Source organism: Nocardioides sp. JS614 (genome assembly GCF_000015265.1).
Lineage (GTDB): Bacteria > Actinomycetota > Actinomycetes > Propionibacteriales > Nocardioidaceae > Nocardioides.
The window spans coordinates 1,924,748-1,982,418 of sequence record NC_008699.1; the positions used below are offsets into that span (position 1 = coordinate 1,924,748).

Consider the following 57,671-nt stretch of genomic DNA (forward strand, 5'->3'; position numbering starts at 1 on the left):
GTTGTCGACCCGGAAGATGCGCACGCCGTGCGACATCCACAGCCGGACGATCCGCAGCACCTCCTGGCAGATGCCGGTCGGGTCGTTGTCGAAGTTGATCGGGTAGATGTCCTGGTACTTCTTCGGCGGGTTCTCGGCGTACGCGATGGTGCCGTCGGCGCGGGTCGTGAACCACTCCGGGTGGGTGGTCACCCACGGGTGGTCGGGCGCCGCCTGGAGTGCGAGGTCGAGCGCGACCTCGAGGTCGAGGGACCGGGCCTTCGCGACGAACACGTCGAAGTCGTCGAAGGTGCCGAGGTCGGGGTGGATCGCGTCGTGGCCGCCGTCCTTGGAGCCGATCGCCCACGGCGACCCCGCCCAGTCCTTCGGTGCTGCGTCGGGACCGGGGTCGACGGTGTTGTTCGGGCCCTTGCGGTTGACCTCGCCGATCGGGTGGATCGGCGGCAGGTAGATGACGTCGAACCCCATCGCCGCCACGGCGTCCAGGCGCTTGGCGGCGGTCGCGAATGTGCCGCTGGTGACCTTGCCGGTCTTCAGGTCCTTGGTGGCGCCCTCCGAGCGCGGGAAGAACTCGTACCAGCTGCTGGTGAGCGCCTTCGGCCGGTCGGCGTACGCCGGGTAGGGGCCCTCGACCGTGACCAGCTCGCGGATCGGGTGGGTGGCGAGCACGCCGGTGACGTCGGGGGCCTCGAGCACGGCCAGCCGGGCGGCCGGTGGCCGCTTGGTGTCGGTGGCCGTGTCCAGGGCACCCTGGAGGACCTGGGCGGCGTCGGCCGCGGGCGGGTCGCGGGGGTCGAGCGAGGCGATCACCTTCTCGAGCAGGATCCGGGCCTCGGTGAACATCAGGTCGACGTCGACGCCGGCCGGGACCTTGAGCGCGGCGTTGTGCTGCCAGGTCGCGAGCGGGTCGGACCAGGCCATCACCTCGAAGCTCCAGGCGCCGCCCGTGTCGGGGGTCACCCAGGCCTCGTAGTGGTCCGGGACCGTCGCGTGCTTGGTCATCCGGACCGGCGCCCGGCGGCGGCCGTCGGGACCGGTGAGCACCACCTCGGCGCCCAGCTTGTCGTGGCCCTCGCGGAAGATCGTCGCGGTCACCGGGAAGGGCTCTCCGACCGTGGCCTTCGCTGGTTGCCGGCCGAGGTCGACCAGTGGCGTGACGTTCATGACGGGGATGCGTCCGACCATGATCTCCAACCTAGCGAGGGTCCGGGCAGGTCCGGCAGGGGCAACTGCCGTCCTGGACGCCGTACCCCGGCGGGCCAGCCGGAAACGCCGAGTCGTCGGCGCATCCTGCCCGCCAGGAGAGCGCGAGTCGGCGCATCTTGCCCGGGTTGTCCCCAGCTGGCCGTGTCCGGCTGTGGACGGAGCGGGCAAGATGCGCCGAGTCGACCTCAGAACACCTGGAGCTCGGCCGCGTGCACGATCGTGCCGCGATCGGCGGCGGTCTTGCAGTCGGTGTCGTTGATCGGGTCGTTGTCCTGCTCGCCGGCGTACCCGGCGTAGCCGGTGCACTGGTTCTCGAGCACCACGAACCGGATCGCGGCGGCCCGGGTCGCGGGGACCTCGAAGGCGCGCAGCGTCAGGTTCGGGGCGACCGGGCGCGGCCGCACCGCCGGGAAGGCGTTGCCGGGGGAGACGTAGAACCGCTTCCAGGTCGCCTTCGCCTCGCCGCAGTCGCTCACGCAGGCCTCGAGCGCGAACCGGCGCAGCGCGGTGAACCGGGAGCCCGAGTCGGGGTCGGGGTCCTGGGCGAGCGGGATCTCGTTCGGGTCCGGCGGGGCCGGGTTGAGCATCGCGCTGACCTGCACCCGCCGCACGGTGTGCACGCCGCCCGCGAGGTCGACCACGACGAACGGGTGCGACTCGTCGACGTTGGTGGCGGTGACGCCGCCCCACGCGGTCTTCTCGGTGCCGTCGAGCAGGGACACCGCGTTCAGCGAGCCGGCCGTGGCGTCGAGCACCTTGGCGCCGTTCTTCCTCGCCGCGAGGTTCGTCGGCGCGTTCACGTGGACCGTCTGGGCTCCGGGCTCCACGGTGAGGTGGAACCGCTTGAAGCCACCGGCCTGGGAGACGTAGAGCATCTCGTAGCGACCGGGGACCAGCCGGGCGGTGGTCTTGACCTTGCCCTGGTCCGAGGTGTCGGCGATCGGCGTCGCCCGGGCCTCGTAGTGGCCGACGAAGAACCGGCCGGAGCGGTTGCTGCGGAAGCTGACCGTCCCGTTCTGCTCGCGTGGCGAGGCGAAGCTGGGCGTGGTGTCGCCGGAGTCGGCATTGGGGATCGACGCACCCTGGCCCATACCGCGGCGGGCGAAGGCCTTCCACATCACGTCCAGGTCCTCGCCACCGAAGCGCATCCGGTCGGCGGCGAGCATCGCGTCGCGGGCGTCGAGCATCGACGTGGCGCCCTGCTGGAGCAGGAACGAGTCGAAGACCAGCTGGACCCACCGCCGGTTGCCCGGGCACTGACCGGCCGGCAGCGGGCTGGCGGTCGGCGTGGCCTGGGCGCACCGCAGCTGGAGGGCCTTGTCGGAGTAGGGGAACTGCTTGTTCCACTTCTTGACCAGCGCCTGGCGGACCTCCCACTGGGTGCCGTTCCAGATCTCGCCGTCGGCGTGCACCTCGTTGCCGGTGCTGTCGAAGCCGTAGTCGGAGTAGTTGAGCGGGTTCCTGTTGATCGCGTAGTCACGGATCGCGACCGACTTGTTGCCGGTGGCGTAGACGCCGACGGCCCAGGGGTTGCCGCCGTTGGCGTAGCCGTGGCTGAACATGTACTCACCGGCGATCAGGTCGCTCCACGACTCGCCCATCGCGCCGCCCTGCTCGGAGGTGAGGCCCTCGTCGGGGCCGCCGACCATCCGGTTGCTGATCGCGTGGGTGTACTCGTGGCCGACGATCCCCATGTCCAGGCCGCCGTCGACGCACGGGGAGTAGAACGCGCCCGCGATCGGCTGGAAGAGGTACTGGTTGGTGATGCCGGGCACGCCGTCCTGCAGGGTGATCTGGTTGGCGTTGTCGCGGCCGAGGTACGACGGCTGCCCGCCGGTGAGCGCGCCGGCCTGGGCGTTGCCGATCTCCTGGTCGCCGGCGACGCCGCCGCGGCCGAGGTTGTCGGCCTGCATGTTGTAGTTGTCCTCGGTGAAGCCCAGGTAGTACGAGTAGTCGTGCATCCGGTTGTGCGCCACGAACAGGTTCGTCACGGTGGCGTCGATGTCGTTGCCGCCGGGCGTCAGCTGGGCCGGGTCGCAGCCGGAGTTGTTCCACGCGTCGGTGAACGCAGCCGTGTACTCGCGGGTCGGCGAGATCGGCGCCTGCGCCGTGCCGCCCGGTGTCAGCGGGCTGACCCAGGCCTCGTGGGTGTTGGCGTTGTTGCCGACCGTGGTCATCGTGCCGACGCCGTTGGCGGTGGCGTCCCACGGTCCCGGCGCCGCGACGTTGCGGAACGGGCCGGTCGGCGAGGTGCAGCCCTCGCCGGCGATCCAGCAGCCGATCACGGAGTTCGACGGGACGGTCTTCGCGGAGTAGTCCAGGCTGGGGTTGGCCGTGAAGTAGCGCCACTTCGACGGGAACCCGATGTCACCCGTGGCCGGGCCGGCGGTGTCGCTCGTGGTCACGCTCGCGACGTAGTTGCCCGGCGGGAGGAACGGGACGGTCGGGTTGTCGAAGGGGCAGACCTGGAGCTTGTAGATGCCTGCCGGGATCGAGTCGGCGGAGTACGTCGCGGTCTCGGGGCTGGTGCCCAGGTCGCCGGTGACCAGGAGCTGGTCGTTCGGGTCGAAGATCTTGACCTCGATGTCGTTGAGGGTGTTGGCCGCCGCCGCCATCGCCGCGATCTGCTTGGTGTTGCCGTCGGTGAGCTCGAACTCGTGCTTCGGGCCGCAGTCCGTGGCGGTGACCTCGCCCTGGAACTGGAAGGCGTCGCTGCTGTTCTCGGCCTGGTTCTGCCGGTGCAGGATGTCGCCGCTCACGCCGTCGACCATCAGCGTGTACGCGAACGCCGAACCCAACTGGGCGTCGAGCACGTTGGTCTCGAACACGGGCCGGACCGAGCCGTCGGCGAGCGCGAGCGCACGCAGCCGGACCAGCTGCTGCTGCGGGTAGCCCGGGACGGACAGGCGGGTCCAGCCGTCGGCGACCTGCGAGGTGATCTTGTCGAGTGCGCCGGCGTCGAGCGTGCGGCCGACGTTCGCGGCCGCCTTCACCCACGCCTGGACCGGGCTCAGGGTCGCGGCCGGCGGGGTGCCGGTGGTCTTCGTGAGGGACGAGGAGGCGTAGGCGATCTCGCCGTTGGCGACGCCGACGGTGACCATGCTCGCCAGGGCCGGCGTCAGCTCGCCGAACCGCTGGCGGAAGAGCACGGCATGCGCGTCGCTCTGGACGAGCCGCTGGTCGTTGACCAGCTCCATTCCGGCGACCGCGTCGCGGGTCAGTCCGAAGACCGCCGCGTTGTCGGCCAGCCACGAGCGCGCGGCGGCGACCGGGTCGTTCGACGACGCCCGGGCGAGCACGCCGTCGGCCGGCAGGATCGAGGACGGCGTACCGAACTGGTTCCAGCGCAGGTCGACGGCGCCGAGCTGGGCAGCGGCGCTGCGCTGGGCTGCGGAGGGGAGCGCGGTGCCACGGGCGTCGAGGTCGGTGAGGCCGGCGACCGGGTCGCCGAGGCCGCCGAGGGGGTGCACGACCCCGTCGCGACCGTCGGTCTTCGGGCTGGCGAGAGCCGCGGTGGGGCTCGTGGCGAAGGCGGGGAGCTGGGCGAGGCCCGGGACCAGGGTGGCGGTCAGCAAGGCCAGCGCGGCGGTCCGATAGCCGCCACGATGCAGGGGGGAGCGGGTCATGATCCGGTCAACGTCGGACGGCAGGGTTCGTTATGTGGACCGGCGGGTCGGTGGTGGGTGACGCGTGCCGCACCGTGGGTTCGCGCGATTCTTTGATCGTTCCAACATCCACGATGTACCGTCGCCGGGTGCGTGCGATCCGTCGATTCACCGTCCGTCCCGTCCTGCCCCCGGCCCTCGCCGGACTGGGCCGTCTCGCCGGCAACCTGCGGTGGTCCTGGGACCCCGAGTCGCAGGACGTCTTCGAGTCCATCGACCCCGTGCTGTGGGAGTCGACGGGACGTGACCCGGTCAAGCTCCTGGGCGCCGTCGGTCGGCGTCGGCTCGAGGAGCTGGCCGCCGACGAGGGCTTCCTCGCCCGGCTCGGTGTGGCCGTCGGCCACCTCGACCAGTACCTGACCGGCGACCGCTGGTACCAGCGCCGGCTCGCTGCCGGCGAGGAGGGGCCGCGGGCGATCGGCTACTTCTCCCCGGAGTTCGGGATCACCGCCGTGCTGCCGCAGTACTCCGGCGGTCTCGGCATCCTCGCCGGGGACCACCTCAAGGCCGCCAGCGACCTCGGCGTCCCGATCGTCGGCGTCGGCCTGCTCTACCGGCACGGCTACTTCAAGCAGGCCCTCTCCCGCGAGGGCTGGCAGCAGGAGACCTACCCGGTCCTCGACCCCGACGGCCTGCCCATCTCGCTGCTGCGCGAGGAGAACGGCGCCCGGGCGATGATCAGTGTCGCGCTGCCCGATGGCCCGGAGCTGCTGGCCCGGATCTGGGTCGCCAGCGTCGGCCGGGTGCCCCTGCTGATGCTGGACACCGACGTCGAGGGCAACCCCGACCACTACCGCGACGTGACCGACCGCCTGTACGGCGGCAACAGCGAGCACCGGCTGCGCCAGGAGCTGCTGCTCGGCGTCGGCGGCGTGCGCGCGCTGCGCACCTACTCGCGGCTCTCCGGCCACCCCGCCCCCGAGGTGTTCCACACCAACGAGGGCCACGCCGGCTTCCTCGGGCTGGAGCGGATCCGGGAGCTCACCGTGGCCGAGGGCGGCCCCAAGCTCGACTTCGACACCGCGCTCGAGGTCAGCCGGGCCTCGACCGTGTTCACCACCCACACGCCGGTGCCCGCGGGCATCGACCGGTTCCCGCTCACCCTGATCGAGCAGTACTTCAGCGAGGCCGGCCCGACGCCCGGCGTACCGGTCGAGCGGGTGCTCGCGCTGGGCACCGAGGACTACGAGGGCGGCGACCCGGCGGTCTTCAACATGGCGGTGATGGGGTTCCGCCTCGCGCAGCGCGCGAACGGCGTCTCCCAGCTCCACGGCCACGTCAGCCGGGGGATGTTCAACGGCCTGTGGCCCGCCTTCGACGAGGCCGAGGTGCCGATCGGGTCGATCACCAACGGCGTGCACGCCCCGACCTGGGTCGCGCGTGAGGTGATCGAGCTGGCGATCGCCCAGGGCGCTGACCCGGAGTCCGACGACACGAGCGGCTTCTGGGCTGCCGCGGACAAGGTGCCGGGCACCGAGATCTGGGCCGTCAAGCGGGTGCTGCGCGAGCGGCTGGTGGTCGACGCCCGCCGGCGGCTGCGCCGGTCCTGGGAGAAGCGCGGCGCGGCCAAGGCGGAGCTGAGCTGGATCGACAACGCCCTGGACCCCGACGTGCTGACGATCGGCTTCGCGCGGCGCGCAGCGTCGTACAAGCGGCTCACGCTGATGATGCGCGACCCCGAGCGGCTCAAGTCGCTGCTGCTGCACCCCGAGCGCCCGATCCAGCTCGTGATCGCCGGCAAGGCGCACCCGGCCGATGACGGGGGCAAGAAGCTGATCCAGGACATCGTCAAGCTGTCCGACGACCCGGAGATCCGGCACCGCATCGTGTTCCTGCCGAACTACGACATCGCGATGGCCAAGCCGCTGTACCCCGGTTGTGACGTCTGGCTCAACAACCCGCTGCGCCCCTACGAGGCCTGCGGCACCTCCGGCATGAAGGCCGCGCTCAACGGCGGCCTGAACCTCTCGGTGCTCGATGGCTGGTGGGACGAGTGGTACGACGGTGACAACGGCTGGGCGATCCCGACCGCCGACGGCGTCGAGGACCCCGACCACCGCGACGACCTCGAGGCCGCCGCGCTCTACGACCTGATCGAGAACGACGTGGCGCCCCGCTTCTACGACCTCGACGGCGAGGGCGTCCCGAACCGCTGGCTGGAGATGACCCGGCACACGCTGAAGTCGCTGGGCCCGAAGGTGCTCGCCACCCGGATGGTCCGCGACTACGTGCGCCAGCTCTACACCCCGGCGTGCGTGACCGCGCACCGGCTGAACTCCGACTTCCACGGCGCCGCCGAGCTGGCCGCCTGGAAGAAGAAGGTCAAGACCGGCTGGTCGGCGGTGCGGGTGGACCACGTCGAGAGCAGCGGCGTCGGCGACGCCCCCGAGGTCGGCGACCAGATGAGCGTGCGGGCCTTCGTCGCCCTCGGCTCGCTGGCTCCCGACGACGTCGAGGTGCAGCTGCTGCACGGCAAGACCAACGGCGAGGACGAGCTGGTCGAGACGCTCGTGGACCGGCTGCACGTGGCCGAGTCCTACGAGGGCGGCCGGCACCGGTTCGACGGCGACGTCGTCCTGGACCACTCCGGGTCGTTCGGCTACACCGTGCGGATCGTGCCCCGCAACGACGTCCTCACCTCACCCGCGGAGCTCGGCCTGGTGGCCCTGGCGCTGTAGGGCCCTTAGGCGCCGGTGGTCGAGCTTGTCGAGGTCCCGGAAGTGTCGGCAGGTGCGGGATGCCGCGGCCACGCGCCGACCGCAACCACACCGTCGGATGGGCCGCCCAGGACCGAGTCCGCGACCCGGCGTGGCGGGGCGAAGCCCCGACACGCCAGACGCGGTCAGGTCTCGCGGAAGACGACGACCGTGCGCCGCCCGATGTGGACCTGGTCGCCGGCCTTGACCGGGGTGCCGACAGGGAGCCTGAAGTCGGTCGAGAGCACCACCTCGCCGGCACGTACCCAGTCGTTCTCCGGCAGCGTGACCCGCTGCGGCAGCCAGTCGGAGTTGAACCACAGCACGAACGACTTGTCGGCCTGCTGCTCGCCGCGTGGCCCCGGTGCGCGCAGCGGCGCGCCGGAGACGAACATGCCGACCGCGCGCAGGGTCGGGTCGTGCCAGTCGTCGCCGCTCATCTCCCGACCGGAGGGGTGCAGCCAGGCCAGGTCCTTGGGGCCGCCGATCAGCGTCGGTCGGCCCTCGAACCAGTGCCGCTGCCGCAGCGCCGGGTGCTCGCGGCGTAGCCGGAGCGCCGTCTTGGTGACTTCGTAGACGTCGAGCCACGCGTCGTCGGGACGCCAGTCGATCCAGGACGTCTCGTTGTCCTGGGCGTAGGCGTTGTTGTTGCCGCCCTGGGTGCGGCCGCGCTCATCGCCGGCGGTGATCATCGGCACCCCGTTGGACAGGCACAGGGTCGCCATCATGTTCGCGACCTGGCGACGACGGATGGCCACGAGCGCCGGGTCGTGGCTCTCGCCCTCGACGCCGTGGTTCCACGAGCGGTTGTTGTCCGTGCCGTCGCGGTTGTCCTCGCCGTTGGCCTCGTTGCGCTTGCGCTCGTAGGTCACGAGGTCGCGCATCGTGAAGCCGTCGTGGGCGGTGACGAAGTTGACCGAGGCGTACGGCGAGCGCCCGTCGTCGAGGTACAGGTCCGAAGACCCGGCCAGCCGGGTGGCGACCCCGCGGATGCCCGAGGTGTGGTTGCGCCAGAAGTCCCGGATCTCGTCGCGGTACTGGTCGTTCCACTCCACCCACGGCGGCGGGAACTCACCGACCCGGTAGCCGTCCATCGAGGCGTCCCACGGCTCGGCGATCAGCTTCACGTGCCGCAGGACCGGGTCCTGGCCGATCGCGGTGAGCAGGTGGCTGCGCATGTCGATCTGCCGGTGCACCCGGGTCAACGCCGACATCAGGTCGAAGCGGAAGCCGTCCACGTGCATCTCGGTCACCCAGTAGCGCAGCGAGTCGAGGATCAGCCGCAGCGCGAACGGGTTGGACGCGTCGACGGTGTTGCCACAGCCGGTGACGTCCCAGTAGGTGTCCTCGAACGGCTCGGCGTGCCCGTCGCCGCCGGTGCGGTAGTAGAACCCGCGGTCGTCGAGGCCGCGAAAGGACAGCGTCGGACCCGTCGTCCCGGCCTCGGCGGTGTGGTTGTAGACGACGTCGAGGATCACCTCGAGCCCGGCCGCGTGGAACGCCTTGACCATGGCCTTGAACTCGGTGACCTGCTGGCCGCGGTCGCCCGAGGACGAGTAGGCGTTGTGCGGGGCGAAGAACCCGATGGTGTTGTAGCCCCAGTAGTTGACCAGCCCGCGCTCCAGGAGCGAGGTCTCCGAGACGAACTGGTGGATCGGCAGCAGCTCGACGGCGGTGATGCCGAGGTCCTTGAGGTAGTCGACGACCGCGGGCGTCGCCAGGCCGGCGTAGGTGCCGCGCAGCTCCTCGGGCACCCGGTCGTGCAGGGCGGTCATGCCCTTGACGTGCATCTCGTAGATCGCGGAGTCCTGCCACGGGTGCCGCGGCGGCGCGTCGTCGTCCCAGTCGAAGTCGTCGTCGCCGAGGACGACGCTCCTCGGCACGTACGGCGCCGAGTCGGTGTCGCTGCGCCGGTCGGGCGCGCCCTCGACGTACCCGAAGATCGCCGGGTCGAGGGTCAGGTCGCCGGAGACCGCCCGGGCGAACGGGTCGAGCAGCAGCTTGTCCGCGTTGAACCGCAGCCCCTGCGCGGGGTCCCAGGGCCCGTCGACCCGGTAGCCGTAGCGGGTTCCCGGGGCGACGCCGGGGATCGCGCCGTGCCAGATGCCGAGCTCCTGCTCGGTGAGTGGGTGCCGGCGCTCGCGGCCCTCCTCGTCGAAAAGGCAGACCCAGGCGGCGGTGGCTCGGGGGGCGTGCACCGCGAAGTTCGTGGCCTCCGCCGACCAGGTCGATCCCAGCGGCCAGCTGCGTCCCGGCCACACCGGTGCGCGCTCGCCGCGGTCGCGCCAGAGTCCGGGGGTCACCCACCCCATTGTTCCCGATGACGGCACAATGCCGGGGAGCGACCATCGAGATCGGCGACCGATTCGGCAACCAGGACAGAGAGGCGGGTCACGGCATGGGTGAGTTCGTACGACTGGAGGTGGCCGACGGCGTCGGCACGATCCGGCTGGACCGGCCGAAGATGAACGCCCTGAACGTGCAGGTGCAGGAGGAGATCCGCGCGGCGGCCGTCGAGGCCACCGAGCGCGACGACGTGAAGGCCGTGGTGGTGTACGGCGGCGAGCGGGTCTTCGCCGCGGGCGCCGATATCAAGGAGATGGCCGACATGTCGTACACCGACATGGTCAAGCGCTCCGGCCCACTCCAGTCCGCGCTCGGCGCGGTGGCCCGGATCCCGAAGCCCGTGGTCGCCGCGATCACCGGCTACGCGCTCGGCGGCGGCTGCGAGCTGGCGCTGTGCGCGGATGTCCGGTTCGCCGCCGAGGACGCGGTCCTCGGCCAGCCCGAGGTGCTGCTCGGCATCATCCCGGGGGCCGGCGGCACCCAGCGGCTGACCCGACTGGTCGGCCCGAGCAAGGCGAAGGACATCGTCTTCACCGGCCGGTTCGTCAAGGCCGACGAGGCGCTGGCGATCGGCCTGGTCGACCGGGTCTTCCCGGCCGCGTCGGTCTACGACGAGGCGCTCGCGTGGGCGGGCCGGTTCGCCGGGGCGGCGTCGTACGCACTGCGGGCCGCGAAGGAGAGCATCGACCGCGGCATCGAGGTCGACCTGGAGACGGGCCTGGAGATCGAGCGGCAGCAGTTCGCGGCGCTGTTCGCGACCGAGGACCGCTCGATCGGTATGCGATCCTTCGTCGAGAACGGACCGGGCAAGGCGCAGTTCGAGGGCAGGTGAGCGGTACGTGGCGGGTCGCAAGACGCTGACGGCGCGGCGGGGCTCCCGGGCGCGCGCCCGCGCGGCGCAGGTGGTGTGGCTGCTCGCCGTGCTGTGCGCGCTGGTCCTCGCCGTAGGGGCGCTGTGCATCGCGCTCGACGCCAACCGCGACAACGCGCTGGTCAAGCTCGTGCTCGACGTCGCCGACGCCGTGGACCTCGAGGTGTTCTCCCGCGGCAACGGCATCTTCAAGTTCGAGGGCGGCGACGCGGAGACCAAGAACGCGCTGGCCAACTGGGGGCTCGGGGCGATCGCGTACCTCGTCGTCGGGCGGCTGCTGGAGCGCGTCGTCCGGCCCTGACCTCGCGCCGGCCCCGCGCCGACAATGCCCCGACATTGACAGTGCCGCTGTGACAAAGCCAACCCCACCACGAGTTTCGACCGCCGGGACGCGGCGGTAGCCTCACGACCAACCGAGTGCACAGGAGGGGCCGAACCGGCCACACACCATGAACATTGTCGTCTGTGTGAAGTACGTGCCCGACGCCACTGCCGATCGGCAGTTCGAGTCGGACAACACCGTGGACCGCGTCGGCGTCGACGGGCTGCTGTCCGAGCTCGACGAGTACGCCGTCGAGCAGGCCCTGCAGCTCAAGGAGAAGGCCGGAGGCGAGGGCACCACGGTGACCGCGCTGACCGTGGGCCCCGAGAAGGCCGTCGACGCGGTGCGCAAGGCGCTGCAGATGGGTGCCGACCAGGGCATCCACGTCGTCGACGACGCCATCGCCGGCTCGGACGCGCCCGCCACCTCGCTGGTGCTGGCCAAGGCTGTGGAGAAGGCCGGCGCCGACGCGAAGGTCGACCTGGTCGTGTGCGGCATGTCCTCGACCGACGCCGACATGAGCGTGGTGCCGGCGATGCTCGCCGAGCGCCTCAATCTGCCCCAGGTCACGCTGGCCTCGGTCATCGAGACCCAGGGTGACCAGGTGCGCGTCAAGCGGGACGGAGACACCGCGACCGAGGTCATCGGCGCCACGATGCCGCTGGTCCTCTCGGTGACCGACCAGTCGGGTGAGGCCCGCTACCCGTCGTTCAAGGGCATCATGGCCGCGAAGAAGAAGCCGCTGGAGACCTGGTCGCTCGCGGACCTGGGCGTCGACGCGGGCCAGGTCGGCCTGTCGGTGGCGTGGACCGAGGTCGCCGAGACCACGGCCCGACCGCCGCGCACCGCCGGCGAGATCGTCAAGGACGAGGACGGCTCGGGCGCCACGGCGCTCGCCGAGTTCCTCGCCGCCAAGAAATTCATCTGAGCGAAGTTCATCTGAGGAGCTGACCAAGTGTCTGAAGTTCTCGTTCTCATCGACCACGTCGACGGTGCCGTCCGCAAGCCGACGTACGAGCTCCTGACCATCGCCAAGCGGCTCGGCGAGCCCTCGGCGGTCTTCATCGGCAGCGGCGCCCAGGGCGCCGAGGTGGCCGAGAAGGTCAAGGCGTACGGCGCGGCGAAGGTCTACGTCGTCGACGACGCCCAGATCAAGGGCTACTTGGTGGCGCCCAAGGCCGAGGCCCTCCAGCAGCTGGTGGAGAAGACCTCGCCGGCGGCGGTCCTGATCTCCTCCACCTCCGAGGGCAAGGAGATCGCCGGTCGCCTCGCGGTCAAGATCGAGTCAGGTCTGATCACGGACGCGGTCGACGTGGAGGCCGACGGCACCGCGACCCAGTCGGTGTTCGCGGGCAACTACACCCTGAAGGCCAAGGTCACGAAGGGCACCCCGATCATCACGGTCAAGCCGAACTCCGCCGCGCCGGAGGAGGCCGCCGGTGCCGGGACGGTCGAGGAGTTCGCCGCGACCGTGTCCGACGCCGCGAAGGCCGCGCAGATCGTGGCGTCGCAGCCGCGCAAGGCGACCGGGCGCCCCGAGCTGACCGAGGCCGCGATCGTGGTCGCCGGCGGTCGCGGCACGGGCGGCAGCTTCGAGTCCGTCGAGGGCCTCGCCGACGCCCTGGGCGGCGCGGTCGGCGCCTCGCGTGCGGCCGTCGACTCCGGCTGGATCCCGCACACCTTCCAGATCGGGCAGACCGGCAAGACCGTCTCGCCGCAGCTCTACATCGCCACCGGCATCTCCGGCGCCATCCAGCACCGGGCCGGCATGCAGACCTCCAAGACGATCGTCGCGGTCAACAAGGACGAGGAGGCGCCGATCTTCGAGCTGGTCGACTTCGGCGTGGTGGGCGACCTGCACACCGTCCTTCCGGCCCTCACCGAGGAAGTCACCAAGCGCAAGGGCTGAGTGAGCGCAGCCGTCCACGTCGACCCGTCCGGAGCCCTCCGGGCGGGTCGACGTGACTCTCCGTCGATCCGGGACTTCCGACTCGACCGGGAGGGGTCAACCCTGGCCGCCGTACCCCTCCTCGTCGATGATGCCGACCTGGGGGACCCGCACGGTGCGGTGGCCCGGCTTGCCGCCGAGGACGATCCGGCGCAGTGCCACGTTGTTGTCGGTGGCCGCCTCGGCCAGGTTGTTCTCGGGGTTGGCGATCACGGCGATGTAGTAGGTGCCGTTGGGCAGGCCGCGGATGTCGAAGGACTGCCCGGCGCGGTACTGCGCGTACGTGTCGCCCCAGCCGGCGGCGAGGACCTCGCGGATCGAGAGCGAGGAGTAGTCGCCGCAGGACGTCGAGAGGTCGGTGTTCTCGGGCCGCCAGTCGGCGGCGGGCACCGTCAGGTCGACGGCGTCGGTGTTGGCCAGGCAGAACGCCTCCTTCCTCGAGCGCGCGGTCTCCTGCTGGTCGGCGTCGAGCAGGGAGTAGCGCGCGAAGTCCTCGAAGTGCCAGTGCTGGTGGGAGGGCTTGGGGTCCCAGTGCAGGTGGCCGACGGGCTGGTAGCCGGTCTGCTCGCCCGCGGCATCGAAGAAGTACTGGTACGCATCCATCTCGTCCTCGCCGTCCCGGCGGAAGCCGTCGACGACCAACGGGCTGTCGCCGGCGTTCCAGACCGTCGCCGAGAAGCGCAGGTAGTTCGTGTTCTCGGACAGGCCGATGCCCCACGCCGGCAGGGAGCGCAGGTCCGGCTGCGGGCCGGCCTCGGGTGCGCGGCCCTGCGGTCCGCTCGGCTGGCGGGCGGCCGGTACGGCGACCCGACCGGTGGCCGGAGGGGCGCCCGCCCCGCCGCCGACGTCCTCGGCCGTCACGGTCAGCTGCACGGTGCGCGTCGCGTCGGCGTCGCCCAGCCCGAAGACGGCGGCGTACTTCGAGGCGATCCTCGCGGTGACGGTGTACGAACCCGGCGTGAGCCGGAACGGGCGGCCCTGGCTGAGGATCGGCGCCGCCCAGCCGTCCTGGATGCCCTGCACCGAGCCGAGGCTGAACGGGTTGTACCAGCAGCCGGCCGGGTAGCCCGAGCGCGCGGGGGCGTCCGGCCGGACCCGCTCCGACCAGCCGTTCAGGCAGGCCTTGCGGACCACGTGCAGCGGCTCGCCGCCGCGCTGCGGGGTGATGTCGATCCTCAGGAACCCGTCCAGCCCGGAGAACGTGCTCATCGAGCCGGCGGGCAGCGCCACGTCGCCGTCGGCCGTGTGCCAGACGGTGCGGATCGCCTCGTCGTACGACGAGCGGTGCGACCAGAGCTCGAACGGCGCGCCCTGCGCGGTCAGGCGCAGGCCGAGGTCGGTCCAGGTGCGCTTCCTGTAGGCGGAGGCGGTGACCGCGTGCGGCGCCCACAGCGCGATCGGCGCGACCGCCTCGGCCGCGCGACCCGAGCCGGCGGGGCTGCCGGCCGGGTTGGAGCTGGCGGTGGCGGGGGGCGTGGACAGGGCCACGGCGGGCAGGGCGAGCGCGAGCGAGGCGAGCAGCGCGAGGGAACGCGAGGTCGAGCGGATCAAGGGAGGGTCCTTCCGCGACGGCAGCGATCGCTGCGGTGAGCTGACGCAGCGTACGACGCGGCCGGCCCCGGATTGGTTGCCGAGCGGCAAGACGGGGCACGCGTCCAGACCGGCCCGAACTACCCTCGGAGCCATGAGCACGCAGCACGACGAGCACGACGCGGCCGGGGCCACCGGCGTGGCCGACCAGGTGGTGGCGGCCGCCGAGCGCGCCCGGGCCGCCAGCCACGGCCTCGCCCTGGCCACGCGGGCCGAGAAGGACGCGGCCCTCCAGGCGATGGCCGAGGCGCTGCTGACCCGCGAGCCCGAGGTCCTGGCCGCCAACGGCGAGGACGTGGCGCGCGCCGAGGCGAACGGCACGCCGCCGAACATCGTCGACCGGCTCCGGCTCACCCAGGAGCGGGTGGCCGCCATGGCGCAGGGACTGCGCGACGTCGCCGCACTGCCCGACCCCGTGGGCGAGGTGCTGCGCGGCAGCACCCTGGCCAACGGCCTCGAGATGCGCCAGGTCCGGGTGCCCTTCGGCGTGGTCGGGATGATCTACGAGGCCCGGCCCAACGTCACCGCCGACGCCGCCGGCATCTGCCTGAAGTCCGGCAACGCCGTCCTGCTGCGCGGCAGCTCCAGCGCCCGCTCCAGCAACGCCGCGATCGTGGCGGCGCTGCGCGACGCCATCGCCGGAACCGGCCTGGACCCCGACGTCGTGCAGCAGGTCCCCGGAGACTCCCACGACAGCGTGAAGGCGCTGATGCGCGCCCGCGGTCACGTGGACGTGCTGATCCCGCGCGGCGGGGCGGGGCTGATTCGCTCCGTCGTGGAGGAGTCCACGGTGCCCGTCATCGAGACCGGCGTCGGCAACTGCCACGTCTACGTCGACCGGGCGGCCGATCTCGACAAGGCGCTCGCGATCGTGCTCAACGCCAAGACCCACCGGACCAGCGTGTGCAACGCCGCGGAGTCGCTGCTGGTGCACGCGGACCTGGCCGACACGTTCGTCCCGCGCGTGGTCGCGGCGCTGCAGGAGGCCGGCGTGACGGTGCACGGCGACGAGCGCTTCCAGGCCGAGGACGGGGTGCTGCCGGCCACCGACGAGGACTACGGGCAGGAGTACCTCTCCCTGGACATCTCCGCTGCCGTCGTACCCGACCTGGACGGCGCCATCGCGCACATCCGACGCTGGTCGAGCCAGCACACCGAGGCGATCGTCACCGAGGACCTCGCGGCGGCGCGGCGGTTCACCGCTGCGGTCGACTCGGCCGCGGTCCTGGTCAACGCCTCGACCCGGTTCACCGACGGCGGGGAGTTCGGCTTCGGCGCCGAGATCGGCATCAGCACCCAGAAGCTGCACGCCCGGGGGCCGATGGGGCTGACGGAGATGACGTCGACCAAGTACGTCGTCACCGGCGACGGGCACGTCCGGTGACACGGCCTCCGGCGTGGGCCCGGTAGGGTGTCGGCCATGCTGAACGCGTTCGCCATCGCCCTGGCCGCCGAGGAGCACGTCAACGAGAGCGTGCCCAACCACTGGCTGGTGGGCGGCATCGTGCTGGTCTTGCTGCTGGCGCTGCTGGGTGGCCTGCTGGCCTTCGGCGCGGGACGCGAGCACAGCTGACCACCGACGGCATGACCGCCGCCAGGCGGGTCGGGGTCATGGGTGGCACCTTCGACCCGATCCACCACGGGCACCTCGTGGCCGCATCCGAGGTGCAGGCCTGGTTCGACCTCGACGAGGTCCTGTTCGTGCCGACCGGAGACCCCTGGCAGAAGTCCGACCGCGACGTGTCGCCGGCCGAGCATCGCTACCTGATGACCGTGATCGCGACCGCCGCCAACCCCCGGTTCACCGTCTCCCGCGTCGACATCGACCGGTCGGGCCCGACGTACACGATCGACACGCTGCGCGACCTGCGTGCGCAGCTGCCCGACGCGGAGCTCTACTTCATCACCGGGGTCGACGCCCTGGCCGAGATCTTCACCTGGCGCGACGCCGAGGAGCTGTTCACGCTCGCGCGGTTCGTGGGATGCACCCGACCTGGGTACCTCATGGACGACGCGGCGCTCGCCACGATCCCGACCGACCGGGTGACGATCGTGGAGATCCCCGCCCTGGCGATCTCCTCGACCGACTGCCGCCGGCGCTCACAGCGCGGTGAGCCGGTGTGGTACCTCGTGCCCGACGGGGTCGTGCAGTACCTGGCCAAGTACGACCTCTACCCACGCGTCATCCCCCCGGACACCACGAAGGACACCAGCGAGGACATGCAGTGACCGCCACCGACCGGGCCGTCGAGCTCGTCCACACCGCCGCCCGGGCCGCCTCCGAGAAGCTCGCCCAGCAGCTCATCGCCTTCGACGTCAGCGAGCAGCTGGCGATCACCGACGCCTTCCTGCTCGCCTCGGCCAGCAACGACCGGCAGGTCAAGGCCATCGTGGACGAGATCGAGGACAAGCTGCGCGAGATCGGCGCCAAGCCGCTCCGCCGCGAGGGCGAGCGTGACGGGCGTTGGGTGCTCATCGACTACGGCGAGGTCGTCGTGCACGTCCAGCACGAGGAGGAGCGCCAGTTCTACGCCCTCGAGCGGCTGTGGCGCGACTGCCCCGCCATCCCGCTGCCCGCGGACGTCACGGCGGCCGAGCAGGGCCGGTGAGCGCTCCGCGCCGCCTGCTCCTGATCCGGCACGGGCAGACCGCCTGGAACGCCGTACGCCGCGTCCAGGGCCAGCTCGACTCCGAGCTCGACGACACCGGCCACCGGCAGGCCGCCGCGCTCGCCCCGGTGGTCGCGGCGATGGGCCCTGCCGCGCTCTGGTGCTCCGACAGCGCGCGGGCCCGCCAGACCGCGGCGTACCTCGCCAAGGAGGCCGGCCTGGACCCGACCTTCGACCCCCGGCTGCGCGAGTACTTCCTCGGTGAGCGCCAGGGCCTGACCCACGAGGAGTACGCCGCCGCCGCGCCCGAGGAGTTCGCCGTGTTCCGCACCGGCGACTTCGACGTCGTCCCCGGCGGCGAGACGGCCGCCCAGGTGACGGCGCGGATGACCGCCGCGCTGCACGAGCTGCTCGCGTCGATCGGTCCGGGCGAGCTCGCCGTGGCGGTCTCCCACGGGGCCGCGATCCGCGACTCCGTGCCGGTGCTCCTCGGCTGGCCGGTCACCGAGCGCGCCGCGCTGCACGGCATGGCGAACTGCGGGTGGGCGGTGCTCGACGGGCCGGTGGTGGACGGCCCGATGCGCCTGGTCGCCTACAACCGGGTGCTGTCGTTCGCAGAGCCGGTGTGACCGACCCCCGATTTCGCATCGACCGGACCGTTGGCTAGTATTCCGCGAGTTGTCACCCCCGCTGGTCGGGGGAAGCAATGGGGCTGTGGCGCAGCTGGTAGCGCATCTGCATGGCATGCAGAGGGTCAGGGGTTCGAGTCCCCTCAGCTCCACCGAGGACGCGCAGGTCAGGGGCGGTTTCCCGGAGACGGGGGATCGCCTCTCAGCGTCTCTTGGGGGGCAAATGGGGGGCAGGACCCCCTCGTCCGGTCAGCAATCTCTTGACCGTGACAGGAGCGTGCTCCCGTGTTCGAAACAGCAGATCAACGTCCAGGCGGCGGTTCCTGATGGCCTGGGCGGATGCCCATGGCACCGGCTTCCGCGGTGTCTACCGCGGACCGAACGGCGCCAAGCTCAAGACCAAGACGTTCAAGAGCAGATCCATGCCCGGTTCAAGGTTCTCCAGGCCTGCCTCGCCGCCCGCAAGGGCGTGTCAGCCCGTCGTGATCGGCTCATCCAGTACAACCCGTGCGAGAGCACTCAGCTGCCGGTGATCCCCGAGCGCGAGGTCACCATCCTGGAGCCGGACCAGGTCGACAAGATCCTCCTGGCCCTCGACCCCTGGTGGCGGCTCCTGCCGCTGTTGCTCTCGGAGACCGGACTCCGCTGGGGTGAGGCCATGGGCCTGACTGTGGACTCGTTCACGCTGGACTTCCGGTGCCTGTTCGTGCGCAGAACGACCATCGAGACCAAGGTCGAGCAGACCGGCAACGGCACTCGCTTCAGGTGGAAGCCCTATCCGGGCGAGGCAGCCCTGTGGCTTGTGCGTGACCATGCTGCTGCCGCAAGGCTGAGTCCGGCTGGGTAGCGCCGCTCGATCCAATGCGCCGGCCGGGGCGGTCCGGTGCTGGCTGGCGGCCCGGACGGCTCAGTTCATGCGGTGCTGCTCGTGAAGGAAGGTCAGCAGGGTCTCTCGGTAGTGGTCTTCGAGCGGCTCGAAGCGGAGGCCGATCCGCCACTGGTTGCCCTCGGAGGCGGACGAGGTCACCCGCGCTGCCGTGGGTAGTAGAACGCCGTCGAGCATCAAGGTGATCCGGGCTGGTGTCCCGGGCGCGGGAGCCGCTTCGCCTTGTGCCGGAAGTGTGCAGCGCACGCCGTTGATGTCGAGGTTGATGGTTTCGCAGGCCAGGTCGTGTCCGGCCCACTGCAGCCTGGCTCGCCCCTGGTAGGGGACGCGCAGGCGCTCTCGGCGGTCATAGACGACCGATGCTGCGGATAGCGTGTCGAGGTCGCCGGGCTCGTAGGTGCTGGAGCCGGAGGTGCCGGGTCTGGTATCAGCCGCGGCTGCAGTATCGCGGCGAGCGGCGACTCTGACGGCACCCGCGGTCACGGGCGCGTTGTCGATCCGGTCGGCCGGATCAGCAAGGGGGACCGTTGTGGGCGCAACTGGAGTCCGTCGGGTCCGCGCCGTCGGCACAGCATCGTCGTGGTCGATCGGAGCCGTGCTCTCGTCGTCGCCCCGTTCATCCGGGTCGTGGTCTAGATCCTGGCCCATCTCATGGTCCGGCTCGGCGTCGTGATCGGACGCTACCTCCTGGGAGTCAGCGCCTTGGTCCTCGACTTCGGCGGGGCTGATCAGCTCGCGCTGTCCTTCGCGGCGGGCGTGGTTGCCTCGGCGGAGGCGGCGCAGCATGGCTTGTTGAATCAGGGCGCCGAGACCGATCGCCGCGAGGTTCACGATCAGGGCCACCGTCGTACCGTCCAGGCTCCTCGGCTGGCCACCGGTGGCACGAACCGGTGCTGGGGTGTCTGTGACGCGAGCTTCCGCAGGGCCGCGAGGAGGGTTCGGTTGCCGGATAGCCGAGTCTGCTGTGTGGTCGGCCCGCAGGTCTCGGATCCCGAGGTTGGGCCAGGTCGCGGAAGCGGCGCGGTCGATCAGCATGAGATGTCGCCCGGCGAGTTGGGTCCAGGCCGTGTAGCAGGTCAGTGCAACCAGGGCGGCGACCAGCGCCGCAGCCACCGTGTAACGCACCATGGACCGGTAGCGGCGTGACCGGGTTCCCGCCCGCGGTCGCCTCCGTGCCGAGCCGAACAGGCGGCCCATCAGGCGCCTCAACGGTCGTCGTGGGTGTCGCTTCGCCCGTCGCCTCGACGAGGCTTGCAGTGCCAGGAGGAGCGCGACCCTGAGGTGTTCGGCGGCGCTGAGGGTCGGTGGCGTCTCAGTCGGTTGCCCGAGCCCCGACTGGACCTCCGTGGGTCGACCGGTGGGTTCAGTGGTGCGCACGGACCTGAACCTCGCGGAGAAGGTCGCAGACGCGACCGACGGCGTCGTTGAGGTGTTGCACGGCTTGATCGAGGGCGTGCACCGTGGCGCGCTGTCCGGTCGGCAGGGTCTCGGCGTGGGTGGTCAGCAGTTCACTGTGGGCCACCAAGATGGTCAACGGGGTGCGGAGGTGATGGTTGAGCCCTGCCGCCAGGTCAAGGATCTTCGTCTGCGTCGTGTCGGAGCTTCCTGCCGCCGCCGGGACCACGGACGCGGCAGGAAAGGGCCGGGCAGCAGCGATCGCCCGCACGGGCGAGTTGAATGGTGTGTCCACGAGCAAGCTCTCCGGGAGCCCTGTGCTCCGCAACGTCGGGGCACGCCCCGAGCGCGTCTGTCCGTGTGATGCTGCGGCAGCCGACGGCGGAACCTGAGATCGCCCCACGCCCGGCCCTCGCGACACATCGCTCGATGGCTAGGCGCCCGCGCAATCGGGATAGCGAGCGATACCCGTCGTGTGGGCTGGATCACGGATCCGCGCCCGGGTCCGTCCTCGTCGTCGACATTCGTTCCGGCTCAGGAGGGTGACCGACTCAAGGTGGCCGACGGGGGCTCGCCGAACCGCTCGCGATAGAGGGTCGAGAACCGGCCGTGATGCTTGAATCCGAGACCGGCCGCAACGTCCTGCACCTGGAGGCCGTCGGGATCGGCGCCCAAGAGCAGGCGGTGAGCCCGCAACAGCCGGACCTCGCGGAGGTAGGCCATCGGGGGCAGGTCGTGGTGGCGGCGAAATCCTTCCTGCAGCGCGCGGACGCTGAGATGCACCTCCTGGGCGAGGCCGACCGTGGTCCAGGGATGTTCGGGCCTGGAATGGATCAGCTCGACCGCGTGCTGGATGGGTGTTCTTGCGGCCGAGGACGGACGGTCCAGGAGGTCGGTGTAGTTGTGCCGCTGGCCGAGGAGCAACGCGTCGAGCACGAGACCTTCGAGGTGCCGGCCGACACTCGGGAAGCGCTGTACCGCCGAGGGACCGTGGAGCTCCGAGACCAGCACCTGAACCAACGGGGCCAACAAGCGGCCCGCGAGCGAGTCGAGCCTGAGGTGTGGGGTGAAGGCCAGTGGCTTCGAGACGGTCCGGCCGAGCAGCGCCGCGATCTCCGATTCCAGCGTCTCTCGGGGGATCATCAGGCACAGTTGGCTACAGTCGTCGGACCACAAGATGTCAGCGTCCTGCCCGGGGTCGAACAGGACGCCGCCACCCGCATCGGTCACGATGCGGCCGGCGCCGCGGCGTCTGGACACGGCATGTCCGCGCAGCGTCACGTTGAGGTGGAACTGCTCGGTCTCCTCGGCGGTGATCCGAGAACTCGCGGCGACGGTGAGCACGCCGGCCGTCATGGTGCCTACCAGGAGGACTGCCATCTGCATCTGGAAGTCTGTGCCCGCATGCTGGGGTCGAACCCGGACTGGAAGATAGGCCTCCGAGATCAGCTCCGCCGCCAGATCGGGGTCAAGGACGAGTTGGCTCGCAGTCCGGGCCGCGGCCGGTAGCGCCGAACCAGGGCCCCCTGGGCTGAGGGCGCGCGCATAGGGCAACGCCGACCAATCCATCCCGAGCCCCTTCTTTGATGCCCGCTAGTCTTCCGACGGCCGCCGCACGGCTCATTCTTCAAGGGGCCCAGGCGGCACGCAACCTCCTGGGGGAGTCGCCAAGTTCAGTCGCGTGAAGTCGTGCCTTCCCCTGGGCATACAACTCACCACGTCGAGAACCCCGTGGGCGGATCTGAGCTTCGCGATGAGACGACGAACTCCGACCAACACTCGATTCGTGGTGGAGGGGGCCTCCGTCATCTCCTGACGAAGGCCCCCAATGCGCATGGGGACGAACTGCGCATGCATACGCGGCCAGGAGGGAGGATGGCCGCGTACGTCGGGAAGATCCTCCCGGCAGTCACAGTGCAAGCGGGCCGCGTCTCACGATACTGACGGGTATGCAGGTTCCTCGTTGCGGAGCCGACGTCGATGTGGAGCGGATCGAGCAGGTTGCTCTACAACCTCGTCAACAATGCGCTCCGGCACAGCCGGCCACCGGTCGTCATCTCGGCAGGCCCGGAGCCCGGCGGCATCCAGGTCACGGCCACCGACCAGGGGGTTCAGACCCCAACTCCTACACCCTCAGCGGTGAAGCGCCCTCAACCCGCAGCCAGAGCGGCCAGAGCGTCGTTGGTCTCGTCCACTGAGAACCGGTCTGGATGCCAGTCCTGGGGCAACCAGTCCCGCATCTCCTCGGCACCGAGCCCCATGGGCGTCGCCCGCGGGTCGTAGCCGCCACGAACCCAATCGGCGAGCTCCTCGTAGCCGCCCGGGCCGCCGCAGTCCTCCGGCGGGCAGGCCATCTTGCCCTTCAGGCAGACCGGAGCCGGTGGCAGGTCGTCGAGAACCTCTTCGACCACCAGCACGTGCTCCCATCCGTCGCCGAAGTCGTAGTCATAAAAGAGCCGGTCGCCCTTGGCAGACACCACCTGGTCGAGCCGTACCTCGTCTTCGGCGACGCCTTCGTCGCCTTCGCTGAGGTCGAACCCGGCGACGAAGTAGGCGCGGGTACGCCGGTCCACCCCGACTCCGAACTTGTGCAGGTGGCCGTCCTCCCAGCCCATCGCGACCTGCAGCACGACATGCAGCTCGTCGAGCATCAGATCGCCGGGCAGGTCGAGACGACGCCAGATCGGCGGCTTGGCGTACATCAGATCGACCCGCACCCGGAAGCCCCGCGAACGCTCCGGCGCCACCCGCACCTCCGGCATCGGCTCGTCGAACATCCCCGCGAACATGTCCCGGCCTGCGTTCGCCATCAGCTTCTGCAGCAACGCCAGATCCGCACCGGCCCTGGACACGCCGCTCTTTCTCTTCCGCTTCTTCTTCGGCACGCCCCCAGCCAACCAGACCGTTCGATCGCTGCCCCAGACCAGCGGGTTCAGACCCCAGTCCCTACACCTCATCTGCGAAGCGCCGGAATGGCCCATGTCCCAAGATGCGAAGCATCGCCCGCGGAAGACCTGTAGGCCGACACGCCGATGGTGGGCACCGGCGTGTTACCGCGGCCTCTGACCCCAACCGCTCGAACTGGAGGGAGCGCAGTAGCCTGCCGCGGTGGGCTCGGCCTGGTCGGCCGAATGATCAGACTCCGTGTCGCTGTTTGGCACCTCACGCTCCGACGATTCGTAACGCGATGTCCACGTAGCCGTCGGCGATCTCCTCCTCCGACCAGCCACCTTCGCGGTACCAGCGTGCGATGTCGATCCCGAGCGACTGGAGCGCCACCGTGGCCATCCGCGGATACCGCGTGTGGAACGCGCCGGTGGAGATGCCGCGATTCACCAGATCGGAGAACAATGCGTCGATCTCGCTGCGTATTCCGGCCATCTCGGCAAGGTGCTGCGGGGAAAGCGCGGCGAGTTCGTAGTTCACGATCCGAGCCGACGTGTGCGTGCGAACGTGGTGTTCGACGAAGCCACGCATCACTGCGCGCAACTGCTCGACCGGGTCCTCGGAGGCGTCGACGGCCTGCCGGAGCACGGTCAGCGCCTGCTCATGGCCTGCCTTGGAGATGAGGTAGAGGAGCTCCTCCTTCGAGTTGTGGTGCACGTAGAGCGCGGCGGGGGACATCCCCGCTGCGCTGGCGATGTCCCGGGTGGTGGTGCCGTGATAGCCGCGTTCGGCGAACGCGTCCACCGCGGCCTCGGCCAGGCGGGCTCGGGTCGCCTCGGCGCGGGAGGTGTCCTTCGTGTCGCTCATCTGCGCCTTCCCTCTTCGTAGGACCAGTCGCAGCAGAGTAAGGCGCCTGTGGGGTCTCCGGCGCTTGACGACTGGGCAGCGGTTCGAGCAATATCGCCTAAGCAAGCGCTTATTCAATTGTGGAGGTTCCTCGTGCCCGAAGCCGTTATCGTCGCCACCGCCCGGTCCCCCATCGGGCGCGCCGGCAAGGGCTCGCTGAAGGACCTCCGTCCCGACGAGCTCGCCGCCCAGATGGTGCAGGCCGCGCTCGTCAAGGTCCCGGAGCTGGACCCCACCGAGATCGATGACCTGGTCCTGGGGTGCGGCCAGCCGGCCGGCGAGTCCGGGTTCAACATGGGCCGCGTCGTCGCCGTCCGCGTCGGCCTCGACTCCGTGCCCGGTACGACAGTGAACCGGTACTGCTCCTCAAGCCTGCAGAGCACCCGGATGGCGTTGCACGCGATCCGGGCGGGTGAGGGCGACGTCTTCATCAGCGCCGGCGTCGAGACTGTGAGCCGGTTCTACAGGGGCAGTGCCGACGGACTGCCGGACACCATGAACCCGTTCTTCGACGTGGCGATGCGGAGTACCGAGAAGCGGGCGGCTGGTGGGGCGGAGACCTGGGTCGATCCACGCACGTCGGGCCACCTGCCTGACGTCTACATCACGATGGGGCAGACCGCCGAGAACGTCGCCCAGCACGCCGGCGTCACGCGCGCCGACCAAGACGCCTTCGCTGTCCGGAGCCAGAACCTCGCCGAGCAGGCGATCGCCGATGGGTTCTGGGCGCGGGAGATCACCCCCGTCACGCTCCCGGACGGGACCGTCGTCTCCGCCGACGACGGCCCCCGTTCCGGGGTGACGCTAGAGAGCGTGGCCGCCCTACAGCCGGTGTTTCGCCCCGACGGCACCGTCACCGCCGGCAACTGCTGCCCCCTCAATGACGGGGCTGCCGCACTGGTGATCATGTCGGACGTCAAGGCCAGGCAACTTGGCCTCACTCCGCTGGCCCGGATCGTCTCTACCGGCGTCACCGGCCTCTCACCGGAGATCATGGGCCTCGGGCCGGTGGGGGCCAGCCGTCAGGCGCTGCGCCGTGCGGGCATGACGATCGACGACGTCGACCTCGTCGAGATCAACGAAGCGTTCGCCGCGCAGGTCATCCCCTCCGCCCGCGAGCTCGGGATCGCGGAGGACAAGCTCAACGTCAACGGCGGCGCGATCGCGGTCGGTCACCCGTTCGGCATGACCGGCGCGCGGATCACCACCACCCTGATCAACTCGCTGCAGCACCACGACAGGCAGATCGGTCTCGAGACCATGTGCGTGGGCGGGGGCCAGGGCATGGCGATGGTGCTGGAGCGGCTCTCGTGACGAGGGCGTCCGGCCAGCGCGCCGGACAGGGCGTCGTCGTCACCGGGGCCGCGCGCGGGATCGGCCGCGCGCTCGCCCGGCGACTCGCCGCCGGCGGTGCCCGCCTGGTGGTCAGCGACGTCGACGCGGACGCGCTGGCCGAGGTCGCTGCCGAGGTGGGCGGTCTCGCCGTCCCGGGCGACGCCGCCTCGGTCGACGGCGTGGCGGCGCTGGTCGCCCGGGCCGAGGAGCACCTCGGTGGCATCGACGCCTACTTCGCGAACGCCGGCAGCGACCGCGGCCGAGGGCTGCTCGCCGGCGAGGACGACTGGGCGGCCAGCCTTGAGGTCAACGTGCTGGCGCACGTCCGCGCCGCACGGCTGCTGGTGCCCCGGTGGCTGGAGCGCGGCGGGGGCCGGTTCGTGGTCACCGCCTCTGCCGCGGGTCTGCTCACGATGCTCGGCAGCCCGGCGTACTCGGTCAGCAAGCACGGCGCGGTCGCGTTCGCGGAGTGGCTCGCCGCGACGTACCGGCACCGCGGCATCGTGGTGCAGGCGATCTGCCCGCAGGGCGTGGCGACCCGGATGCTCGAGGAGTCCGGTGGGCTCGAGGAGATCCTCAGCCACGACTGGGCGCTGAGCCCCGACGAGGTCGCCGAGGCGGCCTGGACGGCGCTCGCCGACGACCGGTTCCTGGTGCTGCCGCACCCGGAGGTCGAGGGCTACTTCCTCGCCCGCGCCCAGGACCACTCGCGCTGGCTGGCCGGGATGAACCGGTTGCAGCAGCGCCTCGACCTCCGAGGAGCAGACGCGTGAAGGCGTGGCAGGTGGACCGGCTCGGTGAGCCGCGTGAAGTGATGGTGCTCGCCGACGTGGCGGACCCCGAGCCGGGGCCCGGCCAGCTGGTCGTGCGCGTGCTCGCCGCGGCGGCGAACTTCCCCGACGTGCTGATGTGCCGGGGCGAGTACCAGGTGAGACCGGACCTGCGTTCACACCTGGCATCGAGCTGAGCGGGGAGGTCGTGGCGGTGGGCGCCGGCGTCACCCGGCACACGGTGGGGGACCGGGTGCTCGGCGCCTCAGTGCTCCCGTACGGCGGCTTCGGGGAGCTCGCGCTGATGGAGGAGCACACTACCTTCGCCGCACCGCTCGAGCTCGACGACGCGGAGGCCGCGTCCCTCTACGTCGGCTACCAGACCGGTTGGTTCGGGCTGCACCGGCGCACCTCCCTCCGTCCCGGCCAGACGCTGCTCGTGCACGCGGCGGCCGGCGGCATCGGCTCGGCCGCGGTCCAGCTCGGCGAGGCCGCCGGTGCCAGGGTCATAGGCGTCGTCAGCGGCCCCGACAAGGCCGACGTCGCCCGCCGGCTCGGTGCGGACGTGGTCGTCGACCGCCGGGAGCAGGACTTCGTCGAGGTGGTGAAGGCCGAGACCGACGGCCGTGGCGCGGACCTGGTCTACGACCCGGTCGGCGGCGAGACCTACGCCCGGTCGACCAAGTGCATCGCCGTCGAGGGCAGCATCCTGGTGGTCGGCTTCGCCGGAGGGACCATCCAGTCCGCGGCGCTCAAACACGCGCTGGTGAAGAACTACTCGATCGTCGGCCTGCACTGGGGGCCCTACACCCAGCGCGACCCGGCGCTGGTCCAGGAGTGTCACGACGCGCTGTCGGCACTCGTGAGCAAGGGCCTGGTCAGGCCGTTGGTCAGCGAGCGGCTGGCCTCGAGCGACCTCGCCGCAGACGTCCAGCGGCTCGCCGACGGGGTCACGGTCGACCGGGTCGCCCTGCAGGCATGAGCACCGGCAGCGAGCGCTGCCCGGGAAGGAGAACAGGTGAGCGTCCGCGTCTTCACCAGCACCGACGAGCTGTCCGAGGCACTCGGCACCCACGTCGGCTACTCGGGCTGGCACACCGTCAGCCAGGAGCAGATCGACGGCTTCGCCGACGCCACCGGTGACCACCAGTGGATCCACGTCGACCCGGAGCGTGCCGGCCAGGGCCCGTTCGGCGGCACCATCGCGCACGGCTACCTGACGTTGTCGATGGTCCCGATGATGACCTGGGAGACGATGCGCATCGAGGGCCTGTCGATGGAGGTCAACTATGGCGCCGAGAAGGTGCGGTTCCCCGCGCCGGTGCTCGTGGGCTCGCGGGTCCGCGCCGGGATCGAGTTGCTCACCCTCGCCCCCGCCGGGGACGGGTACCGGCTGACCTCGCGCATCACGGTCGAGCGCGACGGCGGGGACAAGCCGGTCTGCGTGGTGGACGCGGTCTCCTACCTGGTCGCGTGATGGACGCGGCGGTGCCCGGGCTCGACGTGGCCAGGTTCACAACCTGGTTCGCCGGCGCACGCCGCGACCTGGCCGGTGACCTGGGCGGCGCGGTCTCGGCGTCCGGCGTCGCCGGTGGCAAGTCGAACCTCACCTACGAGCTGGTTGCCGGAGCGCGTCGCTGGGTGGTGCGGCGGGCGCCGCTGGGACACGTGCTGGCCACCGCGCATGACATGGCGCGCGAGTACCGGGTGATGACCGCGCTCGCGGAGACCGCCGTTCCGGTGCCGAGGACGGTCGCGCTCTGCGAGGACCCCGACGTGACCGGGGCGGTCACCTACGTCATGGAGCACGTCGCCGGTACGCCGTACCGGAACGCCGCGCAGCTGGCGCCGCTCGGCCCGGGCCGGGTCCACGGGATCGCCGAGGGCCTGGTGGACACCCTGGTCGACCTGCACCGGGTGGATCCCGGTGCGGTCGGGCTGGCCGACTTCGGTCGCCCGGACGGGTTCCTGGAGCGGCAGGTCCGCCGCTGGCGCACACAGATGGACGGTTCGCTGCGCCGCGAGATGCCGGCTGCGGGGACGCTGCACCAGATGCTGCTCGACCGGCTGCCGTCCTCGACGGGGCCGGGGCGGATCGTGCACGACGACTACCGGCTGGACAACGTGCTCGTCGACGCCGAGGACCGGCCGGCCGCGGTGATCGACTGGGAGATGGCCACCCTCGGCGATCCGCTCACCGATCTGGCCATGCTGGTGATCTACTGCCGGATCGCCGGTGGCGACGCGGTCGCGGACGCCGCCAACGCGCCCGGTTTCCTCGCCGAGGACGAGATCCTCGACCGCTACGCGACCCGGGCCGGGACCGCCCTGGCCGGGTTCGGCTTCTACCTCGGCCTCGCCGCCTTCAAGCTGGCGGCGATCCTGGAAGGCATCCACGTGCGGTTCCAGCAGGGCCAGACGGTGGGCGCCGGCTTCGAGGGCGTCGGTGCCGTCACCGCACCTCTGCTCGACCTCGGCATCTCTTCGACGAAGGAGCTCGACTGATGGATTTCGGCTACGACGCCCGCACGGAGGACCTGCGGGAGAACCTGCTCGACTTCATGGACTCGCACGTCTACCCGGCGGAGGCGGTCTTCCACGAGCAGCTGGCGGCTCAGGAGAACCGGTGGGCCTGGGACGCCGCCCCCGTGATGGGCGAGCTGCGTGCCGCCGCGCGGGCGCGCGGGCTCTGGAACCTCTTCCTGCCCGGTGACGAGGGCGCCGGTCTGACCAACCTCCAGTACGCCCCGTTGGCCGAGATCGCCGGTCGCAGCCTGCTGCTCGCGCCACCCGCGATGAACTGTGCCGCGCCGGACACCGGCAACGTGGAGGTGCTGCACCTGTTCGGCACTGCGGAGCAGAAGGAGCAGTGGCTGAAGCCGCTGCTCGACGGCGAGATCCGGTCCTCGTTCGCGATGACCGAGCCGGACGTCGCCTCCTCCGACGCCACGAACATCGGGACGTCCATCGTCCGCGACGGCGACGAGTACGTGATCAACGGGCGCAAGTGGTGGATCACGGGGGCGATGAACCCGAACGCCGCGATCTTCATCGTGATGGGGAAGACCGACCCGACCGCGTCCCGGCACCGGCAGCAGTCGATGATCCTGGTCCCGCGCGACGCTGAGGGGCTGGAGATCAAGCGCGGCATGCACGTGCTCGGCTACGACGACCACGACCACGGTGGCCACGCCGAGCTGGAGTTCCACGACGTCAGGGTCCCGGCCGCGAACCTGATCGCCGGCGAGGGCGAGGGCTTCGCGATCGCGCAGGCCCGGTTGGGCCCCGGGCGGATCCACCACTGCATGCGGTCCATCGGAGCCGCGGAGCGGGCCCTGGAGCTGATGTGCGCCCGGGTCGACGACCGGGTCGCCTTCGGCAAGCCGCTCTCGGAGCAGGGCGTCGTGCGGGACTGGATCGCCGAGTCCCGCATCCGGATCGAGCAGCTGCGGCTGCTCACCCTCAAGGCCGCCTGGCTGATGGACACCGTCGGCAACAAGGGTGCCCACACGGAGATCCAGGCGATCAAGATCGCCGCGCCCGCGACCGTGCAATGGATCCTGGACAAGGCGATCCAGGCGCACGGCGCGGGTGGGCTGTCGCAGGACTTCCCGCTCGCGGCGTCGTACGCCGGCATCCGCACGCTGCGCCTAGCCGACGGGCCGGATGAGGTGCACAAGGACGCCCTCGCCCGCGCGGAGCTCCGCCGCCAGCAGGCGGCGCGGGCGACCACGCGCTAGTCCGCGCACTCCGGGTAACGTAAAGGTCGCCGGTGCTGCCTTTCGTCGCCTACGCTGTGCGAGCAAGCGCTTAGTAGATGGAGGAGTGCCTCATGGCAAGGAAGCCCGACGCGCTCGGCGAAGCCGGTGCACGCCGGATGGCGTTCCAGCGCGAGCACGAGTACGTGTCCCCCCGGGGACTGTTCGACGACGTCGAGCCCAAGGGGTCGCGTCGGTTCCTGACCGCCGCCGTCGCGGCGTTCAACGGCCGCGGCTACCACGCGACGACCACGCGCGACATCGCCACCCTGGCGGGTTCGAGCCCGGCCGGGATCTACACGTACTACGCGACCAAGGCCGATCTGCTCTACGAGATCGCGGTGATCGCGCACCAGTACATCCTCGACGAGACGCTGGCCGCGGTCGCGTCGGCGTCCGACCCGATCGGCCGGATCAGCGAGATCGTCCGGCGGTCGGTGACCTACCACGCCGAGGAGCACGTCCTCGCCCGCGTGGTGAACACCGACTTCCGCTCGCTCGAGGTGCAGCGGCTGGCCACGATCATGAAGATGCGGCGGCAGATCAGCCGGGTGGTGCACGACGAGGTGCAGCGCGGCGTCGACCTGGGCGTGTTCCACGTCGCCCACGTCGATGGCGCCGCGATCGCGATCCTGCGCCTGATGGACGTGGCGCCCTGGTACAACGAGCGCGGACCGATGTCCCCGAGCGAGCTCGCCGAGGTCTACCTCGGGCTCATCTTGAACATGCTCCGCGCCGATCGCTCAGATGACGGACGCGACCGAGATGCCGCCGTCAACGGGTAGCACCACGCCGGTCACGTACGCCGAGGCCCGCGCAGCCAGGTAGACGATTGCGCCGGCGATGTCGTCGTCGGCGCCGATGCGCCCCATGGGTGCCACCTCCTCAAACGTCTCCTTCTCCTTCTCGAGCGTGGCCGCCATCATCTTGGAGGCGAAGGGACCCGGCGCGATCGCGTTCACGGTGAGGTCCGGGCCGAGCTCGACGGCCAGCACCCGGGTGAGGTGGTGCAGGCCCGCCTTGGCCGCGGAGTAGGAGAAGTTCGGCAGCGCCGGGACCCGGAGCCCGTCGATCGAGCCGATGTTCACGACGCGCGCCGGGTCGCCGTCCGTGGCTGCCGCGCGCAGCAGGCCGATCAGCTCCTGGGTCAGGTAGAAGGGGCCCTTCAGGTTCAGGTCGAGGACCTTGTCCCAGCCGCTGGCCGGGAACTCCGCGAACGGAGCGCCCCAGACCGCGCCGGCGTTGTTGACCAGCACGTGCAGAGCGTCGGTGTGCTCGGCGACCGCGGCGGCCAGTTCGCGGCAGCCCTCCTGGGTGGACAGGTCCGCCGCCAGGGGGACGACCCGGCCGAGGTCGGCCAGTTCGGCCGCGGTCTGCTCGCAGTCGGCGAGCTTGCGGCTGGCGATGATCACGGTCGCGCCTGCCTGGAGGAGGCCGCGCGCGGCCATCCGGCCGATGCCGCGGCCGCCGCCGGTGACGAGCGCGGTCTTGCCGGTGAGGTCGAAGAGCGGGTTCATGGTTCTCCTTGTGGTGGGTCAGGACGCGGCCGGCACCGGCGGGCGACCGTACGCCGCCCGCAGCTCGCCAAGCCGTTGGTGGTAGGCCTCGACGTTGCGCTCCTTGATCTCCTCGTAGCCGCGGACCATGTCGGGGAGCGAGGCGATCTGGACCGCGAGCTCGTGGTTGTCGGCGCGCAGCCCGGCGGCCAGCTCGTCGACCAGGACGCGGTACTCCATGATCAGGGCCCTCTCGGTGCGCCGTACCCGGGCGTAGCCGAAGACGTCGAGCGGAGTGCCGCGCAACCTGCGGAGCATCCGGAGCAGCACGAAGACGACCCGGAACCAACGGCCCAGGGTGAGCTTCTTCTTCATGCCCAGGGCGCGGAGGGCCGGCGGGTGCAGCCGGTAGGACGCCTTGTAGCCGGGCCCGAACTGAGCCTCGAGCGCGGCGTCCAGGGCCGGGTCGAGGGAGAGCCGGGCGACCTCGTACTCGTCCTTGTACGCCATCAGCTTGTGGAGGTGCTGGGCGGTCGCGAGCGCGAGCTCCTCCGCGCCGGGCACGGCTGCGGCCTCGGCGGCGCGGACCCGTTCGACGAGCTCGGCGTAGGCGGTGGCGTAGCGGCCGTCCTGGTACGCGATCAGGTCGGTCACGCGCCGCAGGACCAGGGCGGCCAGCTCGCCGCCCGGCGCGGCGTGCACGGTCGCGGCGATCCGGAGCGCCTCGGCCGTGGGCTTCTCTGCGCGGGCCGAGGGAGTGAGCGCGGCCAGATCGCCCTGGAGGGCACCCGGGTCGCTCACGAGCTGGCGACCGCGACGGAAGGCCTGGATGTTCCGCTCGACCTGCACCCCGTTGAGCCCGATCGCCTCCTCGAGGTGCTCTGCGTCGAGCGGCAGCGCGCCCAACTGGAAGGCGACGCCGACGAGGAAGACGTTCGCGAACTGGTCGTCGTCGAACAGGTCCTTGGTCAGCCGGCGAGCGTCCACGAACCGGCTCTGCTCGGGCCGGGAGACCGCCTCGATCCGGCCGGCGGTCTCGGAGGCGTCGGGGAACGCGACGGAGGTGTCGGTGACCATCGCGCCGGTCGGCACCTCGGCGGTGGACACGACCGCGACCGTGCGGTCCGGGCTCGCGACGCCGAGGTAGCCGTCGCCGGCGGCGACGAGGACGTCGCAGCCCAGGTAGAGGTCGGCCTCGCCCCGGGCGATCTTGTTCGCCCGCTCCAGGGGCCGGGTCGAGATCTTCACGTCGGAGACGACGGCGCCGCCCTTCTGCGCCAGGCCGGTCTGGTCCAGGGTGCGCACGAACCGTCCCGACCGCGAGGCGGCTGTCGCGATGATCTGCGCCGCCGTGACCACGCCGGTGCCGCCGATGCCCGTGATCCGCATCCCGAACTCGTCGGAGGGCACGACCGCGCCGGGGGCCGGCAGCGCGTCGGGCGCGAGGTCGCCGACCACCCGCCGTGTAGTGGTCCGCGCACCGGTGGCGGCCGGGACGACGGTCAGGAACGACGGGCAGTCGCCATCGAGGCAGGAGTAGTCCTTGTTGCACGAGGCCTGGTGGATCTGGGTCTTGCGGCCGTACTCGGTGCCGACGGGCTGCACCGAGAGGCAGTTCGACTTCGCGCCGCAGTCGCCGCAGCCCTCGCAGACGCGCTCGTTGATGAACGCGCGTTGCGCGGGTTCCGCGACCAGCTTGCGCTTGCGCTTGCGGCGCAGCTCGGTGGCGCACTCCTGGTCGTGGATCAGCGCCGTGACGCCGGCGATCCTCGCGAGCTCCTCCTGGGTCTCGACCAGGGCGTCGCGGTGCCGGACCTGCACGCCTCGCGGCAGCCGAACGCGGCGGTACCGCTTCGGGTCCTCGGTGGTGATGACGATGCTGCCGACTCCTTCGGACCGGAGCTCGGCGACGATCTCGGGCACCGTCATCTGGCCGACCGCGTCCTGGCCGCCGGTCATCGCGACCGCCGAGTTGTAGAGGATCTTGTAGGTGATGTTCGCGCCGCTCGCGACCGCGGCCCGGATCGCCAGGCTGCCGGAGTGGTGGAAGGTGCCGTCGCCCATGTTCTGCAGCATGTGCGGCGTCTCGACGAACCGGTGCATGCCGATCCAGGGGCCGCCCTCGCCCCCCATCTGCGTCAGGCCGACCACGTCGCCGACACGGGTGCTGGGCATCATCGCGACCATGCCGGAGCAGCCGATCCCGGCGCCGACCATCGACCCGTCCGGAGTGCGGGTGGAGCGGTTGTGTGGGCATCCCGAGCAGAAGTACGGCGTCCGGGCCAGCAGCGGGAGCGCGATCCGGGTTGGCTTCGGCTTCTGCTTGGCCGCGCTCGGCGCGGCCGGCAACGTGAGGTGCTCGGCCAGCCGCCTGCGGAGCGCCGCCGCGATCAGCTCGGGGTCGAGGTCGGCGTCCGGTCGCAGCAGCGGCATCCGGTTCAGCGTGGTCTTGCCGGAGACGGCAGGCGCGTCGGGACGGCCGTAGAGGATGTCCTTCACGCCGCTCTCGACGAAGGCTCGCTTCTCCTCGACCACGATGATCTCGTCCAGGCCGTCGGCGAACGCGATGATCTCGTCGGCGTCGAGAGGGGAGACCAGACCCAGCTTGAGCAACCGGATCCGGTGGATCTGCAGGTCCTCCTCGGACAGGCCGAGCTTGGCGAGCGCCTGGCGGACGTCGAGGTAGCTGGCGCCGGGGACGATGATGCCGACGACGGCATCATCGGTCGCGCCGTAGGTCTTGTTGAGGCTGTTGGCCACGGCGTACCTGGCGGCGAGGACGTGGCGCTTGGTGGCGAGGCTGTTCTCCAGCCGCGCGAGCGTCGGCTGCAGGAAGTTCGCGGAGACCTCGTGCACGTAGGCGAACCCATCGACCCGGTTGTCCGGGATCACGGGCTGCACCCTGTCCGGGGCCACCTCGGTGGTCGCCGACCCGTCGGCGACGTTGGTGGCGATCTTCATGCCGACCCACAGGCCGCTGAACCGCGACATCGCCACGCCGTGCACGCCGAGGTCGAGGATGTCCTGCGGGTCGCTGGGGCTGAGCACGGGGAGGCCGAGCTCGGCCATGGCGATCTCCGAACTGCTCGGGACGGTCGAGGACTTGGCGATCGAGTCGTCGCCGACCAGAACGAGCGCGCCCCCCTCAGGATGGGCGCCACCGAGGTTGGCGTGGCGAAGCGCGTCGGACGCGCGGTCGAGACCGGGTGCCTTGCCGTACCAGATGCCGATCACGCCCGCGTACTTCTTGCTCGCCTGTGCTCCGGCGAGCTGGCTGCCCTGGACCGCGTTCGCGGCGAGCTCCTCGTTGAGCCCGGGGGTGAACACCACCCCGTGCGCGTCGAGCAGTCGCTGCTGCCGGGCGAGCTCGAGGTCGTAGCCGGCCAGCGGCGAGCCCTCGTAGCCGCTGATTAACGCGGCCGTGTCGCGGCCGGCGGCGAGGTCGTGCCGGCGCAGGTCGAGGGGCAGACGGACGAGGGCTTGCAGGCCAGACAGGTACACGGTCCCGCGCTCGACGGTGTAGCGCTCGGCGAGCGGGCCTGCGGCGCCGAGGGCGGTCGTGGTCGAGGCCGAAGCCATGCTTCCTCCGGGTGAAATCGGGCCATTTCGAGGGCGCGCACCATCAAATCCCGGGGGTACCCCGACTGTCTGCTGGCAGAACCACGATTTCTGGCCTCATGAGGCAGAATCTCTCGTGGAATCCACAAATCAGCCTCCGGAGGGCAGGTTCAGGCGATGGCGAAGTCACCGAAGAAGGCCGGGCGCGAGGCGATCCAGGAGGTCCTCTCCGACCTGCTCGCCGACATGCCGACGTTGTCGCGCGGCATCGTCCGGGAGATCCGGGCCCGCGTCCCGGAGTACGACCGCGTGCCGCTCGGGGACCATGCCGACCACGTGCAGGAGCAGCAGGAGCGGATCGTCCGAGCCCTGATCGCGGAACGCGGACTGGACCAGGAGGACCTCCGCCGAGCCGCCGCGCTCGGCCGCTTGCGCGCCACCCAGGGCGTGAGCGTGGAGGGCGTCATCAGCGCCTACCACGTCGGCAACCGAGAGCTCTGGCGGCTCATCGACGAGCGCGCCGACAAGGGCCGGGAGTTCCTGCCCGAGCTGGCCGGGACGATGTGGGAGAGCATCCACGAGACCGCGACCGAGATCGCCGCGGCGCACTCCTCCGTGGCTCGTGCCCGGCACACCCAGGACCTCACCATGCGGCACCGGTTCGTCGAGCTGCTCGGCCGCGAGGAGGGCGAGGCGGAGACGCTGGAGATCGCCGCGCGGCTCGGCTTCGACGTGCACGGCCCCTTCCTCGCGGCCTGCATTTCCGCAGGTGAGCGGCCCGATGGGATCGCCCAGACGGTCCACGAGGAGCTCGAGTACCTGGACGGCACGTCCTTCGCCATCCGGCAGGGCGCCGTCCTGCTCGTGCTTGCGCAAGGGCCCGACGAGGCGGCGCTGACCGAGCTCGTCGGCCTCCTCGAACCGGTCCCGCGGGCCGGTGTCGGCCTGCGGCGCACCGGCCTCGCGGGCGCACGGGACAGCATCCGCGACGCCGCCGAGGCGCTGGCGGCCACCACCACCGCCGATCCCGTCGCGAGCTACGCCGTCGACTGGTGGCGCGCCTGCGTCGCGGCCCAGCTGGACCGCCTGGCGCCGGTGCTCGACGAGGCCCGCGAGGTCGCTGCCGGCAACCCGCACCTGGTGGAGGCGGTGCGCGCGTTCGCGGACGGAGGCTTCTCGGTGGCGGCAGCCGCCAAGCGCCTCCACGTGCACCCCAACAGCGTCGCCTACCGGCTCGACCGGTGGGACCAGCTCACCGGCTGGAGCCCGCGGGAGTTCGCGGGTCTGGTGCACTCACTGGGCGCCTGCATGGGCGTTCAGGACCTGGAATGAATTGACCTGCTCGAAACAGAATCGCAACTAAGCGCTTGCTTGCCAGACCGTACTATCCGTGCCATAGTCACGCCCACTGTGACCGCAGTCACGTGATACGAGAGGTGGTCGAGCAAGAGATGTCGCACTACGACGTGATCGTGATCGGCGGCGGGATCGCCGGCGTCTCGATCGGGTTCGAGCTGTCGAGGACCGCCACGGTCTGCCTTCTGGAGATGGAGTCGACGCTCGCGTTCCACACCACGGGGCGCTCGGCCGCCACGTTCCTGGAGACCTACGGCGGCCCGGAGATCCGGGCGCTGACGACTGGGAGCCGCGAGTTCCTCGAGAACCCGCCGGAGTTCTTCGAGTCGGAGCTGATGACGCCGCGCCCGCTCCTGCAGTTCGCCAAGCAGGGACGCGGTGCCGTCATCGAGCAGCTGCACGCCGACGTGCTGCCGCTGGTCCCGGACGCGGAGCTGCTCGGCCCCGACGAGGTCGCCGCGCTGTTCCCCGTGGTCCGACCCGGGTACGTGGAGCGGGGCATGTACGAGCCGGGTGCCATGGAGATGGACGTCGCCGGCCTGCACCAGGGCTACGTCCGGGGCCTGAAGGCCAACAAGGGCGAGATCGTCAAGAGTGCCCCGGTCGTCGGGCTGACCCGCGGTCCGGAGAGTTGGACGGTCGACACCGCCGACGGCGAGCGGCGTTCGGCCGCGGCGATCGTCGATGCCGCGGGCGCCTGGGGCGACGTCGTCGCCGAGATGGCGGGCGCGAAGCCGGTGGGCCTGACGCCGTTGCGGCGGACCATCTTCATGGTCAACTCACCGCAGGGCGCGCAGACCAAGGACCTGCCGATCTTCGGTGACATCGACCAGTCGTTCTACGTCAAGCCCGAGGGGGCGCAGTTCCTCTGCTCGCCCGCCGACGAGACGCCGTGCCCCCCGATGGACGCGAAGGCCGACGAGCTCGAGATCGCCCGGGCGATCGACGAGATCAACGCCGCCACGACCCTGAACGCGCGCAGCGTGACCACCTCGTGGGCCGGCCTGCGCAGCTTCGTGCCCGACCGCAACTTCGTGGTCGGACCCGACTCCGACGTGCCCGGCTTCCACTGGTTCCTCGGCCAGGGCGGCTACGGCATCCAGACGGCTCCGGCCGCGGCGCGGGTCGGCGCGGCCCTCGTGCGGGGCGAGGAGCTGCCCGCCGACCTGGTCGAGCGGGGGCTCGACGCCGCCAAGCTCGCCCCGCACCGCCCCGGCATGTCGGTCTCGGCAGGACACTGAGGAACGCCCGTGGACTTCCTGCAACAGGTCATCAACGGCCTGACCATCGGCAGCGTCTACGCCCTGGTCGCAATCGGCTTCTCCGTCGTGTACGGCGCCCTCGGGCTGGTCAACTTCGCCCACGGCGACATCCTGATGGCCGGTTCGTTCGTGGCGTTCGGGGTGCACACCTCCTTCGACGTGCCGATCGTGCTGGCCTGCCTGGTCGGCATCGGTGCCGGGATCCTGCTCGCGGGGATCGTCGAGGAGGTGGCCGTCCGCCCGGTGCTCAAGGCCCACCTGCTGATCCCGATGATGACCACGCTGGGCATGGGCCTGGTCATCCGCAACGTCGTCGAGCTGAAGTGGGGATCGGGCACCCTCCCGTTCCCGTCGTTCGCCGGCTCGGGCTTCATCGAGATCGGCGGACTCCAGATCGCGCGGGCCGCCGTCGTCACGCTGGTCGTCGCGGTGGTGACGCTCGTCGGGTTCGCGGCCTTCCTGCGCTACACGAGGCCCGGCTTCGCGATCCGGGTCGTGGCCCAGGACATGACCGCCGCCCGGCTGATGGGCGTCGGTGTGAACCGCACGATCTTCGCGGTCTACGGCGTCGGTGGCGCGCTCGGGGTGATCGGCGGGCTGCTCTACGCGAACACCCTCGAGGTCGTCTACCTCGGGATGGGCTTCCCGATCCTGCTCAAGGGGTTCGCCGCGGCCATCGTCGGCGGCATCGGGAACCTCCAGGGCGCCCTCATCGGGGGACTGGTGCTGGGGATCCTCGAGGCGACGGTCGGTCCGTCCGCCGGGTCCTACCGCGACGCGATCGCCTTCTTCCTGCTGATCGTCATTCTGCTCGTCCGCCCCGCCGGCCTGCTCGGCGCCCGTGTCCAGGAGCGTGTGTGATGTTGGGCTTCCTTCCTCGCCCGGTGATCCGGGCAGCGTTCGTCGGGCTCGTGGTGCTGGCCTTCCTGCTCCCGAACCTGACCCAGCCGTACACCATCCGCGTTGCCGCGACGATCCTGGTGTTCACCGTCTTCGCGACCGGGCTCAACCTGATCCTCGGGTTCGCCGGGCTGCTCAGCTTCGGACACGCCGCGATGTTCGGTGCCGGCGCCTACATCTCGGCGCGACTGCTCCTGGACACCGGAATGCCGCTGCTGGCGGTCATGGTGATCTCGGTCCTCGGCAGCGCCGTGTTCGGTCTGCTGGTCGGACTGACCTCGTGGCGGGTCGGCGGCGACTACCTCGCCCTGATCACCCTCGGGGTGGGGCAGATCTTCTACCTCTACCTCAACAACGCCAAGGAGGTGACCGGCGGCGCGACCGGCCTCCCCGGCATCCCGGCCGGCAACTTCTTCGGCTGGGACCTGGCGTTGATCGAGAACATCTACCTCTTCATCCTGGTGGTCACGATCGTGACCACCGCGTTCGCGTGGCTCATCGGCCGCTCCTTCCTCGGCCGTGCGTTCCTCGCGATCCGCGAGGACGAGGTGATTGCCCGGGCCCACGGCATCAACGTCCCGCTCACCAAGGTGATCGGGTTCGGCATCGGGAGCGGGATCGCCGGCCTGGCCGGCGTGCTGCAGGTGCTGCTGCTCGGCTTCGTCGGTCCGGCGACCTTCAACGTCGACCAGTCCATCCTCATCGTCGAGGTCGTCCTGATCGGCGGGATGGCGACGACGGCCGGCCCGCTGCTCGGTTCGCTCCTGGTGATCGGGTCGACCGAGTACCTGCGGGCGCTCGCCGACTACCGCTCGATGATCTTCGGTGCCCTGATCCTGATCGTGCTGCTCTGGAAGCCCGGCGGCCTGGTGCAGATCCTCGGGATCGGTGACACCAGATCGTCGAGCTACAAGTTCCCGTTCTCCCTGTTCGGCCGGCGTCGCACGGCCGGTGAGACGACGCCCAACACCCACGCTCGGGTCGAACCGATCGCCGAGGAGGTGCGGCCATGACCGCCGCCACGCTGGACGCTCCGATCTTCAAGGCCACCGATGTCGGCTGCCGCTTCGGCGGCGTCGTGGCCCTGGACAAGGTCGACTTCGAGGTCGGGCAGAGCGAGATCGTCGGGCTGATCGGACCGAACGGCTCCGGGAAGACCACGCTGCTCAACGTGCTGTCGGGCATCTACCGGCCGAGCGGTGGCTCGCTGGAGATCGACGGGGAGCCGTCGCGGTTCAAGTCCTCGCGGGTCCTCAGCCGCAAGCACGGTCTGGCCCGGACGTTCCAGAACATCCGGTTGTGCCCCTCGCTGACGGTGCGCGACAACGTGCTGATCGGCATGCACGCGACCTTCCGCTGGTACGACGCCCTGTGGGTGTTCGGCAAGGCGAGCCGGGAGCGGAAGGCCGACGAGTTCGTCACCGAGGTCCTCGAGTTCGTCGGCATCGCCGACAAGCGTGACGAGATCGCCACCGACCTGGCCTACGGCGACCAGCGCCGGGTCGAGATCGCGCGAGCCCTGGCGACCTCACCGCGCCTGCTCCTCCTCGACGAGCCGGCCGCGGGCATGAACCCGCGGGAGGCGCGGGTCCTGGTCGACCTAATCAACCGGATCCACCAGGAGCGGAAGATCTCGGTCGTCGTGATCGAGCACAACATGAACGTGGTGATGAACACGGCGTCCCGGGTGATGGTCCTCGACGCCGGGCTCTGCATCGCGCACGGGGACCCGAAGACGGTCAGTGCCGACTCCCATGTCCTAGAGGCCTACCTGGGAAAGAGGTTCCGCGATGCCTGAGACCTTGTTGCGTGTCGAGAACCTGACCGTCCGGTACGGACCGGTGACCGCCCTGCACGGTGTCGACCTGCACGTCGACCGGGGTGAGATCGTCGCCCTGGTGGGCGCCAACGGCGCCGGCAAGTCGACGCTGCTGAAGACGATCTCCGGCCTGATCAAGCCCGTCGGCGGCGAGGTCACCTTCGACGGCCGCGAGCTGACCCGCATGTCGGCGCACCGGATCGTCGAGGCCGGGCTGGTGCACGTCCCGGAGGGACGGCACGTCTTCCCGCGGTTCAGCATGCGGGACAACCTGATCGCCGGGGCGTTCAGCAAGGACTTCAAGAAGGCCGGCAAGCGGGCCGACGAGGTCATCGCGAGCACACCGATCCTCGCCCGTCGGTCGGGCAGCGTGGCGGGACAGCTCTCCGGCGGAGAGCAGCAGATGCTGGTCATCCAGCGCGCGCTGATGGCCGACCCGGTGATGGTGATGCTCGACGAGCCCTCGATGGGTCTGTCCCCGGTGCTCGCCGACCAGGTCCTCGAGCTGGTCTCCAACCTGCGCGACCGTGGCGTCACCGTGCTGCTGGTCGAGCAGAACGCACTGGGTGCGCTCGACATCGCCGACAGGGTCTACGCGCTCGCCACCGGCGAGGCCCTGTACAGCGGACGGTCCGAGGAGCTGCGGGACGACCCGCACTTCGCGGACCAGTTCCTCGGCGTCGTGTCGGCCGACGCCGAGAGGCGGGCCGCCGAAGCCGGTGAGGGCGCCCTCGCCCCGGGGGTCGGGACGACCTCCCTTTGAGCACCCGTCGCCCGGACGCGACGAAGCTTCCGGGCGGCGGGGGTGCCGCAGGTACGCGGTGACGGGACACCGGGTGCACGCGCGCCGCATTGCAGCACCACATCCAGCACTAGGAGCATGTATGAAGTTCAAGAAGGCGTACCTCGCGGCTGGCGCCACGCTGGCGTTGGCGCTCTTCGTCAGCGCGTGCGGCAGCGACTCGGGCGGGTCCGGCGGCGGTGGCGATGACACGATCACCGTGGCGGTCGCGGGTCCCATGACCGGAGACAACGGCATCTACGGCCAGGATCAGCTGTCGGGCGTGCAGTTCGCAGCGAAGGAGATCAACGACTCGGGCGGGATCCCTGACGGTCCGTTGAAGGGCAAGAAGATCAAGGTCGTCAAGTTCGACGACGTGGCCGACCCCAACCAGGGTGCGTCCGTGGCGCAGAAGATCTGTGACGACACCAGCATCATGGCGGTCTTCGGCCACAGCAACTCCTCGGTCACGCTCGCCGCGGAGCCGATCTACGAGCGCTGCGGGGTGCCGCTCTTCGTCAGCTACTCGTCGAACCCGGAGATCACCGCGGAGCTACACGAGAACCTGTTCCGCACGCTCATCGACGACGCCAAGATGGGCAGCGAGATGGCGAGTTTTTCCCACGACCAGCTCGGCTTCAAGAAGGTCGGCGTCATCGCCTCCGACGACGACTACGGCGACGGCCTGAAGACCAACTTCAACAAGACGGCCGAGGAGATCGGCCTCGACGTCGCGAAGACCGTCACGACGTCGGCGAAGCAGAAGGACTTCACGCCGCAGCTGACCGAGCTCCGCAACGCCGGTGCCGACTCGCTGGTGCTCCTGAACACCTACACGGACGCCGCGCTGCAGATCAAGCAGGCCGACGCGATGGGCTGGGACGTCCCGATCTTCGTCACCCCGGGCTCGAACAGCCCGGAGCTGGTCAAGATCGCCGGTGAGAAGGCGGCGGAGGGCACAATCGTCGCCGCGGTCTTCGACCCCAACTCGAGCGAGCCGGGCCCGGCGAAGTTCGTCAACGACTTCACCGCCGCCAACGGCAAGGGTCCGGGCGAGTCCGCCGCGATGTCCTACGACTCCTTCTACGTGTTCCTGACCTCCCTGGAGAAGGGTGCGAAGGACCGCAAGAGCGTCATCGAGAAGTCCGCCGAGATCGGGACGTTCACACTCCCGATCCGCGGCGAGCTGATGTTCAACGAGACCCACGAGCCGACGGTCGTGCCGGGCAAGCCCGCGCAGATCCTGCTCCAGGTCAAGGACGGCCAGATCGGCAGCTACGCCGGCTGACCGCTCTCCGCAAGACCAGGGTGCCGTGCAGGGGAGTCCCCTGCCCTGCACGGCACCCGTCCCACCCCTTCGCCCCTGACCTCGAACCAGCAAGGAGCCGGCCCATGACAGACATCCTCGACACCATGACCGAGTGGGCCGCGGAGCTCACCTGGGACGACCTGCCCGAGGAGGTCCGGGAACGGGCCGGCTTCGCGCTGACCGACACAGTGTCCACGATGGTCGGCGGCGCTCCGACCGCGGCGGCGGTCATCGCGCTCGACTACGCCGCCACGGCCGGCGGCTCCGCGCCGCTGGTCGGGCGGGGGGCCGCGACCACCCCGGCCAACGCGGCCTTCGGCAACGGCGTCGCGGCGAGCGCGCTCGACTTTGACGACGGGCACTACCTCGCGGGCGCCATCCACCCTGGTTCCGTGATCGTCCCGGCGGTGCTCGCGGTCGCCGACTCCGTGACCACGGTCGCCGACGCACTCGTCGCGCAGGTCGTCGGCTACGAGATCGGCCTGCGGGCCGCGGCGATGCTCTGGCCCAAGCACGACCTGGACCACTACCACGCCACCGGCTGCGCCGGAGCGATCGGCGCCGCGGCCGCGGCCGCCAAGCTGCTCGGGCTGGACGCCGACGGCCTCGCTTGCGCGATCAAGATCTCCTGGCTGCACGCACCGATGTCGACCTTCGGCACGCCGATGGTCAAGGAGTCGATCGGCTGGGGTGCGTCCACGGGCGTCGCGGCGGCACAGCTCGCCGAGGCCGGCTTCATGAAGGTCCCGGAGGGCTACGACATCCCGGCCAACGAGGTGCTCCCGCCGTCGCCGTTCCACCAGCCAGGCGCGGCCGAGGACCCCTTCGTGACCAGCATCGGCACCCGCTACGAGGTGCTGCACACCTACTTCAAGTCCTTCGGCGCGTGCCGCTACACGCACGCCGCCGGAGCGGGCCTGCTCTCCCTGCTCGCCGAGCACGGCATCGCCGCGGCCGACATCGCCCGCATCCGGGTGGGCACGCACAAGGCGGCGACCTTCCTCGACGAGGTGGCGCCCAGGACCATCGACACGGCGCAGTACAGCTTCCCGATCGTGCTCGCCTCGCTCGCTCTGTGGGGCGCTGCTGGAGCCGAGGAGATGGACGCGTCCCGGCTCGACGACCCGGAGCGGCTCGCGCTCGCCGGCAAGTTCAGCCTCGAGCACGACGCCGACCTCGACCAGCACTACCCGGCGCGCTACCCGAGCCGGGTCGAGGTCGAGACGACCGACGGCCGTACCGTTCGCGGCGTCTACCTGGACGGTCCCGGCGACCCGGGCACCTCGTTCGGACCGGCCGAGCTCAGGCAGAAGTGGCAGCGGCTTCTCGGCGCGATGCTCGGCGAGACGGGCGCCCAGGGTGTGCTGACCGGACTCGGCGACCCCACGTCGACGCTGCACGCCGTCCTGGTGCCCGTGTGGGGGAGCAAGTGAGCGCAGACCCACTCGCTCCGGGCGCCGCGGGCAACCTGTCCCGGCTTCTCGAGCCACTGCGGCTCGGCGGGCGGACCCTGCGCAACCGGATCATCGTGACCGCGCACGCGACGTACAACATCGACGCCGAGCACCTCCCCAACGAGGACGACGTCGCGTACTTCGTGGAGCGGGCGCGCGGCGGCGCGGCGCTCGTCGCGATGGGCACCACCGCGGTGCACCCCAGCTCGCCGACGCCATACGGCATCTACCACAACTTCGACGACCGGATCGTGCCGCGCTACGAGGCGCTCAGCGCCGCCGTGCACGAGCACGGCGGGCTGATCGTCCCGCAGCTGGGCCACATGGGGGCGCGCACGGACGGTGAGGCGGGCCCGGTGTGGGCACCATCCCAGGTGTCGCACCACCTGTGGGGGAGCGTCCCGTACGCGATGAGCCGCGCCGACGTCCGCACCGTGATGGAGGCCTACGCGTCCGCCGCGAAGCGTGCGGTGCGCGGGGGGATGGACGGTGTCGAGCTCTCGGTCGGTCACGGGCAGATGATCAACCTGTTCCTCTCCCCGCTGACCAACCAGCGCGAGGACGAGTACGGCGGATCGGACGAGGCGCGCTTCCGGTTCTGCCGCGAGGTGCTCGAGGGCGTCCGGGAGGCCGTCGGCGACGCGCTCCTGCTGGTCCGGGTGAACGGATCCGACGAGGCGCCCGGATCCCTCGACCAGGACGCCTGGCTCGACATCGACCAGCGCATTGCCGAGTCCGGGCTCGTCGACGCCATCAACGTCTCGGCGAACTTCTACGGGTCCGTGATCCCCACGATGGCCGTCGCACGGGGCTGTTACCTGCACTACGCCCGCGCGGTGAAGCAACGGGTCGACCTGCCGGTCGGCGCCGTCGGCCGGATCACCGACCCGACGATGGCGGCGCAGGCGCTGGAGGACGGCGACGCCGACTTCGTCGGGATGACCCGCGCCCACATCGCCGACCCGCACCTGGTCCGCAAGATAGCCGAGGGCCGCACCGACGAGATCCGGCCGTGCATCGGCTGCATCCAGATGTGCCAGGGCGAGCTCGGCCGCCACCGCAATGTGAAGTGCGTCTACAACGCGGTGACCGGTCGGGAGCGCTTCCTGCGTGAGGTGGAGACCACGCCGGCCGCCGCGCGACGGCGCGTCGTCGTCGTCGGAGGGGGCCCGGCGGGATTGGAGACAGCACGCGTCAGCGCGCTCCGCGGTCACGACGTGACCCTGTTCGACGAGCGAGCCGAGCTCGGCGGGGTGGTCCGGGTCGCGGCGCGGACGGACGGCCGGGACGGCCTCATCGACGCGGTCGACTGGCTCGGCAACGAGGTCCGCCGGCTCGGGGTGGACGTGCGGTTGCGGCGTACTGCGGAGGCCGCGGACGTCCTCGCGCTCAAGCCCGACGTCGTGGTGCTCGCCACCGGCGCCTCGGAGGCGCTGCCGCTGTGGGCCGAACGCGAGGACCGCCGGCTGCTCGGTGCCGCCGACGTCGTCTCCGGACGGCCCGCCCTCTCCGGCACGGTGGCCGTGGTCGACGAGACGGACCGCACCAGCGGCATGTCGGCGGCGCTGGCGGCCGCCGAGCAGGGTTGCTCGGTGGTCCTCCTCACCGCACGCCCCGGCCCGGCCGAGCTCGTCGAGCGGGAGGTGCGCGACGACTTCCTGCAGCGCCTGGTCGCCGCCGGCGTCGAGATCCGCACGTCGACGCAGGTTCGCTCCTGGGACCGGGGCGCGGGCGTCCTGCACTGCGGGGTCGGCGGACTCGCCGCACTGACCTATCGCGACGTCGACGATCACGGGCACGTGCTCGTCCGCGACGTCCCCGATCTCGCCGTCGCCGCCGACTTCGTCGTCCACACCTGGACCGAGCCGCGGGCCGAGCTCTTCGAGGACCTGCCCGACTCGGTCGACGTGCGCGCCGTCGGCGACGTGCTCAACCCCCATCGCATCGAGGGCGCGGTCCACGCTGCCTTCGAGCTCGCAGCCAGCTTCTGATCCACCACCTGAGGAGAGAACCGATGTCCCTTCCACTCCGTCCCGCCGTTGCCGCCGGCGACTTCGTCGCCATCTCGGGCCAGGTCGGCGTCGCCGATGGTGCCCTCGTCGAGGGCGGGATCAGCGCCGAGGCCAGGCAAGGCCTGGCCAACCTGGTCGCCGTGCTCGAGGCGAACGGGCTGACCACCGCAGACGTGGTGAAGACCAATGTGTTCCTGACCTCGATGGACGACTTCGCCGCGATGAACGAGGAGTACGCCAAGGTCTTCACCGAGGACTTCCCGGCGCGGTCCGCGGTCGCGGTGCACCAGCTCCCGATCGGCGCGGTCTTCGAGATCGAGGCGTGGGCCTACCGCGGGAACCAGCGGTGACCAAGCCGGGCTCGGTCGTCGTCACCGGCGGCTCGCGTGGGATCGGCAGGGCCTTCGTCGTCGAGGCCGCGCGACGCGGGTACGACGTGTTCTTCACCCATCGGGGACGTGCCTCGGACGCCGCGGACACCGTAGCCGCCGCGGGGGACACGACGGCCGTGCGCGCCGTGGAGGCGGACCTGCTCGACCGGACCGCGCTCGAGGGCGCGGTCGCGACGGTCCTCGAGCACGGGCCGGTGCACATCCTGGTCAACAACGCCGGCACGATGGCCCACGGCCTCCTCGGCGAGCTGACCGAGGAGGGCTGGCGCCGGTCCTTCGACGTGCATGTGACCGCCCCGATGGTCCTGGCCCGCGGGTTCGCCGAGTCGTTGGCGGCAACCGGTGGTGCGATCCTCAACGTGTCCTCCACCGGCGGCGTCGTCGGATCGGTGCACGGCGCCGCCTACGGTGCCAGCAAGGCGGCGATCCTCGGCCTGACCAAGTCGCTGGCCCGCGAGCTCGCCCCGTCCGTGCGGGTGAACACGCTGGCACCCGGGCCGGCGGGCACCGACATGTATGCCGACCTGCCCGAGGACGAGCGCCGTGCCGTCGAGGACGAGACGCCGCTCGGTCGCGTCGCCGAGCCGCGCGAGATCGCCAAGGCGGGCCTGGACCTGTGCCACTGGACCTACGCGACCGGCCAGACGCTCGTGGTCGACGGCGGACGGGTGATGACGTGAGCGCGGCCAAGGTCGCGGTGGTCACCGGGGGCTCCCGCGGCATCGGACGGGCCGTCGTGGTGGAGGCCGCGAGGCGCGGGTACGACGTGGTGTTCAGCCACCGCGGCCGCGCCGACGACGCAGCGGAAACGATGGCCGCGACGGCGGACTCGGGACGCACGGTGCGCGGTGTGCTCGGCTCGATGGAGGACCCGGCCGACCTGACCCGTCTGGTCGACGCGGCCCGCGAGGTCGGGGAGGTGCACCTCCTGGTCACCTGCGCGGGCTTCCTCGCCGACACCCGGCTGGCCGAGGTGACCGACGAGCACTGGTGGGCCTCGCTCGACGTGCACGTCACCGCGCCGATGCTGCTGGCCAAGGAGCTGGCCGCCGACCTGGCCCGGGTCCGCGGCGCGATCGTCAACGTCGCCTCCGACGGGGGCGTCGCCGGCTCGGTCCACGGTGCGCCGTACGGGACCTCGAAGGCCGGCACCATCGGGCTCGGCCACTCCCTTGCCCGCGAGCTCGCCCCGCACGTGCGGGTCAACACCCTTGCGCCGGGGCCGATCGCCACCGACATGTGGGACGCGGTGCCCGAGGCGAGTCGTCGGGCCGTCGAGGATGCGACCCCGCTCGGTCGGGTAGGGACAGCCGAGGAGATCGCGCGGTGCGCGCTCGACCTCGCGTCGTGGACCTACGTGACCGGTCAGACCCTCGTCGTCAACGGCGGACGGGTCATGAAGTGAACGTCTTTCTTCCACCAACCACCCACGAGGAGTCGTGAGACCCATGTCAGAGAACAGTGTCGGGACCGTCATCATCGGCGGAGGAATCGGCGGCGTCGCGCTCGCCTACTACCTCGCCGAGCTCGGTGAGGCCGACATCACCGTCGTCGAGGGCCGCGAGCTCGCGAGCGGCTGCACCGGTGGTTCGCTCGGCGGGGTCCGGCAGCAGTTCAGCACGCCCAACGAGGTCGAGTTGGCGCTGCGGGGTCGCACGTTCTGGCAGACCTTCGAGGAGACCTTCGACTACCCGTGCGCCTACCACCAGGACGGCTACCTGATGCTGACCGGGCGTCAGGAGATCTTCGAAAAGCTCGGTGAGGCCGCCGAGGTGCAGCGCGCGGCGGGGGCTACGAACGTCGAGATGGTCGCGGCCGCGGACCTCACTGGCATCGTCCCCTGGCTCTCGCCCGAGGGGCTGGTCGGTGGCTGCTGGACGCCGGACGACGGTCGCGTGAATCCGACCGACGGCGTCTACGGCCTGGCCGCCGCTGCACGCAAGCTGGGGGTGAAGTTCCTCCAGCACACCCGGGTCGCCAAGATCGAGAAGGCCAAGGGCGGCTGGACACTGCACACGCCGACGCCGATCACCGCGCGTCGCGTGATCGTCGTCGCCGGGCTTGGCTCGCCGGACCTGATGCGGCCGTTCGGCCTGGATCTCCCGATCACGCCAATGATGGTGCACTACGCCTTCACGACCCCGGTGATCTCCGACCAGGCGCTGCCGATGACCATCGACCTCGACACCGGCTTCTGCGTCGAGCGCGAGCAGGACGCCGCGGTGCTCACGATCCTGGAGTCGTCGTACGCCGAGGGCTACGGCGTGGACGACATGCTCGCCGAGTTCGCCGAGGCCGCCGCCATCCGGGCCCCGATCTTCACCGAGGTGTCCATCCGCTCGACGATCAGTGCTTCCGCGGACGCGACCGGGGGCGACGGCCACCCGTTCATCGGCGAGGTCGAGCCGGGCCTGTGGACCATGACCGGGTTCGACGGCCACGGCACCATGCAGGGCCCGGCGATCGCCAAGTTCACCGCGAACCTGATCGCCGGCATCCCGGACCCGGTGCTGGACCCGGCGATCTTCGACCCGCACCGCGGGCTGACCGAGACCCAGGAGTGGCTGCGGGCGGCCCGGAAGTGAGCACCCGGGACAAGGTCGCGATCGTGACCGCGGGCAGCTCGGGCATCGGGGCGGGTATCGTCCGCGCGCTCGCCGACGACCACCGGGTGGTGGTGCTGGCTCGGTCCGAGGGGGTGGACCGGATCGCCGCCGAGGTCGACGGGATCGCCGTGCGCGGCTCGGTCACCGACCGCGCCGACCTGGCGCGAGCGGTCGACGCGGCCAAGGAGCTGGGCCGGATCGACACCGTCGTGATCAACACCGGACACCCGCCGAAGGGCGACTTGTTGGACCTCACCGACGACGACTGGGAGCTGGGGCTGGATTTGATCTTCCGCTCGGCGATCCACCTGGTCTCGTTGGTCACCCCGGTGTTCCTCGAGCAGCGCCGCGGCTCGGTCGTGGCGGTCACGTCGTACGCCAGCCAGGTGCCGGAGCTGGTGATGCCGGTGTCCAGCGTGCTGCGTGCAGCCCTGCAGAACTGGATCAAGCTCTACGCCACGAGGTACGGCGCCGACGGCATCCGCGCGAACAGCGTGCTGCCCGGCTTCATCGCGACCCATCCGGTCGACCCGGACCGGCTCGCCTCGATCCCGGCCGGTCGGTACGCCGACCCGCTCGAGCTCGGCCGCGTCGTGGCCTTCCTGGCCTCCGATGCCGCGTCGTTCGTGAGCGGCCAGAACATCACCGTCGACGGCGGCATGGTCGCCGTCCCCTGAGCAGCAAGACCCACCGGAAGGACCCGACATGAGCACGCTCCCTGTCCGCAACATGCCCTTCAACGAGGAGTACACCGGCAGCAACGGCCCGGTCGCGATCGACCGCCGCTCCAAGCCGACCAACCTCTCCGAGCTCTCCGCCGGCTTCGTCACGTTCACCGAGACCGGGGCCACCGAGCCGTGGACGCTGCCCTACGAGGAGGCGTTCTACGTCATCGAGGGCGAGCTGACCCTGGTGCTCGACGGTGAGCGGATCAGCGGTCGTGCCGGCGACGTGCTCACCCTGGAGGAGGGCGTCACCGTCGTGTACGAGGGCACCGCCGGAACGCGCGCCTTCTTCTCGCTCGTCCCCGCCGACTGGATGGAGCGGACCGCGCAGTGACCGCGAGGACCGAGTTCGACGTCGTCGTCGTCGGCTCCGGCGCGGCCGGGCTCGTCGCCGCGCTGACGGCGGCGCACGCTGGCGCGTCGGTGCTGGTGCTCGAGGCGACCGACCGCTGGGGCGGCTCGACGGCCGTGTCCGGGGGACTGGTCTGGGCGCCGGACCACCACCACGCCGACGAGAAGGGTATGAGCGACTCGCGGGAGGAGGTGCTGACGCACCTGCGCGGCTGCGCCTACGCCCGCGACGACGCCCGTCTCGTCGCCTTCGTCGACGCCAGCCCGCAGGCGGTGCGCTTCGTCGAGGAGCACACCCCGCTCACCTTCCGGGCGATCGACTACCCCGACACGTTCTCGGAGCGTGCGGGCGGCAAGCTGCACCGGCACCTCGAGTCGCTGCCCCAGGACTCGAGTCCGCTCGGCCGCTGGCAGGACCTCTTCTGGACCCAGGACGAGCCGCATACGCTGATGAGCGAGATCCTGCCGATCGGCGCCCACGTCTACGGCCTGCCGCTCGACCTGCCCAGCGTCACCGAGCGGCGTGAGCGCGGCCTCGTCACCGGCGGTACGGCGCTGGTCACCGGCCTCCTGCACGGGGTCGACGCCGCAGGTGTCATCCGGCGGAAGAACGCCCGTGTTGATGCCTTGGTGGTCGAGAACGGTCGGGTCCGGGGAGTCCGCACCGGGGTCGAGGTGATCGGCGCCCGCCGCGGCGTCGTGCTCGCCTCGGGTGGGTTCGAGTGGAACGACGACCTCAAGGGGCGCCACCTGGCGGTGCCGATCACCCACCCGGTCACCCCGCCGGTGCAGCACGGTGACGCCTTCCGGCTCGCCGGGACGGTCGGTGCGGCGTTCGCACACACCAGCGAGAACTGGGCGTGGCCCGCGGTCGAGGTGCCCACCGACACCTGGCCGGACGGGACGCCCCGGCACCACCTCTCCTTCAGCGAGCGTTACATGCCGCATTGCCTGTGGGTGAACGGCGCTGGCCGGCGCTTCGTCAACGAGTCCAGCCACAACGCAGCGCTGTCGCTGGGAGAGGTGGACACCACCTCGCACACCCCGCGCAATCTGCCCGCGTGGTCGGTGATGGATGCACAGTTCCGCGCCCGCTACCAGGTGGCCGGAGTGCTGCCGGGCGAGGCGGCCACGGGCTGGATCGTCGAGGCCCCTACGGTGGCCGACCTCGCGGAGCGGATCGGCGTCGACCCGACCGCGCTGGCCGAGACCATCGACCGGTTCAACACCCACGCGAAGGCGGGCTCCGACCCCGACTTCGGCCGGGGACGGAGCGCCTACGAACGGGCCATGGGCGACCCGACCGCGGAGTTCCCGAACATCGGCACGGTCGAGGTCGGCCCGTTCACCGCGGTCGCGATCCGGCCGAGCACCGTCGGTACCAAGGGCGGGGTCCTCACCAACGCGAACGCCGAGGCCCTCGACCACGACGGTGACCCGGTCCCGGGTCTGTACGCCGCCGGCAACGCGATGGCCGCGGTCTTCGGACCGGGCATCTCCGGCGGCGGCATGACGATCGGCAACGCGGTCGCCTGGGGCTGGCTGGCCGGGACGAACGCGGCTCGGTCGCGCTCATGAGCGCGCCGATCCTGGTGCTCGGGGCCACCGGCAAGACCGGAGCGCCGGTGGTCGCCGAGCTCGCCCGCCGCGGGGCTGCCCACCGAGCCGCGAAGCGGCGACCGTTGGGTGAGCACGACGTCCTCTTCGACTGGGACGACCCGGAGACCTGGGCCGCGGCGGCCGCCGAGGTCGAGACCGTCTACCTGGTCAAGCCGCCGCTCGGCCCTGTCGTCCCGGTGACCGAGTTCTTCCAGCGCGCCCCCTGGGTGAGCCGGGTGGTGCTCCTCTCCGAGCTGGGTCGGGAGACCAAACCGGCGACCGACCCGGAGCGCGCGGTCGAGCTCGTCGTGTCGGCCGAGGGGCGGCGGGCCACGATCCTGCGGCCGAACTGGTTCTTCGACAACTTCGGTCCCCACGGTGGGTGGGGCCCGGCGATCAGGGACAGCGACACCATCCGGATCCCGTCGGGCGACGCACCGCTCGCCTGGATCGACGTGCGCGACGTGGCCGAGGTCGCCGTACGTGCCCTCCTTGGAGAGGACCTCGGGGAGGTCGACCTCAGCGGGCCGGAACCGCTGACCGTGGCCGAGCTCGCCGCCGCGATCGGTGAGGCCGCCGGTCGCGAGGTCACCCACGACGACCCAACGCTCTCGGCGTACCGGGAGGAGCTCGAGGTGGCCGGCACCGATCCGCGGCGGGTCGAGTACCTCATGGACCTGGTGACCGACGCCGCCCGGCGCCAGTTCGCGCGCACCACCCCGGACCTGGACGCCCTCCTCGGTCACCCACCGCGACAGCTCGGCGAGTACGTCACCGAGCACGCCGCCTACTGGAGAGAGAACGCTGCATGAGCGTCCTGCAGGACAAGCTGCTGCCCACTCTGGACTACCTGCTGCACGAGTGGCTGGACCTGGGCGAGTTGCTCGAGCGACCCCGCTTCGCCGACCACGACCGGGGCGGCATCGACGACCTCCTCCGGGCGGCGGCCGACATCGCCGCCGAGAAGTACGAGCCGGCCAACCGGATCATCGACGACCACGAGCCCGTCTTCGACGACGGCCGGGTCGTGCTGCCGAAGGAGACCGCCGAGGCGTGGAACGCCTTCGTCGAGTTCGGCTTCCTGCAGGCCACGCACGACGTCGAGCACGGCGGCATGCAGCTGCCGCGGACCGCGGACTTCGCCGCCAAGGTGATCTTCGGTGCCGCCTCGATCGGGATCAGCCCGGCCGTCCTCACCGAGGCGAACGCGGCGCTGCTGCTCACGTACGGCAACCGGCTCCAGCGCGAGCTGTTCGCCGCCCGGGAGCTCACCGGGCGGTGGACGGGGACCATGTGCCTGTCCGAGTCCCAGGCCGGTTCCTCGCTCTCGGACATCACCACGCGCGCGGTCCCGGAGCCGGACGGCGCCGACGACCCGCTCGGACCGCGCTACCGGCTGACCGGAAACAAGATGTGGATCAGCGCCGGTGAGCACGACCTGGCCGAGAACATCGTGCACCTGGTGCTTGCGAAGACCCCTGGGCCGGACGGTGCCATCGACCCGAGCACTAAGGGCATCTCGCTGTTCGTGGTCCCGAAGTTCCTGGTGGACACGGCCGGTGCCCTGCTCGAGCGCAACGACGTCGTGCTCGTCGGGCTCAACCACAAGCTGGGCTACCGCGGCACGCCCAACACCGCCCTCGCCTTCGGTGATGGCACCTGGGAACCGCAGGGCGGGAAGGGCGCGGTCGGCTACCTGGTAGGCGAACCCGGGCAGGGCCTGAGGCAGATGTTCCACATGATGAACGCCGCCCGGATCGAGATCGGCCTCGGTGCGGCAGCGCTCGGGTTCGCCGGCTACGCGGCCTCACTGGACTACGCGAAGAGCCGTCGGCAGGGTCGGCCGCTCACCCGGTCCGGCAAGGATGCGACGCAGCCGCAGGTGCCGCTGGTCGAGCACGCGGACGTGAAGCGGATGCTGCTAGCGCAGAAGGCGTACGCCGAGGGCGGCATCGCCCTGGGCCTGTACGCCGCCCGCCTCCTCGACGAGCAGGCCACCGGCACGCCGGAGCAGGTCGCGGAGGCCGGCCGGCTCCTGGAGATCCTCACGCCGGTGGTGAAGAGCTGGCCCAGCGAGTGGTGCCTGGAGGCGAACAGCCTGGCGATCCAGGTGCTCGGCGGCTCCGGCTACACCCGGGACTTCCCGGTCGAGCAGTACTGGCGCGACAACCGGCTCAACATGATCCACGAGGGCACCCACGGCATCCAGGCCCTCGACCTGCTCGGGCGGAAGATCCGGCTCGAGGGAGGCGCCTACCTGGCGGCCCAGGGGGAGCGGGTGGCCGCGACCGTGACGAAGGCGCACACCGCCGGGTTCGAGGCGGAGTCGGTCGCGCTCGCGCACGCTTGGCGCCGCGTCGTCGACGTCGCCGCGGAGGCCTGGTCGACCGGGGACCCCGAGGACGCGCTGGCCAACGCGACGCCGTACCTCCAGGGGTTCGGGCACGTCGTGCTGGCCTGGGTGTGGCTCGACGTCGCGGCGGCGGCGGCGAGCTGCAGCCACCCGGAGGCAGCCGGGAAGGTCGCCGCGATGCGGTACTTCTACGGCTACGAGCTGCCCAAGGTGGGGGCCTGGTTCGACGTCGCCGCGCGGCGCGATCCTCTCTGCCGGGACCTTGATCCTGCCCTGCTCTGATGGCCGGACTCACCCAGGGGCGCGCGCTGGTGATGGCGGTCGGGTCCGCGGTGGGGTCCAGCAGCAGCGGGCCGCTCGCCAAGGCGCTGCTGGACGGCGGCTGGAGCCCGGTCGGGGTCGCGGTGGCGAGGTCGGCGCTCTCCGCCCTGCTCCTCGTCGTTCCGGCGGTGCTGGTCCTGCGCGGCCGTGCAGACCTGCTGCGACAAGCCCGCGTCGGGATCGTCGTCCTCGGTGTGTTCGGGATCGCCGGCACCGTCGTCTGCTACTTCAACGCGGTGGCCCGGATGCCGGTGGGAGTCGCCCTGATGGTGCAGTACGCCTCGCCGCTGCTGGTTCTCGCGTTCACGTCCTGGCGGCACCGGCGGGTCCCGGCTCGGGCCACCCTGGTGGGTGCCGCGGTCGCGATGGCCGGGCTCGTGCTGGTCGTGGGTCTGGTTGGTGACGCGCGACCGAGTATCGCCGGCGTGCTGTGGGCCTGCGGCGGCGCCGCGTGCCTGGCGACGTACTTCACCGCGTCCGACCAGCTCTCGGACCTGCCCCCGGCCGGCCTGGCCTGCGTCAGTCTCGGCATCGCGGCGCTGAGTGCCGGCGCGCTCGCGGTCGTCGGGCTGATGCCGATGACGTGGGTGGCCCGCGACGTCGACGTCGCCGGCCACGCCACCAGCTGGCTGCTGCCGCTCGTGTTGCTGGTGCTCGTCGCGACCGTGTTCGCCTACACCATGAGCATGGCCTCGGTCGGCGTCCTCGGTGCCCGGCTGGCCTCGTTCGTGTCCCTGTCCGAGCTGCTGGCCGCGGTGCTGATCGCGTGGGCGGTGCTCGGGGAGGTGCCGCGGCCGGTCCAGCTCGTGGGCGGGCTGCTGATCGGGATCGGCGTGCTGCTGGTCCGCAACGAGTCGGTGGCCGCCATACCGGTGCAGTGAGGCCTCCGGGCGTCGAGGCCGGGACGGCGTCTCTTGACCCGCGGCCCCGGCTGCTCCATAGTTCTGACTAAGCGCTTGCTTAGGAGGATGCGTGCTACAGACCCGGTTCACCGAGGAGTTCGGCATCGAGCACCCGATCGTCTGCGGTGGCATGACCGGGGTGGGCACGGCCGAGCTGGTCGCCGCGGTGGCGAACGCCGGGGCCTTGGGCTTCCTGGCCGCGCTGACCCAGCCGACGCCTGCGGACCTCGACGTGGAGATCCGCCGGACCCGGGCTCTCACCGACCGGCCCTTCGGTGTGAACCTGACCCTGCTGCCGACCATCGAGCCGGTCCCATACGACGCGTACCGCCAGGTGATCATCGACAACCGGATCACCGTCGTGGAGACCGCGGGGTCGAGCCCGGCGCCGCACATGGAGGCCTTCAAGGCCGCCGGCATCAAGGTCGTGCACAAGGCGGTGGCGGTCCGGCACGCGCTCTCGGCCGAGCGGCTGGGTGTGGACGCCCTGTCGGTCGACGGGTTCGAGTGCGCGGGCCACCCCGGCGAGGACGACGTGCCCGGCCTCGTGCTCATCCCGGCGGTCGCGGCGAAGACCGGCCTTCCCCTCATCGCTTCCGGCGGGTTCGCCACCGGAGGTGGCCTCGTCGCGGCGCTGGCGCTCGGCGCGAGCGCCATCAACATGGGCACCCGCTTCGTGGCGACGGTCGAGGCCCAGGTCCACGACAACGTGAAGCAGCAGATCGTGCGCAACACCGAGCGCGACACGAACCTCGTGTTCCGGAAGTTCCGCAACACCGCCCGGGTGGCCAAGAACGCCTACTCCGACGAGATCCGAGAGATCGAGGCGCGACCGGGGTCCACGTTCGAGGACATCGCGCACCTCGCGTCCGGCGCCCGGGGTCGCGAGTCGGTCCTCGGCAAGGGCCTCATGGACGACGGCCTGTGGTGGACCGGCCAGGCGCAGGGGCTGATCACCGAGGTGCTCACGTGCCAGCAGGTCGTCGACGACGTCGTCGGCGAGGCGCGCGAGCTGATCGGCAGCAGGTTGCCGCACACCCTCGCCGCCCGGTGACCGACCCGGGTCGCGCCCGGAGCGCCCGCACCGCATCCCCTTCCCCTCCTCAGAGAGTGAGCACCTCATGCAGTTCGAGACCCTGGCCTGGGACGTCGACGAGCACGGCGTCCTGACGCTGACCCTCTCCCGACCCGAGCAGCTCAACGCGTTCTCCCTCACCATGGCGGACGAGCTCGAGGCGGCGTTCCGTCTGGTCCGGACCGCCGCCCAGGTCCGGGCGGTCGTCGTGACCGGCCACGGGCGCGCGTTCTGCGCCGGCATGGACCTCTCCGCAGAGGGCAACGTGTTCGGGCTCGACGAGGCAGCGGCCCCGACCGTCGCGGACCTGCGCGACCGACTGACCGCGCCGCCGTTCCAGGACGGGGTCCGGGACACCGGCGGCAAGGTCGCGCTCGCGATCCACGAGTGCGACAAGCCGGTGATCGCTGCCATCAACGGGGCGGCCGTCGGCGTCGGTGCGACCATGACGCTGGCGATGGACATCCGGATGGCCTCGACCGCGGCGCGGATCGGCTTCGTCTTCGGGCGCCTGGGCATCGTGCCCGAGGCCACCTCGTCGTACTTCCTGCCCCGCATCGTCGGTCTCCAGAAGGCGCTCGAGCTGGTCTACGCCGCCGACATCCTCAGTGCGTCCGACGCGCTGGACCTCGGGCTGCTGCGGTCGGTCCACGAGCCGGAGGACCTGCTCCCGGCGGCCCGCGAGCTGGCCCGCTCGTTCGTGGAGGACCGGTCCGTGCCGGCTCTGGCGATGACCCGCCGGCTCATGTGCAGCGGCGCCGCTGCCGCGCACCCGATCGAGGCGCACCGCCGCGACAGCCTCGCGATGTGGCACGCCTCCGTCGGCGACGGTCGCGAGGGGGTCCGGGCCTTCCTCGAGAAGCGGCCGCCCGTGTTCACCGGCACGATCGACGACGTCCCGGACCTGGGATGACGCGTCCGACGGCGCGGTCTGGGAACGTCCGAGGTCCCGGACGTACCGCCGCTCGGTCGCCTGCTTGACCCAGTCGGCCCGCTCCCCGATACTTCTTTCACGAATGACTAAGCGCTTGCTTAGAAGTGTCCATGTTCTACGCCCGCTCCGTCCGCGACCTGCTCGTGGACGCCGCACGCGAGCTCGCGGCAGTGGTGCCGTTCGCGCGCGCCTGATCCGAACGAGGAAGCCATGTCCGACATCACCTTCGACTTCTCCGGCAGGACCGTCTTGGTCACCGGCGCGGCCCGCGGCATCGGCCTCGAGCTGGCGCGCCGCTTCCAGGTGTCCGGGGCGAGCACGTACCTGCTCGACGCCGACAGCGACGCGGTCCGCGAGGCGGCCTCCGACCTTGGGGCGCGCGGGCTCGCCGTCGACGTGAGCGACACCGATCAGGTGGAGAGCGCCGTGCGGAACGCCCACGACGAGACCGGCCGGGTCGACGTGGTCGTTAACAACGCCGGGATCCTGCGGGACAAGATGCTCTGGAAGCTGACCGACGACGACTGGGACCGCGTGCTCGCGATCCATGCCGGTGGCACCTTCCGGATGACTCGCGCCGCAGTGCCGTACTTCCGGGAGCAGCGCTACGGCCGGGTCGTGAATGTCACCTCGTTCACCGGCCTGCAC

52 protein-coding genes and 1 tRNA gene (2 of these 53 running past the window's edge) are annotated in these 57,671 nt (G+C 70.9%); 42 read left to right on the top strand and 11 right to left on the bottom strand.

Annotated features, from left to right (window positions below; translation table 11 throughout):
• Both NOCA_RS10570 and NOCA_RS25735 read right to left on the bottom strand, forming a co-directional pair.
• Positions 1-1,185: the 5' portion of an alpha-1,4-glucan--maltose-1-phosphate maltosyltransferase gene (locus tag NOCA_RS10570; RefSeq protein WP_011755268.1), read on the bottom strand. It extends 828 nt beyond the left edge of the window; only the first 1,185 of its 2,013 coding nucleotides appear in the window; its start codon is at positions 1,183-1,185; the stop codon falls past the left edge of the window.
• 206 nt (positions 1,186-1,391) lie between these two features.
• Positions 1,392-4,832 (bottom strand): M36 family metallopeptidase, encoded by a 3,441-nt coding sequence (locus NOCA_RS25735; protein ID WP_011755269.1) that lies wholly within the window; start codon positions 4,830-4,832, stop codon positions 1,392-1,394.
• 128 nt (positions 4,833-4,960) lie between these two features.
• Here NOCA_RS25735 and glgP point away from each other — a divergent pair, with 128 nt between their 5' ends.
• Positions 4,961-7,549, top strand: coding sequence for an alpha-glucan family phosphorylase (gene glgP / locus NOCA_RS10580; protein WP_011755270.1), 2,589 nt, complete (start codon positions 4,961-4,963; stop codon positions 7,547-7,549).
• Between the two features lie 164 nt (positions 7,550-7,713).
• Here glgP and glgX read toward each other — a convergent pair whose 3' ends face one another.
• Entirely contained in the window at positions 7,714-9,870 is a 2,157-nt protein-coding gene (glgX, locus tag NOCA_RS10585; RefSeq protein ID WP_011755271.1) for a glycogen debranching protein GlgX, read from the bottom strand.
• A gap of 95 nt (positions 9,871-9,965) precedes the next feature.
• On the opposite strand from glgX, the gene NOCA_RS10590 reads away from it, so the two are divergent.
• The 4 genes from NOCA_RS10590 to NOCA_RS10605 all read left to right on the top strand — a co-directional run bounded on the left by NOCA_RS10590 (position 9,966) and on the right by NOCA_RS10605 (position 13,015).
• Positions 9,966-10,745, top strand: a complete 780-nt coding sequence (locus NOCA_RS10590; protein ID WP_041546462.1) for an enoyl-CoA hydratase/isomerase family protein — start codon at positions 9,966-9,968, stop codon at positions 10,743-10,745.
• A gap of 7 nt (positions 10,746-10,752) precedes the next feature.
• Positions 10,753-11,085, top strand: coding sequence for a hypothetical protein (locus NOCA_RS10595; protein WP_011755273.1), 333 nt, complete (start codon positions 10,753-10,755; stop codon positions 11,083-11,085).
• A 166-nt stretch (positions 11,086-11,251) separates the two neighbouring features.
• Positions 11,252-12,034 carry an electron transfer flavoprotein subunit beta/FixA family protein gene (locus tag NOCA_RS10600; RefSeq protein ID WP_238383451.1) on the top strand — a complete coding sequence of 261 codons (783 nt, stop codon included), beginning with the start codon at positions 11,252-11,254 and terminating at the stop codon, positions 12,032-12,034.
• A gap of 27 nt (positions 12,035-12,061) precedes the next feature.
• Positions 12,062-13,015 (top strand): electron transfer flavoprotein subunit alpha/FixB family protein, encoded by a 954-nt coding sequence (locus NOCA_RS10605; RefSeq protein WP_011755275.1) that lies wholly within the window; start codon positions 12,062-12,064, stop codon positions 13,013-13,015.
• Between the two features lie 96 nt (positions 13,016-13,111).
• Here the strand turns inward: NOCA_RS10605 and NOCA_RS10610 are convergent, their stop codons facing one another.
• Positions 13,112-14,605 (bottom strand): lysyl oxidase family protein, encoded by a 1,494-nt coding sequence (locus NOCA_RS10610; RefSeq protein WP_011755276.1) that lies wholly within the window; start codon positions 14,603-14,605, stop codon positions 13,112-13,114.
• A gap of 133 nt (positions 14,606-14,738) precedes the next feature.
• On the opposite strand from NOCA_RS10610, the gene NOCA_RS10615 reads away from it, so the two are divergent.
• The 7 genes from NOCA_RS10615 to NOCA_RS27535 all read left to right on the top strand — a co-directional run bounded on the left by NOCA_RS10615 (position 14,739) and on the right by NOCA_RS27535 (position 18,729).
• Entirely contained in the window at positions 14,739-16,028 is a 1,290-nt protein-coding gene (locus NOCA_RS10615; protein ID WP_011755277.1) for a glutamate-5-semialdehyde dehydrogenase, read from the top strand.
• A gap of 36 nt (positions 16,029-16,064) precedes the next feature.
• Complete coding sequence (locus tag NOCA_RS27820) at positions 16,065-16,217, top strand: hypothetical protein (RefSeq protein ID WP_011755278.1); 153 nt, start codon at positions 16,065-16,067, stop codon at positions 16,215-16,217.
• Positions 16,218-16,228: 11 nt separating this feature from the next.
• Complete coding sequence (gene nadD / locus NOCA_RS10620) at positions 16,229-16,873, top strand: nicotinate-nucleotide adenylyltransferase (protein WP_049774305.1); 645 nt, start codon at positions 16,229-16,231, stop codon at positions 16,871-16,873.
• Positions 16,870-17,253, top strand: a complete 384-nt coding sequence (gene rsfS / locus NOCA_RS10625) for a ribosome silencing factor (protein ID WP_011755280.1) — start codon at positions 16,870-16,872, stop codon at positions 17,251-17,253. The genes nadD and rsfS overlap by 4 nt, the downstream gene beginning before the upstream one ends.
• Positions 17,250-17,882, top strand: coding sequence for a histidine phosphatase family protein (locus NOCA_RS10630; protein ID WP_011755281.1), 633 nt, complete (start codon positions 17,250-17,252; stop codon positions 17,880-17,882). The genes rsfS and NOCA_RS10630 overlap by 4 nt, the downstream gene beginning before the upstream one ends.
• Positions 17,883-17,961: 79 nt before the next feature.
• Positions 17,962-18,034, top strand: a tRNA-Ala gene (locus NOCA_RS10635).
• Positions 18,035-18,411: 377 nt separating this feature from the next.
• Complete coding sequence (locus NOCA_RS27535) at positions 18,412-18,729, top strand: tyrosine-type recombinase/integrase (protein WP_158305659.1); 318 nt, start codon at positions 18,412-18,414, stop codon at positions 18,727-18,729.
• 60 nt (positions 18,730-18,789) lie between these two features.
• Here NOCA_RS27535 and NOCA_RS10645 read toward each other — a convergent pair whose 3' ends face one another.
• The 5 genes from NOCA_RS10645 to NOCA_RS10665 form a co-directional block, all read right to left on the bottom strand.
• Positions 18,790-19,611 carry a PilZ domain-containing protein gene (locus NOCA_RS10645; RefSeq protein WP_041546464.1) on the bottom strand — a complete coding sequence of 274 codons (822 nt, stop codon included), beginning with the start codon at positions 19,609-19,611 and terminating at the stop codon, positions 18,790-18,792.
• A 520-nt stretch (positions 19,612-20,131) separates the two neighbouring features.
• A complete protein-coding gene (locus NOCA_RS27540; RefSeq protein WP_158305660.1) occupies positions 20,132-20,392 on the bottom strand; it encodes a histidine kinase dimerization/phospho-acceptor domain-containing protein in 261 nt (86 codons plus the stop codon).
• Between the two features lie 305 nt (positions 20,393-20,697).
• Positions 20,698-21,732, bottom strand: coding sequence for an AraC family transcriptional regulator (locus NOCA_RS10655; RefSeq protein ID WP_011755284.1), 1,035 nt, complete (start codon positions 21,730-21,732; stop codon positions 20,698-20,700).
• Between the two features lie 581 nt (positions 21,733-22,313).
• Entirely contained in the window at positions 22,314-23,144 is an 831-nt protein-coding gene (locus NOCA_RS10660; protein ID WP_238383452.1) for a plasmid pRiA4b ORF-3 family protein, read from the bottom strand.
• A 181-nt stretch (positions 23,145-23,325) separates the two neighbouring features.
• Positions 23,326-23,916: a TetR/AcrR family transcriptional regulator gene (locus NOCA_RS10665; protein ID WP_011755286.1), complete on the bottom strand. Its 591-nt coding sequence runs from the start codon at positions 23,914-23,916 to the stop codon at positions 23,326-23,328.
• 132 nt (positions 23,917-24,048) lie between these two features.
• Here NOCA_RS10665 and NOCA_RS10670 point away from each other — a divergent pair, with 132 nt between their 5' ends.
• From NOCA_RS10670 to NOCA_RS10700, 8 genes are all read left to right on the top strand, one after another.
• Positions 24,049-25,269: an acetyl-CoA C-acetyltransferase gene (locus NOCA_RS10670; protein ID WP_011755287.1), complete on the top strand. Its 1,221-nt coding sequence runs from the start codon at positions 24,049-24,051 to the stop codon at positions 25,267-25,269.
• Entirely contained in the window at positions 25,266-26,063 is a 798-nt protein-coding gene (locus NOCA_RS10675) for an SDR family oxidoreductase (protein ID WP_011755288.1), read from the top strand. The genes NOCA_RS10670 and NOCA_RS10675 overlap by 4 nt, the downstream gene beginning before the upstream one ends.
• Positions 26,060-26,257, top strand: a complete 198-nt coding sequence (locus NOCA_RS28250; protein ID WP_238383453.1) for a hypothetical protein — start codon at positions 26,060-26,062, stop codon at positions 26,255-26,257. Before NOCA_RS10675 ends, NOCA_RS28250 begins: the two co-directional genes overlap by 4 nt.
• A gap of 11 nt (positions 26,258-26,268) precedes the next feature.
• Positions 26,269-27,042 carry a zinc-binding dehydrogenase gene (locus NOCA_RS10680; protein WP_337998993.1) on the top strand — a complete coding sequence of 258 codons (774 nt, stop codon included), beginning with the start codon at positions 26,269-26,271 and terminating at the stop codon, positions 27,040-27,042.
• Between the two features lie 36 nt (positions 27,043-27,078).
• Positions 27,079-27,537: a MaoC family dehydratase gene (locus NOCA_RS10685; RefSeq protein WP_041546466.1), complete on the top strand. Its 459-nt coding sequence runs from the start codon at positions 27,079-27,081 to the stop codon at positions 27,535-27,537.
• Positions 27,537-28,565 carry a phosphotransferase family protein gene (locus tag NOCA_RS10690; RefSeq protein ID WP_041546467.1) on the top strand — a complete coding sequence of 343 codons (1,029 nt, stop codon included), beginning with the start codon at positions 27,537-27,539 and terminating at the stop codon, positions 28,563-28,565. The genes NOCA_RS10685 and NOCA_RS10690 overlap by 1 nt, the downstream gene beginning before the upstream one ends.
• The gene (locus tag NOCA_RS10695) at positions 28,565-29,800 is read left to right on the top strand and encodes an acyl-CoA dehydrogenase family protein (RefSeq protein ID WP_011755290.1); all 1,236 of its coding nucleotides are present in this window, start codon (positions 28,565-28,567) and stop codon (positions 29,798-29,800) included. Before NOCA_RS10690 ends, NOCA_RS10695 begins: the two co-directional genes overlap by 1 nt.
• Positions 29,801-29,892: 92 nt before the next feature.
• On the top strand, positions 29,893-30,603 hold the full coding sequence (locus NOCA_RS10700) for a TetR/AcrR family transcriptional regulator (protein ID WP_011755291.1): 711 nt from the start codon (positions 29,893-29,895) through the stop codon (positions 30,601-30,603).
• Here NOCA_RS10700 and NOCA_RS10705 read toward each other — a convergent pair.
• Both NOCA_RS10705 and NOCA_RS10710 read right to left on the bottom strand, forming a co-directional pair.
• The gene (locus tag NOCA_RS10705; protein ID WP_011755292.1) at positions 30,562-31,335 is read right to left on the bottom strand and encodes an SDR family oxidoreductase; all 774 of its coding nucleotides are present in this window, start codon (positions 31,333-31,335) and stop codon (positions 30,562-30,564) included. The two genes, NOCA_RS10700 and NOCA_RS10705, sit on opposite strands and share 42 nt — an antisense overlap.
• A gap of 18 nt (positions 31,336-31,353) precedes the next feature.
• Positions 31,354-34,893 (bottom strand): indolepyruvate ferredoxin oxidoreductase family protein, encoded by a 3,540-nt coding sequence (locus NOCA_RS10710; RefSeq protein ID WP_011755293.1) that lies wholly within the window; start codon positions 34,891-34,893, stop codon positions 31,354-31,356.
• Positions 34,894-35,049: 156 nt separating this feature from the next.
• Here NOCA_RS10710 and NOCA_RS25740 point away from each other — a divergent pair, with 156 nt between their 5' ends.
• From NOCA_RS25740 to NOCA_RS10820, 22 genes are all read left to right on the top strand, one after another.
• On the top strand, positions 35,050-36,204 hold the full coding sequence (locus NOCA_RS25740) for a PucR family transcriptional regulator (RefSeq protein ID WP_011755294.1): 1,155 nt from the start codon (positions 35,050-35,052) through the stop codon (positions 36,202-36,204).
• A gap of 104 nt (positions 36,205-36,308) precedes the next feature.
• The gene (locus tag NOCA_RS10720) at positions 36,309-37,469 is read left to right on the top strand and encodes an NAD(P)/FAD-dependent oxidoreductase (protein WP_197687661.1); all 1,161 of its coding nucleotides are present in this window, start codon (positions 36,309-36,311) and stop codon (positions 37,467-37,469) included.
• Between the two features lie 9 nt (positions 37,470-37,478).
• Positions 37,479-38,351 (top strand): branched-chain amino acid ABC transporter permease, encoded by an 873-nt coding sequence (locus NOCA_RS10725; RefSeq protein WP_011755296.1) that lies wholly within the window; start codon positions 37,479-37,481, stop codon positions 38,349-38,351.
• Positions 38,351-39,403, top strand: coding sequence for a branched-chain amino acid ABC transporter permease (locus NOCA_RS10730; protein WP_011755297.1), 1,053 nt, complete (start codon positions 38,351-38,353; stop codon positions 39,401-39,403). The genes NOCA_RS10725 and NOCA_RS10730 overlap by 1 nt, the downstream gene beginning before the upstream one ends.
• A complete protein-coding gene (locus NOCA_RS10735; RefSeq protein ID WP_011755298.1) occupies positions 39,400-40,188 on the top strand; it encodes an ABC transporter ATP-binding protein in 789 nt (262 codons plus the stop codon). The genes NOCA_RS10730 and NOCA_RS10735 overlap by 4 nt, the downstream gene beginning before the upstream one ends.
• On the top strand, positions 40,181-40,972 hold the full coding sequence (locus NOCA_RS10740; RefSeq protein WP_011755299.1) for an ABC transporter ATP-binding protein: 792 nt from the start codon (positions 40,181-40,183) through the stop codon (positions 40,970-40,972). The genes NOCA_RS10735 and NOCA_RS10740 overlap by 8 nt, the downstream gene beginning before the upstream one ends.
• 121 nt (positions 40,973-41,093) lie before the next feature.
• The gene (locus NOCA_RS10745; RefSeq protein WP_011755300.1) at positions 41,094-42,278 is read left to right on the top strand and encodes an ABC transporter substrate-binding protein; all 1,185 of its coding nucleotides are present in this window, start codon (positions 41,094-41,096) and stop codon (positions 42,276-42,278) included.
• A 104-nt stretch (positions 42,279-42,382) separates the two neighbouring features.
• Positions 42,383-43,732, top strand: a complete 1,350-nt coding sequence (locus NOCA_RS10750) for an MmgE/PrpD family protein (RefSeq protein WP_011755301.1) — start codon at positions 42,383-42,385, stop codon at positions 43,730-43,732.
• Positions 43,729-45,744 carry an oxidoreductase gene (locus tag NOCA_RS10755; protein WP_011755302.1) on the top strand — a complete coding sequence of 672 codons (2,016 nt, stop codon included), beginning with the start codon at positions 43,729-43,731 and terminating at the stop codon, positions 45,742-45,744. The genes NOCA_RS10750 and NOCA_RS10755 overlap by 4 nt, the downstream gene beginning before the upstream one ends.
• Positions 45,745-45,767: 23 nt before the next feature.
• Entirely contained in the window at positions 45,768-46,115 is a 348-nt protein-coding gene (locus tag NOCA_RS10760; protein ID WP_011755303.1) for a Rid family hydrolase, read from the top strand.
• Positions 46,112-46,837 (top strand): SDR family NAD(P)-dependent oxidoreductase, encoded by a 726-nt coding sequence (locus tag NOCA_RS10765; protein WP_011755304.1) that lies wholly within the window; start codon positions 46,112-46,114, stop codon positions 46,835-46,837. The genes NOCA_RS10760 and NOCA_RS10765 overlap by 4 nt, the downstream gene beginning before the upstream one ends.
• Positions 46,834-47,562: an SDR family NAD(P)-dependent oxidoreductase gene (locus NOCA_RS10770; protein WP_011755305.1), complete on the top strand. Its 729-nt coding sequence runs from the start codon at positions 46,834-46,836 to the stop codon at positions 47,560-47,562. The genes NOCA_RS10765 and NOCA_RS10770 overlap by 4 nt, the downstream gene beginning before the upstream one ends.
• A 43-nt stretch (positions 47,563-47,605) precedes the next feature.
• Positions 47,606-48,742, top strand: a complete 1,137-nt coding sequence (locus NOCA_RS10775) for an NAD(P)/FAD-dependent oxidoreductase (protein WP_011755306.1) — start codon at positions 47,606-47,608, stop codon at positions 48,740-48,742.
• Positions 48,739-49,440: an SDR family oxidoreductase gene (locus NOCA_RS10780; protein ID WP_011755307.1), complete on the top strand. Its 702-nt coding sequence runs from the start codon at positions 48,739-48,741 to the stop codon at positions 49,438-49,440. Before NOCA_RS10775 ends, NOCA_RS10780 begins: the two co-directional genes overlap by 4 nt.
• 28 nt (positions 49,441-49,468) lie before the next feature.
• Positions 49,469-49,822, top strand: coding sequence for a cupin domain-containing protein (locus NOCA_RS10785; RefSeq protein ID WP_011755308.1), 354 nt, complete (start codon positions 49,469-49,471; stop codon positions 49,820-49,822).
• Entirely contained in the window at positions 49,819-51,417 is a 1,599-nt protein-coding gene (locus NOCA_RS10790) for an FAD-dependent oxidoreductase (protein ID WP_011755309.1), read from the top strand. Before NOCA_RS10785 ends, NOCA_RS10790 begins: the two co-directional genes overlap by 4 nt.
• The gene (locus NOCA_RS10795; RefSeq protein ID WP_011755310.1) at positions 51,414-52,250 is read left to right on the top strand and encodes an NmrA family protein; all 837 of its coding nucleotides are present in this window, start codon (positions 51,414-51,416) and stop codon (positions 52,248-52,250) included. The genes NOCA_RS10790 and NOCA_RS10795 overlap by 4 nt, the downstream gene beginning before the upstream one ends.
• Complete coding sequence (locus tag NOCA_RS10800) at positions 52,247-54,073, top strand: acyl-CoA dehydrogenase (protein ID WP_011755311.1); 1,827 nt, start codon at positions 52,247-52,249, stop codon at positions 54,071-54,073. The genes NOCA_RS10795 and NOCA_RS10800 overlap by 4 nt, the downstream gene beginning before the upstream one ends.
• Positions 54,073-54,993: a DMT family transporter gene (locus tag NOCA_RS10805; protein ID WP_041546469.1), complete on the top strand. Its 921-nt coding sequence runs from the start codon at positions 54,073-54,075 to the stop codon at positions 54,991-54,993. Before NOCA_RS10800 ends, NOCA_RS10805 begins: the two co-directional genes overlap by 1 nt.
• A gap of 91 nt (positions 54,994-55,084) precedes the next feature.
• Positions 55,085-56,068, top strand: coding sequence for an NAD(P)H-dependent flavin oxidoreductase (locus NOCA_RS10810; protein ID WP_011755313.1), 984 nt, complete (start codon positions 55,085-55,087; stop codon positions 56,066-56,068).
• A 67-nt stretch (positions 56,069-56,135) separates the two neighbouring features.
• Positions 56,136-57,002, top strand: a complete 867-nt coding sequence (locus tag NOCA_RS10815; protein ID WP_011755314.1) for a crotonase/enoyl-CoA hydratase family protein — start codon at positions 56,136-56,138, stop codon at positions 57,000-57,002.
• A gap of 231 nt (positions 57,003-57,233) precedes the next feature.
• A protein-coding gene (locus NOCA_RS10820; protein WP_011755315.1) for a 3-oxoacyl-ACP reductase family protein crosses the window boundary here: on the top strand, positions 57,234-57,671 show its 5' portion. The gene runs 300 nt beyond the window's last position; only the first 438 of its 738 coding nucleotides appear in the window; its start codon is at positions 57,234-57,236; its stop codon lies beyond the right edge, outside the window.

What these genes read in the sequence shown, in the direction of transcription:
- NOCA_RS27820 (WP_011755278.1), top strand. Translation starts at nt 16,065, where the DNA reads ATGCTGAACGCGTTCGCCATCGCCCTGGCCGCCGAGGAGCACGTCAAC.
- NOCA_RS10710 (WP_011755293.1), bottom strand. Translation starts at nt 34,893, where the DNA reads ATGGCTTCGGCCTCGACCACGACCGCCCTCGGCGCCGCAGGCCCGCTC.
- NOCA_RS10805 (WP_041546469.1), top strand. Translation starts at nt 54,073, where the DNA reads ATGGCCGGACTCACCCAGGGGCGCGCGCTGGTGATGGCGGTCGGGTCC.
- NOCA_RS10705 (WP_011755292.1), bottom strand. Translation starts at nt 31,335, where the DNA reads ATGAACCCGCTCTTCGACCTCACCGGCAAGACCGCGCTCGTCACCGGC.
- nadD (WP_049774305.1), top strand. Translation starts at nt 16,229, where the DNA reads ATGACCGCCGCCAGGCGGGTCGGGGTCATGGGTGGCACCTTCGACCCG.
- NOCA_RS10695 (WP_011755290.1), top strand. Translation starts at nt 28,565, where the DNA reads ATGGATTTCGGCTACGACGCCCGCACGGAGGACCTGCGGGAGAACCTG.
- NOCA_RS25740 (WP_011755294.1), top strand. Translation starts at nt 35,050, where the DNA reads ATGGCGAAGTCACCGAAGAAGGCCGGGCGCGAGGCGATCCAGGAGGTC.
- NOCA_RS10745 (WP_011755300.1), top strand. Translation starts at nt 41,094, where the DNA reads ATGAAGTTCAAGAAGGCGTACCTCGCGGCTGGCGCCACGCTGGCGTTG.
- NOCA_RS10700 (WP_011755291.1), top strand. Translation starts at nt 29,893, where the DNA reads ATGGCAAGGAAGCCCGACGCGCTCGGCGAAGCCGGTGCACGCCGGATG.
- NOCA_RS10735 (WP_011755298.1), top strand. Translation starts at nt 39,400, where the DNA reads ATGACCGCCGCCACGCTGGACGCTCCGATCTTCAAGGCCACCGATGTC.
- NOCA_RS10655 (WP_011755284.1), bottom strand. Translation starts at nt 21,732, where the DNA reads ATGGATTGGTCGGCGTTGCCCTATGCGCGCGCCCTCAGCCCAGGGGGC.
- NOCA_RS10665 (WP_011755286.1), bottom strand. Translation starts at nt 23,916, where the DNA reads ATGAGCGACACGAAGGACACCTCCCGCGCCGAGGCGACCCGAGCCCGC.
- NOCA_RS10815 (WP_011755314.1), top strand. Translation starts at nt 56,136, where the DNA reads ATGCAGTTCGAGACCCTGGCCTGGGACGTCGACGAGCACGGCGTCCTG.
- NOCA_RS10590 (WP_041546462.1), top strand. Translation starts at nt 9,966, where the DNA reads ATGGGTGAGTTCGTACGACTGGAGGTGGCCGACGGCGTCGGCACGATC.
- NOCA_RS10760 (WP_011755303.1), top strand. Translation starts at nt 45,768, where the DNA reads ATGTCCCTTCCACTCCGTCCCGCCGTTGCCGCCGGCGACTTCGTCGCC.
- NOCA_RS10615 (WP_011755277.1), top strand. Translation starts at nt 14,739, where the DNA reads ATGAGCACGCAGCACGACGAGCACGACGCGGCCGGGGCCACCGGCGTG.
- NOCA_RS25735 (WP_011755269.1), bottom strand. Translation starts at nt 4,832, where the DNA reads ATGACCCGCTCCCCCCTGCATCGTGGCGGCTATCGGACCGCCGCGCTG.
- NOCA_RS10740 (WP_011755299.1), top strand. Translation starts at nt 40,181, where the DNA reads ATGCCTGAGACCTTGTTGCGTGTCGAGAACCTGACCGTCCGGTACGGA.
- NOCA_RS10785 (WP_011755308.1), top strand. Translation starts at nt 49,469, where the DNA reads ATGAGCACGCTCCCTGTCCGCAACATGCCCTTCAACGAGGAGTACACC.
- NOCA_RS10750 (WP_011755301.1), top strand. Translation starts at nt 42,383, where the DNA reads ATGACAGACATCCTCGACACCATGACCGAGTGGGCCGCGGAGCTCACC.
- NOCA_RS10775 (WP_011755306.1), top strand. Translation starts at nt 47,606, where the DNA reads ATGTCAGAGAACAGTGTCGGGACCGTCATCATCGGCGGAGGAATCGGC.
- NOCA_RS10730 (WP_011755297.1), top strand. Translation starts at nt 38,351, where the DNA reads ATGTTGGGCTTCCTTCCTCGCCCGGTGATCCGGGCAGCGTTCGTCGGG.
- NOCA_RS10660 (WP_238383452.1), bottom strand. Translation starts at nt 23,144, where the DNA reads ATGGGCCATTCCGGCGCTTCGCAGATGAGGTGTAGGGACTGGGGTCTG.
- NOCA_RS10795 (WP_011755310.1), top strand. Translation starts at nt 51,414, where the DNA reads ATGAGCGCGCCGATCCTGGTGCTCGGGGCCACCGGCAAGACCGGAGCG.
- NOCA_RS10800 (WP_011755311.1), top strand. Translation starts at nt 52,247, where the DNA reads ATGAGCGTCCTGCAGGACAAGCTGCTGCCCACTCTGGACTACCTGCTG.
- NOCA_RS10690 (WP_041546467.1), top strand. Translation starts at nt 27,537, where the DNA reads ATGGACGCGGCGGTGCCCGGGCTCGACGTGGCCAGGTTCACAACCTGG.